At 45.3% G+C, this 57,109-nt stretch carries 57 protein-coding genes (1 of these 57 cut by a window edge); 30 read left to right on the top strand and 27 right to left on the bottom strand.

The window, feature by feature from the left end; translation table 11 throughout:
* From G395_RS31285 to G395_RS0124035, 5 genes are all read right to left on the bottom strand, one after another.
* A protein-coding gene (locus tag G395_RS31285; protein ID WP_051350343.1) for a response regulator crosses the window boundary here: on the bottom strand, window positions 1-191 show its 5' end (the start). It extends 1,813 nt beyond the left edge of the window; the window shows 191 of its 2,004 coding nt (coding positions 1-191); it begins with the start codon at window positions 189-191; its stop codon lies beyond the left edge, outside the window.
* Between the two features lie 27 nt (window positions 192-218).
* Window positions 219-626 (bottom strand): response regulator, encoded by a 408-nt coding sequence (locus tag G395_RS0124050; RefSeq protein WP_229204278.1) that lies wholly within the window; start codon window positions 624-626, stop codon window positions 219-221.
* Window positions 627-684: 58 nt separating this feature from the next.
* On the bottom strand, window positions 685-2,019 hold the full coding sequence (locus tag G395_RS0124045) for a sensor histidine kinase (protein WP_026632403.1): 1,335 nt from the start codon (window positions 2,017-2,019) through the stop codon (window positions 685-687).
* A gap of 1 nt (window position 2,020) precedes the next feature.
* On the bottom strand, window positions 2,021-3,145 hold the full coding sequence (locus G395_RS0124040; RefSeq protein ID WP_026632402.1) for an FIST signal transduction protein: 1,125 nt from the start codon (window positions 3,143-3,145) through the stop codon (window positions 2,021-2,023).
* A gap of 105 nt (window positions 3,146-3,250) precedes the next feature.
* A complete protein-coding gene (locus tag G395_RS0124035) occupies window positions 3,251-4,594 on the bottom strand; it encodes a deoxyguanosinetriphosphate triphosphohydrolase (RefSeq protein ID WP_229204277.1) in 1,344 nt (447 codons plus the stop codon).
* 165 nt (window positions 4,595-4,759) lie between these two features.
* Here G395_RS0124035 and G395_RS30175 point away from each other — a divergent pair, with 165 nt between their 5' ends.
* Genes G395_RS30175 through G395_RS0124000 form a run of 6 tightly spaced genes read left to right on the top strand, consistent with a single transcriptional unit; the run spans window position 4,760 to window position 8,428 of the window.
* Window positions 4,760-5,842: a DUF3500 domain-containing protein gene (locus G395_RS30175; RefSeq protein ID WP_229204276.1), complete on the top strand. Its 1,083-nt coding sequence runs from the start codon at window positions 4,760-4,762 to the stop codon at window positions 5,840-5,842.
* Between the two features lie 49 nt (window positions 5,843-5,891).
* A complete protein-coding gene (locus tag G395_RS0124020) occupies window positions 5,892-6,128 on the top strand; it encodes a hypothetical protein (RefSeq protein WP_026632399.1) in 237 nt (78 codons plus the stop codon).
* Window positions 6,113-6,412 carry a type II toxin-antitoxin system RelE/ParE family toxin gene (locus G395_RS0124015; RefSeq protein ID WP_026632398.1) on the top strand — a complete coding sequence of 100 codons (300 nt, stop codon included), beginning with the start codon at window positions 6,113-6,115 and terminating at the stop codon, window positions 6,410-6,412. The genes G395_RS0124020 and G395_RS0124015 overlap by 16 nt, the downstream gene beginning before the upstream one ends.
* Before the next feature lie 6 nt (window positions 6,413-6,418).
* The gene (locus G395_RS0124010; RefSeq protein ID WP_026632397.1) at window positions 6,419-7,027 is read left to right on the top strand and encodes a pseudouridine synthase; all 609 of its coding nucleotides are present in this window, start codon (window positions 6,419-6,421) and stop codon (window positions 7,025-7,027) included.
* A 16-nt stretch (window positions 7,028-7,043) separates the two neighbouring features.
* Entirely contained in the window at window positions 7,044-7,412 is a 369-nt protein-coding gene (locus G395_RS0124005) for a YccF domain-containing protein (protein WP_026632396.1), read from the top strand.
* Between the two features lie 26 nt (window positions 7,413-7,438).
* Window positions 7,439-8,428: an NAD(P)H-quinone oxidoreductase gene (locus tag G395_RS0124000; RefSeq protein ID WP_026632395.1), complete on the top strand. Its 990-nt coding sequence runs from the start codon at window positions 7,439-7,441 to the stop codon at window positions 8,426-8,428.
* On the opposite strand, the gene G395_RS0123995 is transcribed toward G395_RS0124000, so the two are convergent.
* Window positions 8,409-9,284: an alpha/beta fold hydrolase gene (locus G395_RS0123995; protein WP_051350342.1), complete on the bottom strand. Its 876-nt coding sequence runs from the start codon at window positions 9,282-9,284 to the stop codon at window positions 8,409-8,411. The two genes, G395_RS0124000 and G395_RS0123995, sit on opposite strands and share 20 nt — an antisense overlap.
* A 54-nt stretch (window positions 9,285-9,338) precedes the next feature.
* The gene (locus G395_RS0123990; protein WP_229204275.1) at window positions 9,339-11,351 is read right to left on the bottom strand and encodes a TonB-dependent receptor plug domain-containing protein; all 2,013 of its coding nucleotides are present in this window, start codon (window positions 11,349-11,351) and stop codon (window positions 9,339-9,341) included.
* A gap of 79 nt (window positions 11,352-11,430) precedes the next feature.
* Between G395_RS0123990 and pdxR the strand changes: the two genes are divergently transcribed.
* The 4 genes from pdxR to G395_RS0123970 all read left to right on the top strand — a co-directional run bounded on the left by pdxR (window position 11,431) and on the right by G395_RS0123970 (window position 16,445).
* Window positions 11,431-12,912: a MocR-like pyridoxine biosynthesis transcription factor PdxR gene (gene pdxR, locus G395_RS0123985; RefSeq protein WP_026632392.1), complete on the top strand. Its 1,482-nt coding sequence runs from the start codon at window positions 11,431-11,433 to the stop codon at window positions 12,910-12,912.
* A 45-nt stretch (window positions 12,913-12,957) separates the two neighbouring features.
* Window positions 12,958-14,304, top strand: coding sequence for a D-arabinono-1,4-lactone oxidase (locus tag G395_RS0123980; protein ID WP_026632391.1), 1,347 nt, complete (start codon window positions 12,958-12,960; stop codon window positions 14,302-14,304).
* 132 nt (window positions 14,305-14,436) lie between these two features.
* Complete coding sequence (locus G395_RS0123975; protein ID WP_035361956.1) at window positions 14,437-15,141, top strand: TetR family transcriptional regulator C-terminal domain-containing protein; 705 nt, start codon at window positions 14,437-14,439, stop codon at window positions 15,139-15,141.
* Between the two features lie 2 nt (window positions 15,142-15,143).
* Entirely contained in the window at window positions 15,144-16,445 is a 1,302-nt protein-coding gene (locus tag G395_RS0123970) for an ABC1 kinase family protein (RefSeq protein ID WP_026632389.1), read from the top strand.
* 36 nt (window positions 16,446-16,481) lie between these two features.
* Here G395_RS0123970 and G395_RS0123965 read toward each other — a convergent pair whose 3' ends face one another.
* Window positions 16,482-17,603, bottom strand: a complete 1,122-nt coding sequence (locus G395_RS0123965) for an AI-2E family transporter (protein WP_026632388.1) — start codon at window positions 17,601-17,603, stop codon at window positions 16,482-16,484.
* Window positions 17,604-17,711: 108 nt separating this feature from the next.
* Here G395_RS0123965 and G395_RS0123960 point away from each other — a divergent pair, with 108 nt between their 5' ends.
* A complete protein-coding gene (locus G395_RS0123960) occupies window positions 17,712-18,005 on the top strand; it encodes a type II toxin-antitoxin system HigB family toxin (protein WP_026632387.1) in 294 nt (97 codons plus the stop codon).
* A gap of 1 nt (window position 18,006) precedes the next feature.
* Entirely contained in the window at window positions 18,007-18,378 is a 372-nt protein-coding gene (locus G395_RS0123955; RefSeq protein WP_051350341.1) for a helix-turn-helix domain-containing protein, read from the top strand.
* On the opposite strand, the gene G395_RS0123950 is transcribed toward G395_RS0123955, so the two are convergent.
* Both G395_RS0123950 and G395_RS0123945 read right to left on the bottom strand, forming a co-directional pair.
* On the bottom strand, window positions 18,375-18,818 hold the full coding sequence (locus tag G395_RS0123950; RefSeq protein ID WP_026632385.1) for a GNAT family N-acetyltransferase: 444 nt from the start codon (window positions 18,816-18,818) through the stop codon (window positions 18,375-18,377). The genes G395_RS0123955 and G395_RS0123950 overlap by 4 nt on opposite strands.
* A 57-nt stretch (window positions 18,819-18,875) precedes the next feature.
* Window positions 18,876-20,360 carry a cryptochrome/photolyase family protein gene (locus G395_RS0123945; RefSeq protein ID WP_026632384.1) on the bottom strand — a complete coding sequence of 495 codons (1,485 nt, stop codon included), beginning with the start codon at window positions 20,358-20,360 and terminating at the stop codon, window positions 18,876-18,878.
* A gap of 47 nt (window positions 20,361-20,407) precedes the next feature.
* On the opposite strand from G395_RS0123945, the gene G395_RS0123940 reads away from it, so the two are divergent.
* Entirely contained in the window at window positions 20,408-21,352 is a 945-nt protein-coding gene (locus tag G395_RS0123940) for an MBL fold metallo-hydrolase (RefSeq protein ID WP_035361960.1), read from the top strand.
* Window positions 21,353-21,395: 43 nt separating this feature from the next.
* On the opposite strand, the gene G395_RS0123935 is transcribed toward G395_RS0123940, so the two are convergent.
* The 5 genes from G395_RS0123935 to G395_RS0123915 form a co-directional block, all read right to left on the bottom strand.
* Window positions 21,396-22,283 carry a DUF72 domain-containing protein gene (locus tag G395_RS0123935; RefSeq protein WP_026632382.1) on the bottom strand — a complete coding sequence of 296 codons (888 nt, stop codon included), beginning with the start codon at window positions 22,281-22,283 and terminating at the stop codon, window positions 21,396-21,398.
* Between the two features lie 80 nt (window positions 22,284-22,363).
* The gene (locus G395_RS0123930; RefSeq protein WP_026632381.1) at window positions 22,364-22,879 is read right to left on the bottom strand and encodes a cupin domain-containing protein; all 516 of its coding nucleotides are present in this window, start codon (window positions 22,877-22,879) and stop codon (window positions 22,364-22,366) included.
* A 108-nt stretch (window positions 22,880-22,987) separates the two neighbouring features.
* On the bottom strand, window positions 22,988-24,571 hold the full coding sequence (locus G395_RS0123925; protein ID WP_026632380.1) for a SusD/RagB family nutrient-binding outer membrane lipoprotein: 1,584 nt from the start codon (window positions 24,569-24,571) through the stop codon (window positions 22,988-22,990).
* Window positions 24,572-24,581: 10 nt separating this feature from the next.
* Window positions 24,582-27,782 carry a SusC/RagA family TonB-linked outer membrane protein gene (locus G395_RS0123920; RefSeq protein WP_026632379.1) on the bottom strand — a complete coding sequence of 1,067 codons (3,201 nt, stop codon included), beginning with the start codon at window positions 27,780-27,782 and terminating at the stop codon, window positions 24,582-24,584.
* A 335-nt stretch (window positions 27,783-28,117) separates the two neighbouring features.
* Window positions 28,118-29,947, bottom strand: coding sequence for a sodium:solute symporter family protein (locus tag G395_RS0123915; RefSeq protein WP_026632378.1), 1,830 nt, complete (start codon window positions 29,945-29,947; stop codon window positions 28,118-28,120).
* Between the two features lie 152 nt (window positions 29,948-30,099).
* On the opposite strand from G395_RS0123915, the gene G395_RS0123910 reads away from it, so the two are divergent.
* Window positions 30,100-30,984, top strand: coding sequence for an AraC family transcriptional regulator (locus G395_RS0123910; RefSeq protein WP_026632377.1), 885 nt, complete (start codon window positions 30,100-30,102; stop codon window positions 30,982-30,984).
* 79 nt (window positions 30,985-31,063) lie between these two features.
* On the opposite strand, the gene G395_RS0123905 is transcribed toward G395_RS0123910, so the two are convergent.
* The 4 genes from G395_RS0123905 to G395_RS33130 all read right to left on the bottom strand — a co-directional run bounded on the left by G395_RS0123905 (window position 31,064) and on the right by G395_RS33130 (window position 33,214).
* Window positions 31,064-32,131 carry a branched-chain amino acid aminotransferase gene (locus tag G395_RS0123905; protein WP_026632376.1) on the bottom strand — a complete coding sequence of 356 codons (1,068 nt, stop codon included), beginning with the start codon at window positions 32,129-32,131 and terminating at the stop codon, window positions 31,064-31,066.
* Between the two features lie 112 nt (window positions 32,132-32,243).
* The gene (locus G395_RS0123900; RefSeq protein WP_026632375.1) at window positions 32,244-32,804 is read right to left on the bottom strand and encodes a cob(I)yrinic acid a,c-diamide adenosyltransferase; all 561 of its coding nucleotides are present in this window, start codon (window positions 32,802-32,804) and stop codon (window positions 32,244-32,246) included.
* Window positions 32,779-32,943, bottom strand: coding sequence for a hypothetical protein (locus tag G395_RS32250; protein ID WP_157486796.1), 165 nt, complete (start codon window positions 32,941-32,943; stop codon window positions 32,779-32,781). Before G395_RS32250 ends, G395_RS0123900 begins: the two co-directional genes overlap by 26 nt.
* Entirely contained in the window at window positions 32,924-33,214 is a 291-nt protein-coding gene (locus G395_RS33130; RefSeq protein WP_035361955.1) for a BrnT family toxin, read from the bottom strand. The genes G395_RS32250 and G395_RS33130 overlap by 20 nt, the downstream gene beginning before the upstream one ends.
* Before the next feature lie 151 nt (window positions 33,215-33,365).
* On the opposite strand from G395_RS33130, the gene G395_RS0123890 reads away from it, so the two are divergent.
* Genes G395_RS0123890 through G395_RS0123880 form a run of 3 tightly spaced genes read left to right on the top strand, consistent with a single transcriptional unit; the run spans window position 33,366 to window position 35,801 of the window.
* Window positions 33,366-33,878 carry a hypothetical protein gene (locus tag G395_RS0123890; protein ID WP_026632374.1) on the top strand — a complete coding sequence of 171 codons (513 nt, stop codon included), beginning with the start codon at window positions 33,366-33,368 and terminating at the stop codon, window positions 33,876-33,878.
* Between the two features lie 8 nt (window positions 33,879-33,886).
* Complete coding sequence (locus G395_RS0123885) at window positions 33,887-35,152, top strand: S-adenosylmethionine:tRNA ribosyltransferase-isomerase (protein WP_051350340.1); 1,266 nt, start codon at window positions 33,887-33,889, stop codon at window positions 35,150-35,152.
* A 55-nt stretch (window positions 35,153-35,207) separates the two neighbouring features.
* Window positions 35,208-35,801 carry a Uma2 family endonuclease gene (locus G395_RS0123880; protein ID WP_026632372.1) on the top strand — a complete coding sequence of 198 codons (594 nt, stop codon included), beginning with the start codon at window positions 35,208-35,210 and terminating at the stop codon, window positions 35,799-35,801.
* Between the two features lies 1 nt (window position 35,802).
* Here G395_RS0123880 and G395_RS0123875 read toward each other — a convergent pair whose 3' ends face one another.
* The gene (locus G395_RS0123875) at window positions 35,803-37,575 is read right to left on the bottom strand and encodes a discoidin domain-containing protein (RefSeq protein ID WP_026632371.1); all 1,773 of its coding nucleotides are present in this window, start codon (window positions 37,573-37,575) and stop codon (window positions 35,803-35,805) included.
* A 119-nt stretch (window positions 37,576-37,694) separates the two neighbouring features.
* On the opposite strand from G395_RS0123875, the gene tyrS reads away from it, so the two are divergent.
* From tyrS to G395_RS0123850, 4 genes are all read left to right on the top strand, one after another.
* Entirely contained in the window at window positions 37,695-38,996 is a 1,302-nt protein-coding gene (tyrS, locus tag G395_RS0123870; RefSeq protein WP_026632370.1) for a tyrosine--tRNA ligase, read from the top strand.
* Window positions 38,997-39,118: 122 nt separating this feature from the next.
* Window positions 39,119-39,328: a hypothetical protein gene (locus G395_RS0123865; protein WP_026632369.1), complete on the top strand. Its 210-nt coding sequence runs from the start codon at window positions 39,119-39,121 to the stop codon at window positions 39,326-39,328.
* Window positions 39,329-39,387: 59 nt separating this feature from the next.
* The gene (locus G395_RS0123860) at window positions 39,388-39,660 is read left to right on the top strand and encodes a hypothetical protein (RefSeq protein ID WP_026632368.1); all 273 of its coding nucleotides are present in this window, start codon (window positions 39,388-39,390) and stop codon (window positions 39,658-39,660) included.
* 349 nt (window positions 39,661-40,009) lie between these two features.
* Window positions 40,010-40,456, top strand: coding sequence for a type II toxin-antitoxin system VapC family toxin (locus tag G395_RS0123850; RefSeq protein WP_229204273.1), 447 nt, complete (start codon window positions 40,010-40,012; stop codon window positions 40,454-40,456).
* Here the strand turns inward: G395_RS0123850 and G395_RS0123845 are convergent, their stop codons facing one another.
* Window positions 40,457-41,272 carry a metallophosphoesterase family protein gene (locus tag G395_RS0123845; protein WP_026632365.1) on the bottom strand — a complete coding sequence of 272 codons (816 nt, stop codon included), beginning with the start codon at window positions 41,270-41,272 and terminating at the stop codon, window positions 40,457-40,459.
* A 120-nt stretch (window positions 41,273-41,392) separates the two neighbouring features.
* On the opposite strand from G395_RS0123845, the gene G395_RS0123840 reads away from it, so the two are divergent.
* The gene (locus G395_RS0123840) at window positions 41,393-41,851 is read left to right on the top strand and encodes a regulatory protein RecX (protein ID WP_026632364.1); all 459 of its coding nucleotides are present in this window, start codon (window positions 41,393-41,395) and stop codon (window positions 41,849-41,851) included.
* A 120-nt stretch (window positions 41,852-41,971) separates the two neighbouring features.
* On the opposite strand, the gene G395_RS0123835 is transcribed toward G395_RS0123840, so the two are convergent.
* Window positions 41,972-42,967 (bottom strand): ribonucleoside-diphosphate reductase small subunit, encoded by a 996-nt coding sequence (locus G395_RS0123835; RefSeq protein WP_026632363.1) that lies wholly within the window; start codon window positions 42,965-42,967, stop codon window positions 41,972-41,974.
* Between the two features lie 206 nt (window positions 42,968-43,173).
* On the opposite strand from G395_RS0123835, the gene G395_RS0123830 reads away from it, so the two are divergent.
* Both G395_RS0123830 and G395_RS0123825 read left to right on the top strand, forming a co-directional pair.
* Window positions 43,174-44,058 carry a hypothetical protein gene (locus tag G395_RS0123830; protein ID WP_026632362.1) on the top strand — a complete coding sequence of 295 codons (885 nt, stop codon included), beginning with the start codon at window positions 43,174-43,176 and terminating at the stop codon, window positions 44,056-44,058.
* A gap of 94 nt (window positions 44,059-44,152) precedes the next feature.
* A complete protein-coding gene (locus tag G395_RS0123825; RefSeq protein ID WP_026632361.1) occupies window positions 44,153-44,983 on the top strand; it encodes an FkbM family methyltransferase in 831 nt (276 codons plus the stop codon).
* On the opposite strand, the gene corA is transcribed toward G395_RS0123825, so the two are convergent.
* Window positions 44,980-45,924, bottom strand: coding sequence for a magnesium/cobalt transporter CorA (corA, locus tag G395_RS0123820; protein WP_026632360.1), 945 nt, complete (start codon window positions 45,922-45,924; stop codon window positions 44,980-44,982). The genes G395_RS0123825 and corA overlap by 4 nt on opposite strands.
* 102 nt (window positions 45,925-46,026) lie before the next feature.
* Here corA and G395_RS0123815 point away from each other — a divergent pair, with 102 nt between their 5' ends.
* From G395_RS0123815 to G395_RS0123800, 4 genes are read left to right on the top strand one after another with little or no spacing between them, the layout of a single operon-like run.
* The gene (locus G395_RS0123815; protein ID WP_026632359.1) at window positions 46,027-46,467 is read left to right on the top strand and encodes a DUF6934 family protein; all 441 of its coding nucleotides are present in this window, start codon (window positions 46,027-46,029) and stop codon (window positions 46,465-46,467) included.
* Between the two features lie 4 nt (window positions 46,468-46,471).
* A complete protein-coding gene (locus G395_RS32245) occupies window positions 46,472-46,636 on the top strand; it encodes a hypothetical protein (protein WP_157486795.1) in 165 nt (54 codons plus the stop codon).
* A 51-nt stretch (window positions 46,637-46,687) separates the two neighbouring features.
* Window positions 46,688-47,875 (top strand): MFS transporter, encoded by a 1,188-nt coding sequence (locus tag G395_RS0123805; protein WP_026632358.1) that lies wholly within the window; start codon window positions 46,688-46,690, stop codon window positions 47,873-47,875.
* The gene (locus G395_RS0123800; RefSeq protein ID WP_026632357.1) at window positions 47,865-48,479 is read left to right on the top strand and encodes an IMPACT family protein; all 615 of its coding nucleotides are present in this window, start codon (window positions 47,865-47,867) and stop codon (window positions 48,477-48,479) included. The genes G395_RS0123805 and G395_RS0123800 overlap by 11 nt, the downstream gene beginning before the upstream one ends.
* Here the strand turns inward: G395_RS0123800 and G395_RS32445 are convergent.
* The gene (locus G395_RS32445; RefSeq protein ID WP_169720069.1) at window positions 48,451-48,615 is read right to left on the bottom strand and encodes a hypothetical protein; all 165 of its coding nucleotides are present in this window, start codon (window positions 48,613-48,615) and stop codon (window positions 48,451-48,453) included. The genes G395_RS0123800 and G395_RS32445 overlap by 29 nt on opposite strands.
* Before the next feature lie 231 nt (window positions 48,616-48,846).
* Here G395_RS32445 and uvrA point away from each other — a divergent pair, with 231 nt between their 5' ends.
* Window positions 48,847-51,699, top strand: a complete 2,853-nt coding sequence (uvrA, locus tag G395_RS0123790) for an excinuclease ABC subunit UvrA (RefSeq protein ID WP_026632356.1) — start codon at window positions 48,847-48,849, stop codon at window positions 51,697-51,699.
* A gap of 10 nt (window positions 51,700-51,709) precedes the next feature.
* Here the strand turns inward: uvrA and G395_RS0123785 are convergent, their stop codons facing one another.
* Window positions 51,710-52,444, bottom strand: a complete 735-nt coding sequence (locus G395_RS0123785) for a LytR/AlgR family response regulator transcription factor (RefSeq protein ID WP_026632355.1) — start codon at window positions 52,442-52,444, stop codon at window positions 51,710-51,712.
* Entirely contained in the window at window positions 52,441-53,511 is a 1,071-nt protein-coding gene (locus G395_RS0123780; RefSeq protein WP_026632354.1) for a sensor histidine kinase, read from the bottom strand. Before G395_RS0123780 ends, G395_RS0123785 begins: the two co-directional genes overlap by 4 nt.
* Before the next feature lie 313 nt (window positions 53,512-53,824).
* On the opposite strand from G395_RS0123780, the gene G395_RS0123775 reads away from it, so the two are divergent.
* Window positions 53,825-56,740 carry a TonB-dependent receptor gene (locus tag G395_RS0123775; protein ID WP_374754389.1) on the top strand — a complete coding sequence of 972 codons (2,916 nt, stop codon included), beginning with the start codon at window positions 53,825-53,827 and terminating at the stop codon, window positions 56,738-56,740.
* 157 nt (window positions 56,741-56,897) lie between these two features.
* On the opposite strand, the gene G395_RS30165 is transcribed toward G395_RS0123775, so the two are convergent.
* Window positions 56,898-57,109 (bottom strand): transposase (locus G395_RS30165; protein WP_026628752.1); only part of this gene is annotated, 212 nt, incomplete at its 5' end.

Here is a 57,109-nt window from a genome sequence, read left to right as displayed (position 1 = left end):
CTCGTTTTGGGCAGCTGATAATCGAGGAGTACGCAGCCCGGCACCCAGGAATCAAGGGTTAGCAGCGCATCTTCGGCATATTTGCAGATTTTTACCTCTCCAATCTCCACCTGAGACTTACTGATCGCCCGCAATAAGTTCATTGCGTCGATCTCATCATCTTCAACCAGAAGAATACTTAAACGGGTCATAGAATGGAGAATATGCGTTTGCTTGGATTACCCGGGATATTCGCAGAGTGTCCAGTAACTGTTGAGTGTGGAAACGGCTGAAATGAAGCGGTCCATTGAAAGCGGTTTTAAAATATAGCCCGCTACATTCAGATTGAAAGCCTCAATCTTATCGCTGTCTTCATTCGAAGTTGTCATTACAAAAACCGACAAAGAGCTCAGTTCAGGATCCTGGCGGATCTCTTTCAAAAACTCAATTCCACCCATTCTGGGCATGTTAAGGTCTAATAGCACAATTCTCGGCTTTGGGCTGTCGGACGAACCGGAGCGCAGCACGTCAAGCGCTTCAATGCCATTTGAAGCTACAATAAGAGGGTTGGAAATGTTGTTCTTCTTAAATGCGCGCTTCACATTCATTACATCTACTTCATCGTCTTCAACCAACAATATGGTCATGGGGACTGGGGTTAAGGGGAACATTTCTTGTGAATTCTAGTTACGGAAAGGGTTATTTTTATAGGGAAATTTCTGCTTCTTTGGCTTCGCTTTTCGGCCAGGTGAAAATAAATTTGGTGCCTTCCTTCATGGTAGATTCGATACGGATCAAACCACCTTTTTCATCAAGGATCTTTTTGACAATGGCTAGTCCCACGCCCGTGCTCTCTATCTCGTCGCGTGCCTGCAAGGTTTGGAAAATGACAAAAATGCGATCGTGAAATTCAGGGCTTATGCCCGGGCCATTGTCACGAACGTAAAATTCGTACTGAGTGTCTTCCTCCGTCCAGCCCACCGTGATTTCTATTTCGGGCTTGTCATTGTACTTAATGCCGTTAGAGATCAGGTTTTGAAGGATTTGGGTCAATGTGATTTTTTCCGTTTCCAGCTCCATGGCCAAATTTCCATCGAAAACGAAACTGACAGGCTTTTTGCTATTGAATGTTTCATGCAGATCTTCTAACAGGGAACTGATCACAAACCGCTCTTTCACCGTCTTCATCCGTCCCGCTCTTGAATAGGATAAAATACCATTAATGAGGCTTTCCATGCGGTGAACACGCCCACGGAGCAATTTGAACTGATCCAGCGTATCGCCTTCGAGCAAATGGCTGATATCTTCTTCAATCCACTCAGAAAGGTTATTGATGGCGCGCAAAGGCGCTTTCAAATCGTGACTTACGACATATGCAAACTGGTCGAGCTCAGCATTGATGCGTTCCAGGTCACGCATGTAGGATTTTAATTTCTTTTCTGCCGAAACACGCTCGGTAACATCCGAAAATGTGCCAATGTAGCCAGTCAGCGCATGATCATGGAATTGTTTTGTAAGCGAAACGCCTATCCAGATCTCTTTTTTCTGCGCAGTAAAAACCTTGATGGTAGCATTGATCGTCGATTCGTCGGAGCTCAGCATTCCACTGATCTCCTCTTGCGAATCGGAGAAGAAATCCATCCAGTTGCGGTTAAGGCATTCATTTACCGTGTAACCTGTGATGGTTTCCCAGGCCTTATTCATGTAAATAATGTTGCCATTCCGATCCAGCTGCACCAAAACTTCGGTAATGCTGCTCACCACTTCTTCCAATCGTTTGTTGGTGAGTTCTGCTTCTTGGGTTTTTTCTGCGGCAACGCGGCTCAGTTCGCGGTTGGCCTTGAAAAGTTCGCCGGAGCTTTGTTCCAGAATGAGCTCCACGCGGCCGAGGTCGTCCTGATATTCAGTATATGCTTGATTTACAGATAACAAAAAGTCCTGAAGATCGGGATGTTCGGCAAGTTCGGGCGGCAGCGATTTCCGGATCTGACGTTTCAGTAACCGGTGATAATTGACATCCGTAAGTTCGGGCATGTTCATTTTAATATTCTCTGAAAGTGGTAACGGTCATTGTCTGGTTGTGCAGCTCGCACAGCGAATTGCGGTTGAACGGCGCAAGCTCCCCGTAGGAATAAAAGCCTGTGATCACCGGACTATCCAGCACATCGGATACGCTTTCCACTTCTTCTTCAACCATTTGTTTCAGCACCAGCTTCCTGCCCACACAACTTACCAGAATGGCAAGCTCAGGGCTGTTTTTAAGACCTTCCGAAGCGGCCTGTGCGGCTTCTTCGGCGCCATTAATAAGCCTGTCGTTATTTGCTTTCATCAAACGAACAAATGAGCCCTCGGGAATGTCGCCTGCAAAAGTGAGGCTTTTTTCATCTTCATTAATACCCAGAATCGTCCGCACGACCGGTGCACGATCTTCGCTGTCACGCATGCTAAGCGGGAAAAGTAACCCCGAAGCAGGCAGTTCTTTAGCCTTATCGCCCAGGAACGATTTGTACAGATCGAGCGCAGGCTCGCCATCAATTTCAAACAATATATTCTCTTTGGATCTCGTCACACGCCTGTCCAGCCCGAAGCTGTCCCATCCGCCCCGTGAACCAAAGCCGATCGTCAGGTTTTCGCCATAAAAACCGATGGCCGCCACTGTTTCGCTGGCAATGTTTCCGTCGGGTTCAATGATCACAGTTCTTGCAAAATGCGATCCGTCGCCGGCGAGTCCGCCTGTAAGCGACACTTCGGAACCCAGCCCTTCGGCCATTCCTTTTACGAGGTCGGTGCCGTTTACTTTCAGTCCGTCTGAGACTACAAAAACGTGTTTCAGTCCCTCTTTTGGAAGTTGGGAAACGAGATTTTTCCCCGCTTCAATGCTGCTGAAATGAATGTCTTCCAGTGCAACTTTGGAGCTTTTGACGATTGTATCATCAAATCGGATGGCAGTAATGATGATGGTATTATCTTTTACTGAAACGTTTGCGATTTCGCCTGCTGTGGAGCATCCGGAAAAAAGAGCTTCGGGATAAAGTGCTGCCAGCTGGGCAATTACATTACTTTTTTCGAGGAGTTCCCGGTTTCCGAATACAAAAAAGAGTTGGGGTGAAAAGGGAAATGTGACGTTCGAGGAGGCATTGGTGTACACCAATTGTTTGATTTGCATAAATGATTGATCGGGCTCATGAATTTGATCAACAATTTACAGAAAACTTTTGACAGGCGAATTAATTTTACGCTGAACCAAAGATTTATACTGTTGAAACGAACATTAAGAAAGTGAGGGGAAAGAAATTCCTTTAATTTTCCTGAATAATTCAACCGCATACAAGTCTGTCATCCCCGAAACGAAGTCCAGAACGGTCTGGATTTTCGCATATTCGTCCGTTTTTGAAGTTATAAATTGCTTGGGAATCAGATCCACCAGCTTGCGTGAATAATGCGAATTATTATTAAGATAAGCAGGAACAAATTCTTCCAGCAAGCCGCCCATCACCTTGTAACCAGCCACTTCGATCTGGACAACGGAGGAGTAATTGTAGATTTTATTGACTGAAATCTTCGCAATGTCCTTCATTACAGACCGATACGGCTCCTGGATTGCGTCGATCAGGCCCGAGTTGAAGTCGCCGCTGAGAATGGCTTCCTGTTCATTGTAAAACAATTCGGAACATTGGAAAATCAATGTGCTGATGGATTTGGCCCTTAACAAGCTGATTTTGGCATCTTCATCATCAATTTCCAAAAGCCTGGCCGGCATTTTAGGATCGTTGCAAAGGCGTAGCAACAATGTTTCCACCTCGCTATACGACAATATTTTCAGCCTGTGGGCGTCTTCGAGATCGATAATGTTGTAGCAAATGTCATCCGCAGCTTCAACCAGGTAAACCAGTGGATGGCGCTTGTACACCAATGGTAATTCCGAAACTATATCCAGTTCCAGATCTGCTGCAATCTTTTGAAAACCAGTCTGCTCCGACTGAAAGAAGCCGTATTTCTTGGTGTAGATCTTGGATTTATTATGTCCTGCAATGGACTCGCAGGGATATTTGGCAATGGCTGCAAGCGTAGAGTAAGTGAGTGCAAAACTGCCGTAACCTTTGCCCGCATAAGGGTGCGTGAGAATGCGGAATGCGTTGGCATTGCCCTCAAAATGCGTCAGATCGGCCCATTGTGATTCGGTGACCTTGTCGCGATATTGTAAACCGGCATCATTGGTAAAATAATGTGAGATCGCAGCCTCGCCAGAATGCCCGAATGCAGGATTACCCAGGTCGTGCGCCAGGCAGGCGGCCGACACAATGTTCCCTATTTCACTGATCAGCGGCAGTTTCTCATCAACGTTGGGATCGTCTTTTTTCAATTTATTATAAAAAATCCTTCCCAAAGACTTGCCTACACTGGCCACTTCCAGACTGTGTGTAAGCCGGTTATGCACAAACACGCTGCCCGGGAGCGGAAAAACCTGTGTTTTATTCTGCAGTCTTCGGAACGGGGAGGAAAAAATCAGTCGGTCGTAATCACGCTGGAATTCCGATCTTGCCTCAGCCGGATCGGCATTGTATTTGTCTTCACTGCCCCACCGTTTCGCCGAAAGTAATTTCTCCCACTTCATTATTCAAGAATTTTAATTGTCGGCAAAACTAATCCCTTTCCGGTAATTAAGGAATAACAAGGATTGTCGTTTGCAGCGGGCCGGCAATTGGCATTGGTAGTTTCGCAAGTCGGGGCGCTTTTGATTTCAACACGGATTCCATTCGAAAAACTAAATTGAAGATATATGAAAAGGGTCTTTATTATAATCACTTTCCTGGCCAATGCGCTCATCATGAGCACTTCCGGAACATTGTCGGCTGCAACTGGCCACGATTTGGAAGGTCATACAAAAGACGAGAAACTGGCCAAAGAAATGGCGACCGTTGTCACCGCATTTCTTAAATCACTTTCTGCCGACCAGCTCTCAGAAACCAAGCTTCCTTACGACGATCCTGCCCGTTTCGACTGGAATTTTACGCCTCGCAAGCGAAAAGGGATTACTTTCAAGACCATGAGTGCATCGCAGCGGAAGTCGGCCATGGATATGATCAGGCTTATATTGAGCCAGGAAGGTTATACCAAAGCCGAGCAGATCATTGACCTGGAAAACGTGCTCAGGGTTGTTGAAACACGCCCGGCTAACGACACTTACCGCGATCCCGAAAACTTTGCGTTCCTCGTTTTTGGCGAGCCGGGAAGCGATCCCTGGGGTTGGCGCGTGGAAGGTCATCATTTATCGCTGCACTTCTCATCCATCAAAGGTGAAATTGCTTACACACCGAGTTTTATGGGCAGTAATCCCGGTAACGTTATGGCCAATGTTCCTCAAAAGGGCCTGCGGATCCTGAAAAATGAAGAAGATTCAGCATTTGAACTATTACACTTATTGAATGAAAAGCAGCTTGAAAAAGCGGTTATAGGAAACCCTGCACCCAACGAAATGTTCACTTCCAATTCCAGGAAGGCATCTTTGGAAAAAATGCAAGGCATCCCGATGGGAGAAATGACCGCTGCACAGAAAGCAGCATTCAAAAAACTCATCATGTCATATTTGCAGCGTTACCACGTAACATTGAAAAACCAGCAATGGGCCGAGCTTGAACAAACCGGCCTCGACAAAATACATTTCGCCTGGATGGGCGATCAGAAAAACATCATCGGTTCTGGCCAGGGCCACTATTACCGCATCCACGGTCCCACCTTCCTCATCGAATTCGACAACACCCAAAACGGCGGCAACCACATTCATTCGGTGGTGAGGGATCTGGTGAATGATTTTGGCGAGGATATGTTGCGAAGGCATTACGAGAAGGCGCATGGAAAATAGGGGATGTGTAAAATAATCTGTATTTTCGAGTGATTAAAATTGTAAAGACATGTCCACAATAGATCTTAAAGAGCGGTTAATTGGGAAGATCCAGGAAATTGAGAATAACGATGTCCTTGCCGAGGCTTATCGTTTGCTTGGTTTGGAGTTGGAAATAGATGAGCCTTATAAACTAAGCAAACAGCAAAAGAATGCAGTTGCCGAAGCAAGGCAGCAAATTAAAAGCGGAGCTTTTTTAACTAATGAAGAAGCGGATAATGATATTGATGAATGGCTAAACAAGTAATTTGGTCTGTACGCGCACTAAATGATCGAAAGGAAATCTTAGGTTATTGGATTGAAAGGAACAAGTCAAACAGTTACAGCAAGAAGCTTAATTTCTTATTTAAGGAAGCGGTCAAATTAATTGCCAAACATCCCAAAATTGGCAAACTTACGGATGAAGAAAATGTGCGTATAAAAATCATCCGTAATTACTTCATTATTTATGAGGAGACTGAAACGCACATTCATATCTTAACACTTTGGAGCAGTCATCAGGATCCTGAAAGCTTAGACTGGGAATTTTAGCATTCAATGACCTCTTCACCTCACCATTACTACATTGTCAACAAGCCACCCAACATGGTTTCACAGTTTGTGAGTCCGGATGATGTGGGGTTGCTGGGGGATCTGGCATTTGAATTTCCGGAGGGGATCCATGCGATTGGACGGCTGGATGGACATTCTGAGGGGCTTTTGATCCTTACTACGAATAAAAGAGTAACCAATCTGCTGTTTCAGGGAGAGGTTCCGCATAAGCGCACTTATTGGGTGAATGTGGGGCATCATGTCAGTGAGCAAACGCTACATAGGCTCAGGACGGGCATTGGAATACGGATAAAAGGCGACGTCGAATATGTGACGTCACCGTGCGAAGTTGAGATCATTCCCAGGCCTGAGATATTAGCGCCACATGCCAGTGAAAGCTGGGAAGGCGTGCCCAACACCTGGCTCAAAATCACATTGACAGAAGGGAAATATCATCAGATCCGTAAAATGGTGCGGACCGCTGGTCACCGCTGCAAACGACTTATCCGGGTCAGCATAGAGGATCTGGAATTGGGAGACCTTGTTGCCGGTGGTGTAAAAGAGATTGAGGAAAGCGAATTTTTTAGGTTATTGAAGATCGATAACTGGAAATAACGAAAACAACCTCGACATGAACTTAATAGGCAACATTATCTGGCTCATCTTTGGCGGATTCATCGTCTTTCTGGAATATATGGTTGCCGGCCTTGCGCTCTGCCTGACCATCATCGGCATTCCGTTTGGTATACAATGCTTCAAAATAGGTTTCCTGACGCTATTTCCCTTCGGGCAGCAGGTTAGAGAGGTTCCGGGGAACACCGGCTGTTTATCCACGATCTTCAACATTCTCTGGATTGTGCTGGGCGGCATCTGGATCGCGCTTACGCATCTTATTTTTGGTGTGATCCTTGCCATAACCATTATCGGACTGCCCTTTGCGCGCCAACATTTCAAGCTGATGAGCTTATCCTTCACGCCGTTTGGCAAAGAAATTTACTAGTCATTATTTCATTTGACTGTAAAAACATGAAAGCCATTGTTATATCGCAGCCCGGCGGCCCCGAAGTGCTTCAAACAGAGGAACGGTCTATGCCTCAACCGGCTGCTAACCAGGTCCTGATCAAGGTTTATGCGGCAGGGATCAACCGCCCCGACGTGTTTCAGCGCAAAGGAAATTATCCACCCCCAGCGTGGGCGCCACAGGATATTCCGGGGCTGGAAGTTGCGGGAATTATTGAGCAGGTTGGGCATGATGTTGCTGATTGGAAAAAAGGCGATGCCGTTTGTGCATTGCTGGCTGGAGGTGGTTATGCGGATTATGCGGTTGCGCAAGCAGGCCACTGTCTGCCCGTTCCCAGCGGCTTCAATTTTGTGCAGGCGGCTTCCCTTCCGGAAACGGTTTTTACGGTTTGGCACAATGCATTTCAAAGAGGCGGTTTAAAAAGCGGTGAAAATTTCCTGGTTCACGGCGGCACAAGCGGGATTGGGATTACGGCCATTCAGCTTGCAAAAGCATGGGGCGCAAAGGTTTTCGCAACGGCTGGCTCGGAGGAAAAATGCAATGCTTGCGTTACGCTGGGTGCGGACATTTGTATTAACTACAAAACCGACGATTTCGAAGAAAAGCTGAAAAATGAAGGCATAGACGTCATTCTCGACATGGTAGGCGGTGATTATATTCCAAAAAATATCAGGTTGCTGCGGGAAGACGGCCGACTTGTGTTTATCAACACCATGAAAGGCGGCAAGCTCGAAGGCACCGAAGTGGATTTCGGCATGATCATGAAAAAGCGCCTGACAATCACCGGAAGCACACTGCGCAACAGAGGCGATGAATCCAAAACGGTACTTGCGAAGGAAATATGGGCGAATGTTTGGCCCGTCATAGAAAGAGAAGCGTTCAAAACCGTTATAGCAGCTCAATTTCCAATAAACGAAGCCTCAAAAGCACATGCATTAATGGAAACGAGCGGGCATATCGGGAAAATTGTCCTGGTTAATGATTGGGAGTCGTAACCCAGTTGTCGCTTAATTTTTTATTCAAAATATCTGAAATTTGTTTTGCCTGCGCGTAAACCATCAAATGTCCGGCGCCATCAATAGACACATCGGGTTTCACCATTTTTATTGGGATCAATTTATCGGCGGTGCCGTGAATGTGATACAGGTTTTCCAGATTATCCTGTCTTTTCCAACTGCCCATTCTCACCAAAGCCCATTTTAAAAAACGGCTGTCGGTGTCGTGTAAAATGGATTTCAGCAACGATTTCAGCTCCGGTGTATCCGCACCGAAAAATTTATAGGTAAATGTATTGGTTGACTTCAAAAGCGGAGCTGCGAATGGGCTTAGCAATAAAAATTTGGTTAACCCCTGGTAAAATTTGGAAACCGGGACGCCGGTTGATGTGCTCGAAATGATAACAATCTGCTCTGGATGAACAATATGTGCAAGCTCGGAAGCGATGATCCCGCCAAATGACAAGCCTACCAACTGGAATGGCCGGGTCGTGTCAATCTGTGAAACAAGCCTACCCGCATAATCTGTTATGCTTTCCTTTTTTAATGGTTCTATCCAATCTATATAATGTACCGCAAAACGGTCGTCCAGTTCCAATTTGCTGAAAACACGTTTATCTGCGCCTAAGCCGCTCAAAAAGTAGAGATTCATTTTATCGTTGTCCGGCGCTGTTGGTCGTTGGTGCGTATTCGCCGTTCCAGCCGATAAAGTATGCTCATTTCCCAAATTTGCTACAAACGATTTTTCTAACGGTCGGTTCGCACCATTTAACGTAGATTGACCGAAAATTTCGGCGCTCCGGACCGTTAGATAGATGGTCAGGCAGATGTGGGAAATGTTGATATTCGAAAGCATAATCGATCTTAAGAGCCAATCGAATATACGTAACCGGCCACGAAAAAGATTGCGCTATTTCGCGAAATTGAAACTGAGTCCGCCCATAGCCCATCGCCCCGGCATTTTGGAACCCAGCAAGTCGCTGTACTGAACGTCGAATGCATTATCAGCCTGCACAAATACGGCCAGACTGCGGTTCAGGAAAGCATATTCAGCCTTGGCGTTGAGTAAAAAATAATCTTTCGAAATGTTCGCCTCGATGGCCGAAGCCGCCCGTTCTGCCCTGTTTTTATACAACCCATTCACACTGAACGAAAGGCCGGAAATCTGGTAAATCGCAGAAAAGTTACCCAGGAACTTGGCGTGTGACGAGACGTAGAATGAAGGCTCAACATTGCTGCTTTCGCTGTTCAGCCAGGTTAACCCTGCATTGAAAATGACTTTTTGATTGGCAGAAATTGTATTAACTGTTTGAAAATCAAGTTCAAACCCGGTTGTGTTCACTTCCGCAATGTTCAATGCAAGGCCAAAAGTCCCGGTGGGCGAAAGGTTTTCTTTGCGCGGCATTTGGGCATACGGCGTTGAAACATAATCGATCAGTTCGTTTTGGAGCCTTTGGAAAAATGTGCCTGAAATTTTCAGCTGATTGGTGCTGCTATTAGTCAAAAACCAATCGGCGCCCGTTTCATAACTGAATGATCTTTCCGCTTTTAATGCAGGATTGCCCACATTTCCGCCCGTTACCAATGCTTTTTGAAAGTTATTAAACCGCTCTGTAAAATCGGCATCCCGGATCGTTTTGCCAGCGCTTCCGCGTAATTGCCAGTTTTCTTTTTTGTAAGATAAATTAATCTGCGGCACCACTTCCGAACCAATGCTTTCCCGCCAATCCAATCTGACAGAAGGCGTTACAGTGAAATCGGAACCTATATTTTGTACCAAAGAAATAAATGGTGCGAGCTGGCTCAGCGAATGATCGCCACGGTCATTGGAGGCAATGTTGCGGTTCTGGTAATTAAGCCCGGCGATCAGGTTCGTGCATTGGGTGAAGGTTTGCTGCCAGGTTAGCAAGCCCTGCCATAGTTGTGATTTGCTGTCGTTCGCAATGGAATGCGGGTTAAACATATACTGGTCCCTCACAAATTTATAGCCTCCATCCAGCGCAATGGCCGTTTTGGCTTTCCTATAACCGATTTTAACCTGATTCCAGGAAGTTTTTACCTTCTCGCTGGCCGTGTCGGATTTTAAAGCTGTGTAGAAATTCTGAGCAGCGAAATCCCGGTGATCATAGGAACTTCTCACGGCCACATTCAAGCTCGGGGAAAGTGCGTAGTTCAGGGAAAGGCATGCGGTGTTGTTATGAAAGTATCCTTTTATGCCACGCTGCTGAACGCCTGAGGCATTATTTGACAAAAAACCGCCAGAGACAGCAATTCTATTCTTTTGAACAAAAGCGCCGACATTGGCATTCTTTAAACCATATTCTCCGGCCGTTAACGCACCATTAATGCTAGTTTTTTGAGTTCCCATGACGTTTTCACCTTCATTTTCTGACTGTAACCGTGCAGCAAAAGTTTTGGAAATGACATGAATGACACCGCCCACTGCATCGGAGCCGTAAATGGCCGACGATGCACCTTTTAAAACTTCAATTCGCTCGATTTCAGCAGGGGAGATGGGGATATAAGCATTAAAGTGGCCTGTGTTCGGATCATTCAGTCGTAAACCATCCAGAATGATTAGCACTTGCTGGAATGTCCCGCCACGCAGCACAATATCGCTTTGCGAGCCCATCGGTCCTCGTGCCTGGATTTCCACGCCGGGCACATAACGAAGCAGATCGTCGATGCTGTGCACGGGAAGGTTCTGGAAATATTCGCCTTTAATTACAGCAATGTTCCGGCCAGTTTCGGATGCGCGTTTTTCCACAAGAGAGGAAGTGACAGTAACCGGATCAAGCGAAATATCCTGTGCAAAAAGCGGGTGCAAAAGGCCTAATAAACTAATAAGTCCAAGGCTTGTAAAAACAAAAATTGCCGGGCTTTTCAAAGCCCGGATCAGAAGAGAAAGGAAAGTTGTCATCATGGCTGAGATATCAGAATCAAATTATTTTCGACAAACTTACTATCTTGCCGGACTGTTAATATGCTCCGGTTTTAAGTTTATGAGTAGTCCGGTTGAAATTCCTTTCCAAAGTATTGTAACCATTGACCGGCAAAATGAGACGCCGGTTTACCTGCAAATTTCGCGTCAGATGATCAATGCGATCCAGCGCGGCGTGCTCTGTACAGGCGCCAGATTGCCCGGAACACGTTCATTAGCTGAGATTTTATCGGTTCATAGAAGAACCGTGGTAGCCGCTTATAATGAACTCGATGCGCAGGGGTGGATCGAACTTCGGCCGAACAAGGGGACATTCGTGACCCAAAAATCACCTGCAATTGCTGATAGTCCGGCGTCTTTCAATGCTGATTATCTTGTCAGATATCCTCAAAAAGCTGGTTTTGCATTTGAAGAAAGCATGCTGCTGGACAGGCCGGTTTCCGTTTCTAAGGCTGAACTGGAATTCACCGACGGTCTTCCGGACGTGCGCCTGGCACCCATGGACAAGCTGGCAAAAGCCTATTCCAGCGTTTTGAGACGAAATAATAACCGCAAATTGCTCAGTTACTCGCATGTGGAAGGCAATGCGTTTTTCAGGACGAAACTGGCTGATTACCTGAATAATACGCGCGGCTTGCATATTGGCAAAGAGAACATTATCACCACGCGCGGCATTCAAATGGGTATTTACCTGGCCTCCATGCTGCTCCTCAAAAAAGGCGATCACGTGGTGGTGGGTAACCTGAGTTATTATACGGCCAATATGATTTTCCAACAGGCCGGGGCCAACATTATTTCGGTTCCGGTGGATGAGCAGGGCATATCGGTGGAAGCTGTGCGGAAGTTGTGCGAAACAAAACGGATACGGATGCTTTACATCACGCCGCATCATCATTATCCCACAACTGTGACGCTGAGCGCGGAGCGGCGCATGGAATTGCTTAATCTTTCAGTGCAATATGGCTTCATTATCCTGGAAGATGATCACGATTATGATTTCCACTATAATAGCAGTCCGGTTTTGCCGCTCGCGAGCGCCGATCCGGCTGGAATGGTGGTTTATATCGGCTCATTCTGCAAAGCGCTGGCGCCCGGATTGCGCTCAGGCTACATTGTGGCGCCGCAAAACCTAATTACGGAACTCGGAAAATTCCGGAGGATCATCGACCGCCAGGGAGATCTGATGATGGAGCAGGCATTGGGTGAACTTTTGGATGAAGGAGAAATTCAGCGGCATATCAAGAAAGCACAGAAGGTTTATCATCAGCGACGCGATCTTTTGGGAACATTACTGCAAGCAGATTTTCAGGAATATCTCAATTTCAAAACGCCTCCCGGCGGCCTGGCGATCTGGACGGAATGGCGAAAGGACGTTAATCTAATGCGCCTTAGCAAGAACTGTTTGAAACAAAACCTGCATTTACCACAGACATTACTCTTCCAAACCGGCCAGCTGAGTGCTATGCGGCTTGGATTTGGGAATCTGGATGAAGGAGAAATCCGGACGGCGGTTGAAATCCTGAATTATTCAATTAATTTGTGATTTAATCATATCCTTCTGGTTTTCACTTTGCTTTCTTCCCAACATATGAATAAGAGAACCTTTATTAAACTTTCATCCGCATTAATGACAGCTCCATTATTTACACCATTAACCGGCTGGGCAAACAACGATAAATTGAAAAACTGGGCAGGGAATTTAGAATACAGCACGCAAAAGCTGGATCAGGCGAAGAATCTGGCACAGGTTCAGGAAATTGTAAAGAAATATCCAAAGCTTAAAGTGCTTGGAACCAGGCATTGCTTTAATAACATTGCCGACACCAAAGATCAATTCATTTCCTTGGTGAATGCGGAGGAGCAGATGGTTTTGGATGAAAAAAACAAAACTGTAACCGTGAATTCCGGCATGAAATATGGGCAATTGAGCCCTTACTTGCATAAAAAAGGCTTTGCGCTGCATAACCTGGCATCATTGCCGCACATTTCGGTTGCGGGTGCCTGCGCTACGGCCACGCACGGTTCCGGGGATAAAAATGGTAACCTGGCGACTGCGGTTTCGGGAATGGAGATCGTTACGGCGGCGGGTGATGTGATGCAACTGAGCCGTAAAAAGGATGGGGAGAAATTCAATGCGGCCGTTGTGAACCTAGGGGCTTTGGGCGTGGTGACGAAGGTGACGCTGGATATCGTGCCCACATTCATGATGGGGCAATTTGTGTATGAAAATCTGCCTCTGGGTCAGTTGAAGGATAATTTTGAAAAGATAGAATCGAGCGGATATAGCGTGAGCTTGTTCACAAATTGGCAAAGTAACGACATTACGGAAGTTTGGGTTAAGCAAAAAATAGACGATGGAAAGCCGTTAAAAGCGGAAAAAGAATTTTTCGGCGCGAAACTGGCGACTAAAAACCTCCACCCGATCCCAGAACTGTCCGCCGAAAACTGCACGGAGCAGATGGGCGTTTCAGGTCCCTGGTATGAGCGCATGCCGCATTTCAAAATGGGCTTTACGCCCAGCAGCGGTGTGGAGCTGCAATCAGAATTTTTTGTGCCCAGAAAAAACGCCGTGGATGCGATTATGGCGATTTCCAAGCTGGGAAGCCAGGTCGGGCCGCATTTGCTTACTTCGGAAATACGGACCATTGCGGCGGATGATTTCTGGATGAGCCCTTGTTATAAGCAGGATTCTGTGGCGATACACTTCACCTGGAAACAGGAATGGGATGCGGTGAGCAAGCTGCTGCCAATCATTGAGCGTGAACTCGCGCCCTACAATGTGCGTCCGCACTGGGGAAAGCTGTTTTCGGTGTCTCCGGATCTGCTTGCAAAGCGTTATGTGAAAATGGAAGAATTCAAGGCGCTGGCCCAGGAAATGGATCCGAAAGGGAAATTCAGGAATGACTTTCTGAACCTCAATATTTTCAGAGTTTGAAAAATTAATAGCCCTTTTGGTGAATGATTACGGCCCTTTATTTTGTTCTGTAATAGTCCGCTATGAATATTTTATGCTGACCAACATTCGTTGTGTAAGCGTGGATCAACACCTTGTAAACCAAATAAAATAATGGCAGCAAAATTGAGGGAACTTCCCAATGCGGGAGAGCCGAATATGGCCGAGCCGGCAGCAGCACGGGAAATTACATCCGATAAGATCATTGAATTATATATGCACGATTGCCTGGAACAGAACAAAAAGCCGGAGTCGGTTTACCTGTTCTGCAAGCGGCATGGCATTGTCGAAAAGGAATTTTACAAACATTTCTCTTCGATCGAAGCAATTGAAAAAAGCGTTTTTGTGAGCTTTCACAGACTGGCCGTTAATCTTATGAACCAGAGTGGCGACATGCCGTCACTGGGTTTCCGGGATAAGCTTTTGACTTACTATTTTACTTATTTTGAGATACTTACCGCAAACAGAAGTTATGTTGTATTTGATCTGAAAAGTGAAAAGAACCGTTTGGCTGGGTTAATGAAGTTGAAAGATTTCAGGAGCCAGTTTAAATCGTTCGTTAATGAGATCAGCGAGGGTTATCTGAAATCCAAAAGCGAACGGATCCGCAAGGCGCAACAGGATGCATTGGAAGAAGGTGCGTGGATCCAGTTTATGGTAACGCTCAAATTCTGGCTGGATGACGAGTCCATTGGCTTTGAAAAAACAGACCTTTTCATCGAAAAATCAATCCGCGCAACATTCGATCTGATCGACATTACGCCGCTGGAAAGCGTCATCGATTTTGGTAAATTTCTCATCAAAGAAAAGTTAAGGTAGGAATGGAAACAATTGACAGCATCCCTACTTCGAAAATTCAGCGTGCAACCAGATTGATTTCGACCGGTGTAAAAATCGGGGGTAACTATTTAAAATATTACGGTGAGAAAATCACCAATCCTGAATCGGCGCGGGATAACTTGAATACAAACAACGCCGAGGATATTTACGATGGACTGAAGAACCTGAAAGGCAGTGCCCTAAAAGTGGCGCAAATGCTGAGTATGGAGAAAAATTTCCTTCCGCAGGCTTATGTGGAGAAATTTTCTTTGTCCCAATTTTCCGTTCCGCCGTTGTCGGCGCCGCTGGTTGTGAAGACATTCAGAAAGTATTTCGGCAAATCGCCGCTTGATCTTTTTGATTCCTTTGACGCCAATGCCATCAATGCTGCCAGTATTGGCCAGGTGCATAAGGCGACGAAAAATGGAAAGAACCTGGCTGTAAAAATTCAGTATCCGGGCGTTGCCGAAAGCATTTCCTCCGACCTGGCAATGGTGAAGCCAATTGCCATGAGCATGTTCAACATTCAGGCAAAGGATTCGGATAAATATTTCAAGGAGGTTGAAACCAAGTTGACGGAGGAAACCAATTATTTTCTTGAAATAGCCCAGAGCACGGAAATTGCCGAGGCTTGCGCACACATTCCCAACCTGCGTTTTCCGAAATATTATCCCGAATTATCCTGCGAAAGGGTGATTTCGATGGATTGGATGACGGGCAAGCATTTGTCGGAATTCACGAAAACAAATACGGATCAGAATCTGGCCAACAAGATCGGGCAGGCGCTTTGGGATTTTTATATGTTCCAGGTGCATCAATTGCGAAAAGTGCATGCCGATCCGCATCCGGGCAATTTTCTGGTAGACGATGCGGGGAACCTGATCGCCATTGATTTTGGGTGCATTAAGGAGATTCCGGAGTCGTTTTACACGCCTTATTTTGAGCTGGCCGAGCCGGATAAGTTGAATGATCCTGAGATTTTCTATTCAAGAATGGAAGCGCTGGAAATTCTTTCGAGCAAGGATACGCCTCAGGAAACGATTTATTTTTCGAAGCTTTTTAAAGAGATTTTATCCTTGCTAACCCAGCCGTTCCAGTCGGATACATTTAATTTTTCGGATGAAACATTCTTCGGAAAACTGGCGGAATTGGGTGAGAAATATGCAAATGATAAAGAGCTGCGCAAGATGAATGTCAACCGCGGTTCCAAACATTTTATTTACATCAACCGCACATTCTTTGGGCTTTTTAGCCTGTTGCATGATTTGAAAGCGACCGTGGAAACGAAGCAGTTGGTGATGTAACACATTGATTATCAAGTTACTCAAACCGGCGAAAGACTAAGCATCTTCGTCGGTTTTCTTTTTGGGCTTACGCTTGTTCACAAGCCTGAACAGATTGTTATTCGCCTGTTCCGGCGTTTGATCTCCCAGTAAAATTCCCCAAGGTTTCAATCCATCAATCCGGTCAAAGACCACTTTCATCATCGCAATCGCCGGAATGGATAGGAACATGCCTGACAAGCCAGCCAGCGCGCCACCCACCAGCACGCCCACAATCGAAACCAATGCATTGATCTTGACCTTGGAACCAACAATGAGCGGCACCAGAAAATTGTTGTCAATAAACTGAACAGCAATAAATACGCCCACAACGCCCAGCAAGGTGTGCGCATCGGGATGGCTGATAAACGTCACCATAACCGCCAGCACTGTTGCCACAAGTCCGCCGATGTAGGGGACAAGATTCAAAATCGCGGCCATGATGCCCAAAAGCATTGCATATTGGACATTCAAGAGCAGCAGCCCCACCGAATTCAGCACCGCAACAACAGCCGTTTCCAGCAGCAAACCTACCATATAGCTCTGAATAATGGCTTTGATCTCGCCCAGCACTTCCAGCACGCGCGGCTTATGCTCCTCTGCAAACAGAACGACCATAAAATGCAGCAGCATCGTACGGTAATAAAGGAGCAAGAATGCGTATATAGGGATAAGGATCAATGTTGCGAGCGGTCCCGTAACCACGCCAAGTGTCTCGGCACCCTGGAAATTTTCGAGCGTTTTTGTCTGGGCATTTTTGAGATATTCGGCCTGTTTGCTATAACTGACGCTATATTCCCGCCGGATCCAGCGCCGCGTATCTCTGTAAAACTCATTAATGTTGCGCTTCAATTTGGGCCATTCATCCGAGAAGTCTGAAAGTTGCATTGATAGCAAGATCGCGACGCCGGACACAAGCACGACCGCAAGCAACACCGCCAGGGTGATCGCCAGAATTTTGTGCATTCCCAGCCGGGTAAGCCACGCCTCCACAGGACGCAACAAAACTGCAATCAACCCCGCCAAAGCCAAAGGAACAATAATATCCTGCCCCAAATATATCCCCAGCATGATCAAGCCTATGGCCAGGAGCGAGAAGGAAAGTTTTTGGTAGAACGGAGCGGGCTGGTCTGGTATCATTGTGATTTGTTCTAAAAGTTCAGTATTTCTAATTTAGATTTTCTAAAACAAATGTTGAATTTCTAAATTTTCTATACCTTTGCTAAATATACACACTTACCCATTAACATGGTTGTTATTAGTTATAAGATGATTCGCCTATATGGCAAAGTTGACAAAAAGAGCCTGGAAGCGCTGGATACTTGGTATCAAATTGTTGAAAGATCTAACTGGTCAAACTTTAATGAATTAAGGCGGATGTTTAATTCGGTTGATGCGGTTGGCTATGATCTTTACGTTTTTAATATTAAAGGCAACCACGTCAGAGTCATTGTACGTATTTTATTTAGTGTTCGAACTGTCTATATAAAGTTTATTGGCAATCATAAGGAGTATGATAAGGTAAGAATAGACCAGTTGTAAGATGAAAAAAATAGAATTTAAGACAGAAAAGGAGTACGACGAGGCGATGATAGAAATTGATCGCCTTATGAAAAAAGGTGAGGCGATACTGTCTAAGGAAGAGCTTGAAATTATTCGCACGATGGCTCTCGCGGCGCAGGCCTATGAAAAGGAGCATTATTATGTGGAGCCTCCGCGCACGCTTGAGGGCATGATCGAACTGCGAATGTATGAGATGAAATTGAAGCAAAAAGACCTCGCAGCAACACTTGGCGTTAGTGGCACTAAGCTTTCCATGATCTTGAATGGTAAGCAAAAGCCCGATATTCCCTTCATCAAGGCTGTACATACTAAATTAAATGTGCCGGCCGATTTTATCCTTCAACACATTTAAACCAACCGCTTCACCATAAACACGCTATGCCCGATCGCTTCATTCTGCCCAGGTTTTTCGGCATTGATGTAGCCTAGTTTGTTATACATGGCGATGGCTTGAGGTTGGCCGGTGCCGGTTTCCAGGACGGCGTTTTGGAAGCCTAGTTCGATGGCCCATTGTTCCAGTTCGCGTACCATGGTGGAGGCGATGCCTTTGCCGCGGAATGCCGGAACGACAAACATGCGCTTTAACTCTATCGTGCTTTCGTCGTAAATCTTGAAACAGCCGCAGGCTACGACCGTATCGTTTTCGTAAGCAAGAAGCACGGTTGGCAGATTGGTGATGCGATTATAGTCTTCGTAGTCAGCCTTATTGGTATTGTAAATAGTGCAAAGCTCGTCGTCCAGCTGGTCGGTTAGCTTTCTAAAATCAGGGTTTTCGCTGTTTGTTCTGATCATTGGTCGCGTGTCGGGAAATGGATTGCGAAATTAGAGGATTAAGATATTATTAGCAGATTATTGTTTGTCCAATTTGGTCAGGAAATCATTAGCGTGCTGCAAATGTGCTTTTCGCTTGCTTTCTTCCATGTTGTCGAATTTGCGGATGAGCATGCCTAAGCGTGGGTTTTTCAGGAAGAACTTTCTGTTTTTATCCATAGAACGCCAGAACAGTCCGTCCCAGGTTTGCTGCCAGTCGCCTTTGGGGAAGTCGCTCATTTTCATCAGATAATTACTGCCGCTAATGTAAGGTTTGGTTGCCAGGAGGCCACCGTCTGCGAACTGGCTCATGCCATAGATATTAGGGACCATTACCCAGTCATAGGCATCGATAAAAAGCTCCATAAACCAGCGATAAACGTCATCCGGGTCGAATTCGCACAATAGCATGAAGTTTCCCAGCACCATTAAGCGCTCAATGTGATGGCAGTAACCGATATCGAGGACTTTCTTAATAACAATATCAACCGGCTCGATGCCCGTTGTGCCGGTCCAGAACGACTCTGGGATTTTGCGTGTATAGCCCCAATAATTTCGCGTCCGCTCTATGCTGCCTTTGTATTCATAAACCCCATGCATAAACTCCCGCCAGCCAATGATCTGCCGGATAAAGCCTTCCAGTGAATTGAGCGGAATGTCATTTTTTCGGGCATATTTCAAGGTTGCGTTGATGACCTTCTTAGGCGTTAGTAAGCCTGTATTCAGCATGGGCGTCAACACGCTGTGATGGAGAAAATGTTCTGTGACAACCATGGCATCCTCGTATTTGCCAAATTCCTCAAAACGCTTCTCCATAAACTGATCGAGCCAGGCCTCGCTTTCTTCGGTGGTGATCGGGAAGCGGATTCCGTCCGGAATGTTTCCGTAATTGTCCTTAAAATGTTGCTCGACATAGCATCTTGCTTCGTCATAATGCTCATTTGAAGCCGGGAAGTGAATTGTCGGCGGCACTTGTTTTTTAGGGAATTTTAATCGGTTTTCCGTGTCAAAACTCCATTTACCGCCTTCCGGGTCACCGTCTTCGTCCAGCAGGATCTTGTATTTTTTGCGCTGAGTAGTGTAAAAATCTGCCTGGAAATATCTTTTCTTGTTCATGAAATACATTTCCAGATCTTCTTTGGAATTCACGAACATCGGCGTTTCAAACTCGATCAGCTCGATATTGTTCATCTTTGCAGATGTTGAAAGTCGTTTTTGGAGCCAGTTATCGGTAACATCCACATAGAAAACTTCTTCAACACCCTTTTTTTTAAGCATAGGAACCAGTTTCCGGACATCAGCCAGCGGATCTTGCGCGTCAATGTAATGCACATTTAATTTCTGGCTTTCTAAATGCAGCTTGTAAGCCTGCATAGAAGCGCGGTGGAAAAATAATTTGTGCTTGTGAAATGAAAATTGGTTGAAATAAAGATCCTCTTCTACCAGAAAAACGTCTCTTCCCGCTGCAACAGCCGGATGCGGATGAAACAACTGATGCGGAAAAATTAACGTAATTGCCTTCATTTGCTATTCATTATCGATACATGCCGACCAACTTCCTTACTAAAATCATGCGAATCGTTACATTCTTGCTCTTAACCTGTTTTGTTTCTGTTTGTTCTGCTCAAAACAGCTTCCGCGTCGTTCCGCTGGGGGTTAGGGGAGGCGGGGATGATGGAAACTTGTCGGCTTACATGGTCGCACCGGTGAATTCCAATGCTTATGTTTGCCTGGATGCGGGGACTGTGACGAATGGGATTTCAAAAGCATTGACTAACAAGGCATTCTCTGTTCCTGCGGATGTTGTTTTGAGAAAATATATCAAGGCTTATTTAATCTCCCACCCACATCTGGATCACGTTTCGGGCATGGTGATCAATTCGGTGGAAGACACGGCAAAGAACATTTATGGCACTGAATATTGCATTGAAACGCTGAAAAGCCATTATTTCAATTGGAAAAGCTGGCCTAACCTGACGAACGAGGGCGCGAGTCCGGCTTTGAAAAAGTATAGTTATAAAATGCTGGGAGAAGACCAGGAAGTTGACATTGAGCAGACGGAAATGTTTGTAAAAATATTCAAACTAAGTCATTCCAATCCCTACGAAAGCACTGCATTTCTGATCCGGAAAGGCGAAAAATATGTCTTGTATTTTGGTGATACGGGTCCGGATGAAATTGAGAAGTCTGATAAAATGCAGCAGGTCTGGAAAGCGGTTGCGCCGCTGGTGAAGGCAAAACAGCTGGCGGGAATATTTTTAGAAGTATCTTATCCTAACAAGCAGCCGGACAGACAATTATACGGCCATTTGACGCCCAAATGGCTGATGAAAGAATTGAATGTGCTGGCAGAAATTTCCGGCGCAGGAAGTTTGAAGGGCCTGAATGTGATTATCACACATATGAAGCCGACGGCAGATAATGAGTCGCAAATTAAGGCAGAACTGGCGAGTGATAATGCGCTTGGATTAAACCTTATTTTCCCGGAACAGGGCAAAGCATTTGAATTGAAATAACAACTTCCGGACCGAAATAACATTCACCCGGAAGTTGAAAGCACTATTTTTTAGCAGGAACCGGCGTCGGATGCACAGGCACTTTGAGCTCCATTCCCAGCTTTTCGTTGAATTTTTCTATCAGGTAAGCGGAAAGCAACGGAGAAGCCTCTTCATGATTTTGGTGGACAAAAAAGTAAATGTTCTCAATTCCTTCTTCCACCCACAATTTCAATCGCTCAAACCAGTCATCCAGCCTCGTATAATCCGAATCCACATTGGCACCATTATAACGCACGAATGCAGTCGGAGTGGTCAGACGCATGTGCAGTAAGTCGCGGCGACCGGCAGAATCTGTGACAATGTGGGTAATGTTGTTTTTTTCTAAAACTTCGTAAAGCTCTTCGCTGTTGAATGAGCCGTCGTACCAGCCTGTGTGGCGTAGTTCCAATGCAAGCGGGAAGCCGGAAGGCCATTCTTCCAGGTATGCTTTCAAAACGTCCCAGTTTTTCGGGCCGAAATTGTCGGGCATCTGGAGGAAGAGCATGCCCAGTTTTTCCTGCAAATGTGCGATGCCATCCAGATACACTTCTGTGGGCTCTTTCGCATCTTTCAGGCGTTTCCAATGGCTAATGCCCTGATGCAGTTTTGGGAAAAACCGAAATTCAGCAGGCGTTTTATTATACCAGCTTTCAATCGTTTCAACAGGAAAGTTGTTATAAAAAGTCGCATTCAGTTCAATGCTGTTAAATTGAGTTGCATAGTAACCTAGCTCGTCCTTTGTTCCTTTTGGATAAAAACTTTTTAAATCTGCCTTGTTCCATTTAGCGCAACCAATGTAAATATTCGGCTTCCCTTTCTTTGCGTCCTTCAACAACTTCTTGTTAGCGGCCGCATCGTCCGGCAACTTAAAATCAACGTCTTCTGGATTATCAACTTTTCCGAATTTCATGGTCTATGTCTAAAATGAATCAATGATATATTATTATTAGAAATTTCCGTCGGTTTCAACCGACGGGAAAATTTTCTTTTTTATCGGCCGAAATCATCTTGGACGCGGACGATATCGTCTTCATCGGATGGATTTGCGGCATCTGTATGTTTCCAGATTTCGGATACAAAACCCCATTCATCAACCCCTACCAGGCGATGACGCTCTCCTTTTTGTAGTTCCACAACTGTCCCGATCGGCAATTGGCGTAATGGTGTTTCTTCGTCTGTATCGCTGATCACAATGCCCGCATTGCCGCCAATTACCTTCCAAATTTCAGCGCGACGGTGATGATATTGCCAGGAAAGACGTTTATTAGGCGCTACAACCAATATTTTAGGGCTCAGTTTTTCGTAACCTGCAAAATCTTCAAGTGATAAATGAGGGAAGAATGTGGATATGAATTTCGGTGCCTCCGTTTCTTCCAAAACAAAAAAACCGCCCCACGGCCGCGAATGATCCTTGCTTACAACTGTGAAACCCAGTTCGTCTATAAACTGCTGAACTTTGGCAAATACAACATCCTTATCGGCTGTTGCGGTGAAAGATTGTATCATAAATTGTGATGTTGGTAAAATCAGTGATGGTTTCAAAATTAGGATAAAAAACAAAAAGATGCCCCAAAATATTCAGGGCACCTTTTGAATTATATCTACTAACTTATATTATTTATCCCACCAAACTTTGGTAGTGAAGTCGTCAGGTAATGTTGCCCCGGTTTGGTAATTCGGGTTTCCTGCCACTTCGTTGGTTGGGTAGCGAAGTCTTACCGGGATTGTTCCGCCTGTTACGTTGCCTGGATAGTTGGTTGGTGTCAATTTTGGGAATCCCGTTCTTCTCCAGTCGGACCATGCTTCCCACCAATTGAAGAATTTGTTCACCCACATTTGCTCACCAATCATTTCAAGGGCTGGTTTTGTAACGCCATAAGGATAGGTCGTCAGATATTTGGCAGCCGCTGCGTCGGACACCGTCAGGGATGCGTCGAATGGCGTGTACATTTGCATAGAAGCCTTCACGCCGGCCTCATAATGTGATTTGGCTGTGCCTGCAATGCCGGTTCCAATCTTTCTCTCAATGGCCTCAGCAAGCAGGAATTCTACTTCTCCATAATTCATAATCATATATGGATCAGAATCTTGCAGCATTTTTGAGTTGATTCTCGAATAGGTTGTAGAGACATCGATCGGCTTCTTGTTTTCTAATTTTTCAAGCATGGCCAGATCATATCCGTTGGGCATTCCTTTTTGCTTCACCGGGTCTGTAATCACCGTCCCGCTGCCGATTCCACCGCTGATGATCATCAAACGCGGATCATCGTCTGTGGCAACAGCCTGGTTTGCGCCCTTCAGGAAATTAACCAATGTCGCACTCAAATAAGTAGGCTGACCGCCATCACCCGCATCAAACGCACGCGAAATACCGTTCTGATTCACCCACTCGCTCGGGCCATCGGCCATTTTTACCCATACATTGTCTGCATTGCTTGTGAAAACACCTCCCGCAGCTGCCTTGGTCACATAAGTTGCCGCTTTGGCCGCATCCACATTTGAAATACGCATTGCCAGTCGAAGCATTAAAGAATAACCCCATTTCTTCCATTTGGCAATGTCACCATTGTAGATAAAATCCGCTGCTTTGAACCCCTCGTCCGGATTGGACGTGCTTAATGCTGCTGTTGCCTCATCGAGCTCTTTCAGCAAGTCGGCATAGATAACATCCTGCGTATCGTATTTCGGGAAGAATATTCCTTCAATGCCCTTGTTTGCTTCGGAATAGGGGATGTTTCCATATAAATCTGTCAGACGGGCGAAGCTGAATGCACGGAGGATCCGCGAAGCTTCGCGCGTGTTTTTGTACTTGCCTTCCGCAAAACCACCCGGACCGGACTGTTTCAGGATCTCAGCAATATTTTTGAGCTGATCATTGTAGGTAAATTCAAATGGCGCAGCGTTTGTTTCCGCATTAACAGTGTATTTATCGCCAGGCGCAATGCCGCCGCCCGAGTTGGCCAGGTGCTGAATGGCATAGGAAAACATGCCGATGTTAGTCCGCCAGTCGATGTAGCGGTTGTCGCCTGTTGTACCATTGGAAGCAATGCCGAGTTCAGCCGATGTAAAAATGAAGTTCAGATTTACTTCGTTCAGGGCCTGCGGGTTAATGTTCAGATCGTGCAATTGTTTGGTATCACATCCTGTCACCAAGGCCACTGCCAATCCGTATTTTATATATTTTTTCAAATTTTTCATCTTTGGTAAATTAGAATGTTGCTCTCAAATTGAAACCGTAGCTGCGTGTCGAAGGAAACCCGAAGTAATCAAAACCCTGGGAGTTACCGTTTGCATAATTGGATTCAGGATCAATGTTCGGCGTGTTTTTGAACAAAATAGCCAGGTTACGACCCACGAATGAAAGTGTCAGGTTTTGCAAAGGCGTTTTGCCAAGCAGCTTTTTAGGGAAAGAATAGCCTACGGTAAGCTGTCTCAATTTGATGAATGATGCGTCGTAGAGATACATTGTGGTTACAGCATTATCGCCTTCACCACCCACGGCTCCCCAGTAATTGTATGCTTCCAGAGGCGTTAATGTTTTCGTAAATGGCTTGTATTCTGTGCCTTCCTGTGTAACACCGGTCACTGTTAGCGGCTCTTCGCCTTCACGGCCCTTCAGGGAGTTTTTGCTAAGTCCCCATTGATCCAACCTCATGTTCGTTCCGGAAAGAATGTCGCCGCCCACTTTGAAGTCAACCAGGAAAGAAAGGTCAAATCCTTTGTAGTTGAATGAGTTGGTTACGCCGCCTGTCATTTTTGCGATACCATTTCCAATCACCTTATAACCTGCCTCACTCACCGGACGACCGTCTTTATCGAATACGGGCTGGCCATCAGGTGACATTTTTTGTACACGTCCCGTGATCATTCCAAACGGTTGGCCCACAACGTTTTTGATAAAAGCATTCCGGGTTCTTGGCTCGTCCATTACCAATTCGGTTGTTCCTTCGATCAGCGATTTAACCTTACTATTGTTTTTTGCAAGGTTTACAGTCAGGTCCCAAACCAGATTGTTGCTTTTCAGTGGCGTTGCAGATAACAAAAGCTCTAAACCGCGGTTCTGTAATTTACCCAAATTCACCGAAGTGCTTCCGAAGCCTGATGCTCGTGAAATCGTAGCATTCAGGATATCGTCCGTGGTTTGCTGATCGTAATACGTGAAGTCAATGCCCAGTTTGTTGTTAAACACCCTGAAATCGATTCCAACTTCCGTCTCTGTAACGGTCAGCGGTTTAAGTGCGGGGTTAGGAATGTTTCCGCCATTGCCCATCGCCTGCGAGAATGATGCCATAGGAATGTTCAGATGCGGGTTTCCGTTCAGGGAATAAGTCAGGTTGTTTTGATAAGCATCAATGGTAACATTGCCTACCTGAGCCCAGGAAGCCCTTACTTTACCATAAGACAGCCAGGATGGAAGCCCTTTGAAGGCATCAGAGAAAACAAAGCTACCACCGACAGAAGGATACAAAATGCTGTTTGTTTCAGGGTTAAGCACGGAGAACCAGTCGTTTCTGGCCGTTGCGGTAAGGAACAGATAACCATCATACGAAACTTCCGCAGATCCCAACAGCGAATTAATGCCGCTTTCCTTAGGCTCATAAGTGAAAGATCTGTCTTTTACGTTGTTCAAAGCCGGGAAAAACTGAACATTAAAGCCGTTTCCGTAAACGTTTGTGTATTCATATTTTCTTCTCATCCGGTTTCCACCCGCAAATGCAGTGAAACCGAATTTGCCAAATTCCTTGCTCGCACCGATTGTATACTCTGCATTAAGCTCCGAAACATTCCAGTTTCCAAGGTTTCTGGCACCACCACGCTGGTAACCGGTTCCTTCGGGTGTGAGGGACTCTGCGCGTCTGCTGTATTTGTCCAAACCAACCCGTCCCTGGATGAAAAGCCAGTCGGTGATCTGATATTTCAACTGACCGGATGTGATAATCCTGTTTTTCTGATCCGATTTGATGAACTGATAAGCAACCCAGTATGGATTTTGACCCCAGTTGTTGCTGGCTTGCTGCATTTCTTCACCCACCGATCTCGACTCAGACACACCCCAGATAGCCAGACTGGCTGGATCGGTGCCTGCTGGAATTGCACCCGGCTTGGCAGGATCTCCGTAATAATCAAGCACATTCTGGTCGCCAGGAATCCGCCAGATCGACTGGATCGCATTACCAGGGGAATCGGAAACATTTGGTCTGTTTTTCGCTTTTTCCTCTGAATAAAGCACTTTGGCATCGAAAGAAAGTCTTTTGCCAAATTTCGACTGCGTTGAAAGTGAAAGGTTAATGCGGTCAAAACCGGAATTAGGGATGATGGTCGTGCTTTTCAGGTTGGTAACCGAGGCGCGGAAATTCTGCGTTTCATTACCGCCTGAGAATGCCAGGTTGTTGGTAAAAGCATGTCCTGTTTTCAGATAACGGGAGAAATTGTCGCCAGCGTAGGAATATGGGTGCATTTTCCCATCGAAACCGATTGCTTCGCTGTTGTCAAATTTTGGTCCCCAGGAATCGTCACCCCAATCATAAGCCTGAGCCTGGTTCGATGGCTTGCTTGCAACACCATTTACGTAACCGCCTGCTCCGTATGAATGTTGCAGATCAGAAAGGTCATTCAGTTTTTCGAAAACATAGTTTGAGCCGAACTCAATGCCGACACCTTTTCTTTTCGTACCACGTTTTGTTGTGACGTTGATAACACCATTGGCTGCACGCGAACCGTAAAGTGCCGCTGCATTGGCGCCTTTTAACACCGTGATCGACTCAATGTCGTCCGGGTTAATACTCGAAAGACCATCTCCTTCATCCGATCCGCCCCAAAGGCCCGCTTGTCCGAAGTTGCTGTTATCCATGGGGATACCATCAATTACATAAAGCGGCTGGTTGTTGCCTTGCAGCGATTTGTTACCACGAATGATCACGCGGGACGATCCGGCCGGGCCAGATGCCACTTTGCTTACATTCACACCTGCAACACGTCCTGCCAATGAATTTCCAAGGTTAGCTTCACGGGCAGCAGTCAGGTTGTTGCCACTCACTTCTGTAATGGAGTAGGCCAATGCACGCTTATCACGACTGATACCAAGGGCCGTTACGACAACTTCATTCAGGGCAGTGGCTTCTGCTGCAAGATTCACATCGAGCACACTCGCATTGACAACAATTTCTTTCGAAACATAACCGATATAGCTGAATGTCAATGTTTTCCCCTTTTCTACTGAGATGGAATATTCACCCTTGTCGTTCGTAGTGGTTCCCCGGGTTGTCCCCTTTACCACCACGTTTACACCGGCGATTTCTCCGCCGGATGCATCACTTACTTTCCCTGATACTGTCATATCCTGTGCATAGCCTTGGAGGGCGAGCATGGAGAGCAGTACCAACACAATGTTCAGTACAAGTTTTTTCATACGCTTTCTTTTTCTGGAAAAATAGGTTAATCAATTCTCAAAAACATTGGATTTTGCAATCCGGCTCAAATATACCACTTCGAAGGGCATACCGTTATAGTTCTTTTTTATCTAAAAATAACACATTTTTGACAGTGGTTGAATGTGTTTTGTACTATTTTTTTGCTCTAAAATGCTCTAAGGCCTTGTTTATCAATATTAACCTTTATGAAAATTGTAAAGGCGAATTTTCCTTGCTGATCCTATTTTCCAGAATGTCGCCTAGCTATATACGTTCAAGTTTTGTTTAGCAGTTTCAGGGGCAAGTTCCCTTGCGTGAGTCAGGTTTTTATGATCTAATGATTGGGCAACTTCTTATACCAGGTTTTCCAGAGGATCACTGCTGAAACGGCCAGTATGGCTGCTGCGATGGCGGTTTGTTTGGGCATGAGCAGCACCAGAAATACAGGTAAGGCGGTAATGGAAGTCTGCGCCGTGATGCCCACTACAACATTAAACATATCCCATTTGAAACGACGGTTGGGCTCAAACGATGGATCCTCAGATTTTACAGCAATGGCCACAGGTTCCCAAAATCCCCACGGTCGAACCGTTTTGTAAAATTTTTTCAATGTATCAAAATCCGTTGCGGGCGTCAGTAATGTGCCGGTTACTGCGCCAATTGTTGAAATGAGCAGGATTATAGGGAAATAAAAAAGCGGGACCATGCCCGGGAAAATGTATGGCGCTGCCAATGCGCAAAGGATGCCGGAGAGCATTCCCCAGAAAAAACCACTGCTATTGAACCTCCACCAATGCCATTTCAAGACATTGGAAGCAATATAACCGCCAAAAAGCGCAGAAACAATCCATTGCAGAATGCTGTTGACGTCTTTCGCCAGGAAACCGAGTAAGATGCTGATCGTCATGACGGCAAGGCCCAGCAGGTAATTCATCCTGGAAATCTGCTTGTTGGTCGCTTTTGGGTTAAAGGATTTTAGATAAATGTCATTAACAAGGTAAGCCTGCGCAGCATTGAATGTCCCGGCAAATGTCCCCATAAAAGCGCCCATCAGCCCAACTAACACCAATCCGAGCAATCCCGACGGAATGTAGGTGTTGAGTACAGCAGGCAGAATCCGCTCAAAATCAGTTTTGTCGGCGATTGAAATGCTGAGATCTTTATAAAATAACAATCCGAGAACGGTAACGCCGATAATGAGCAGGTAACGTGTAGGAAGCAGCACCACATTCACGATCATGCTCATAAGGGCAGCCTCGCGCGGTGTTTTTGCCGACAGGACTTTTTGCATATCATAGCTCGGAACAGGCCCGGCCAAACTCGCCAAAATGCCCTTGGCCGTCATCAACGCAAAGAAATAACCAAAAGGTGAGAAGCCGTTGGCCTTGATTTTTTCGTTCACCTCAGGAATATGCGTGCTCCAATCCAGATCCAGTTCTTTGCCAAAAAACAGATTATCCCAGCCCATCGGCACAGGCAGCGATCGGGCATCGTGCAACGCGGTCATAGCAATGACAGCAATGGCGACAGATACGACAACCATGATCGCATAATGGATCAGATCGGCCCAGACGATACTTTTCATGCCACCGAGTAGTGAATAAAAAACCGTAAACAATGTAAAAATGACGCCATAAACATGCGCTGCATATGCCGCACTAATTGTAAAAGGTAAATACGGCTGGACAAAACGCCACGGAATAAAAATTTCGATAAACTTGCCCAATCCGACAAATCCGTAGGCCATAAAACCCAGACAGCTCAGGAGCGCGAAGGCAATAATGGTCTTGTGCGATGGCAGCGCATCTTTTTTATCCCCAAACCGTGTGAGCATCCATTCAGCACCCGTTGAAACATTGGATCGACGCAACCAGATGGAAAGGTACACCATCATGAATATCTGATTAAAAACCGGCCATAACCACGGCAGCCAAATGCTTTTTACGCCGTAAATAAACATGATGGAAACCATCCAGACGGTTCCGGAGATATCAAACATTCCCGACGCATTGGAAACACCCAACATCCAGAACGGCATGGATCTCCCGCCAAGCATGTAATCATTTTTACTCTTTTGCGCCTGTCTTTTGAGTATGATTCCAATCACCGTTACCAGCAGCAGATAGGCAATGATGACAAGGAAATCAAGCAGTTTTATTTTCATGAAAAATGTCCGGCGTCCATGGAATTCTTATCACAGTGAATTTAGAATACTAATGACAGATTCCAATATGTAACGCCAATTCTTCCCCTTGTTCGTCGATGAATTTTATCACTAAATCATTATATTTAGCACATTCTGTAACCAAGATCTGTATGAGTGAAATTTACCGTGAAATTACCCCACTGACTCAGTATGACTGCTTTACAATCTTTGCCAGGAAAAAAACCGTTTTTGATTTCCCTTTACACAGCCACGATGAATTTGAGCTGAACCTTGTGCTGTCGGGTAAGGGCGTGAAGCGGATCGTAGGGGACCATACCGAGGTGATTGACGATGCGGAGCTGGTGTTGGTTGGAAATAATTTGCCGCATGGGTGGTTGACGAATGCGTATAAATGGCAGGAAGGCATTCCCGAAGTGCAGGAGATTACCGTTCAGTTTCATCGCGACTTGTTTGACGACAAATTCCTTGAACGCAACCAGCTGTTTTTCGTACGCTCACTGCTTGAAAAATCGTCGAAGGGAATCGCATTTTCCAGAGAAACCATTGAACGCATTACGCCCAGGCTCACGGCCCTTGTTCAAAAGAGTGGTTTTGATTCTATTCTTGAATTGATGTCTATCCTGCACGATCTGTCCGTTTCCAGAAACATGCGAACGCTTTCAAACAGCACGTTTACAGGCGAAAACGTCAATTATAACAGCAGAAGGATCGAAAAAGTGTTTGCCTATATGCGCGATAATTACGACAAAGAGATCAATCTGGAAGGCATTTCTAAGCTGGCCGGCATGTCGGAAGTTTCATTTAGTCGATTTATCAAAAAACGGACTGGCAAGACATTCATTGAAAGCCTGAATGAGATAAGGCTCGGCCATGCATCACGCTCGCTGATTAATACGACTAACACGATTTCGGAGATTGCTTACAAATGCGGGTTTAATAATTTGTCCTATTTCAACCGGATTTTCAAGAATAAAAATGGCTGCACGCCAAAGGAATTCCGGGACAATTATTCGGGGACGAGGACATTTATATAAAACAGAAAGCCCGGTTAATGTATAAACCAAAAGGCCCGGTTAAGATTGCTTAACCGGGCCTTTTGTATAAATATCAGAACTATACTTTCAGCATCCAGCCAAATGTATCTTCCTCTTTGCCAGTGCGTAAATCCGTCAGGTAACGCTTTACTTTATTGACAAATGAATCTTCTTTGATTTCAGGAAGCGGATAATCCACGCCTTCGTAGGCAATGCTCGCGAACGGAGAGATCACAACCGCCGTTCCAGCACCGAATGCAGCTTCCAGACTTCCGTCTTTCAGGCCGTCAATGATTTCTTTCACACTTACCCGGCGTTCTTCCACCGGAATGCCCCAGTGCTGTGCAATGGCAACGATGCTTTTACGCGTGATGCCGTCCAATGTGGTTTCGGAAACATATGGCGTCACCAGTTTGCCATCCAGGATAAACATAATGTTCATCGTTCCGGATTCCTCAATGTACGCATGCTCACGCGCATCGGTCCAGATCAGTTGATCGTAACCCTCCTGCTGCGCCAGTTTCGCCGGATACAATGAACCTGCGTAGTTTCCTGCGCATTTGGTTGCGCCCACGCCACCTTCGGCAGCACGGATGAAATGCGTTTCCACTTTTACCCGCGGAGGCTTCGCATAATACGTGCCAACCGGGCTTGTGAATATGATAAAGTAGTAAGAATCAGAAGGTTTTACACCAATATAGGGGTCCGTAGCGAACATATAAGGGCGAATATATAGCGAGCAACCTTCTTGTGAAGGCACCCAATCCGCATCCTGACGAAGCAATTCTGTAAGCCCGCTCATAAAGATTTCTTCCGGGATCGTAGGCATGCAAAGGCGTTCTGCAGATTTATTCAGTCGTTTCCAGTTATCAATTGCGCGGAAAAGAAGCACTTCTCCTTCGGCACTTTTATAGGCTTTCATGCCTTCGAAAATAGCCTGACCGTAATGCAGCGCGGCTGTTGCAGGACTTAGCGCGAGATCACCATAAGGGACGATCCGGAGGTCTTGCCACTGACCTTCGCGATACTCGGCGATAAACATGTGGTCGGAAATGTTCCGGCCAAAAACGAGGTTATTGAAATCAACCTCTTGCAAACGTGAATTTGTTGTCTGCTGAACCTCTATTTGCAACGTGTCGGCTGTCATAATGCCAAAAATTTAGATTGCGGATATTGTTTTTTGAGGAAGTTTTGCGGCTTTCCTAAGTCCCGCAATTTAAAAAAATAAATCTATAAACAACGGATATTTAGTATAACAATTATTTTTTTGGGGCGACCCTCGGTTTCCACGTAACTTCATCAATTTCCAGCTCATAAGTCATGGCGCGGCAGAGCATAAATAAATAATCCGAAAGCCTGTTCAGGTAACGAACCACAATATCCTCGACCTCTTCTCCCTGCTGCAAATAGATCACCGCCCGCTCGGCCCGCCGGCAGACAGTCCGCGCAATGTGCCCAAACGAAACGGACGGATGCCCGCCCGGCAACACAAATGCTCTTAACGGTGGAATTTGAGAATCAATCAGGTCCATTTCCGTTTCCAGTAACGCCACATCATCATCCAGCAAATCCGGCAAAACCCGTTGCACCTGATCCGATTCGGAGGCCAGATGCGAGCCGATCGTAAAAAGCCGGTCCTGAATCTCTTTCAAGAGATCCCGCCGCTGCTCATTAACCGGCTGATCGCGCAACATTCCGATATAACTATTCAGCTCATCGACTGTGCCATAAGCATCAATCCGCACATGCGCCTTACTCAATCGCGTACCGCCGATAAGGGACGTCGTTCCTCTGTCACCTGTTTTGGTGTATATTTTCATTTTTACTCATTTCAAATATTTCCTGAAGCGTATAATTTTTCGCATTAGGATCTAATAATTCCTTTTCAATTGCCTTCATCTCCGCCTTCGTATGCTGATTTCGGATTACAGCGATTGTCTTAGTTTTTTGCTCTTTCATGGTAAAGTCGTCTAGTTTGTGTATTCGCAGGCCAGCTGCTTATGGGTCGGATTTTTTCGTTACTGACAGTGAAGATAACAACGTTAATTCTTCCTAAGTTGCTTAAACCGATAGCTCTGTATCTCTGCTCGGCAGCAACGTGGTTGCCTTTTCGGTAGATTACAAATGGATCTAAAAAAACGCTTTCCACTTCACTTATGGTATTTTCTCGACTTGGATAGTCTTCTATAACATGTTTAATATTATAGCTATCCCATTCAAATTCAATCATTAAATATATGTATAGTGTGTTATGAGAATGTCAACTTTCAAAGTTAACATTTATAATCATTAACGTTCTCCAATTAGGTTTTGGAAACTCCCCAACCTAATTTTGCAGCCAAATTTACTATGGCGATAAAACCTTCCGAGGTTACTGATTCATGAAAGTTACAACATTTGTTATAAAAGTATGGCGCTGGATGTCTTTGATCCTGGTGATCGGGGCGCTGGTATGGACGTATTCGGTTTTTCCGCAGACGGTTGCAGTTGATTTCTCAGACAATGGTCTGGCTGAAAAATATCTTGAAAAAGAGCACATTTTTTACATTGTCATGGCACTGTTTCTGCTTAATAACGTGCTGATCACTGGCTTGGCCCGCCACATTCCTAAAGTGGACCCGATGCATTTGCCAATTTTGAACAAGAAAGTGTGGGCACAGCACCGCGAAGCATTGAACGAGCATTTGATCAACTGGCTTTACTGCCTCGTTGCGGTCATCAACACGATCATCGGCATGAGCCTTTTCGCACTCGCGACCGTTAATAGTCAGCAATATAAGCTCGATGTTTTCGATTTTTCCTGGCTGTATTATGTTGGTTTGGGACTAATGATCATTGTTTTCCTTTTGCCATTAAGATTGCTGTGGACACCGGCTCCCGAGGATAAATTGTAGAAAAAGGAATGGAAGAAGCAGAACCCCAAGGCAACGAAAATCTCGAAGACTCCTGGCTCAAAGCAGCAGAATCCATTCGTTTGGAAGATTACACTTATGACCTTCCCGACAACCGAATCGCAAAATACCCGCTCGAAAACCGAGATCATTCCAAGCTTCTGATTTATAAATCCGGCGAAGTCGCGCACAAGCGTTTTACCGATTTGCCCGAAAACCTGCCTGCAAAAACCCTTCTTGTCTTCAACGACACCAAAGTAATCCCGGCAAGGGCCTATTTCAAAAAGGAGACTGGAGCGGTTATCGAAATCCTATTGCTGCACCCCGAGCTGCCGACTCGTGTAATCAACGATGCAATGCTGGTTAAGGATTCGTGTGTTTGGGAAAGCATGATTGGCAACAAAAAGCGCTGGAAGTTAGCAGATCAGCTGACTACGAACATTGATATTAACGGTCAGCAAGTTAGTCTGTCCGTCAATTACGAGGATTACGACCAAAATCTCGTTCGCCTGACCTGGACTGGCGACTTTGTCTTTTTGGACATTGTAAAAGCCCTTGGCGAGATTCCATTGCCCCCATACCTGAACCGCAACACGGAAGCACGCGATTCGGAATCGTACCAAACCGTCTACGCCCACCACGACGGCGCCGTTGCAGCACCAACAGCCGGACTACATTTCACGCCAGAGGTTTTCCAAAAGCTTGAATCAAAGGGTGTAAAAAAATCGTTTCTAACGCTTCACGTAGGTGCAGGCACATTCCAGCCCATCAAAGTCAGCTCGGTAACCGAGCATCGGATGCATTCCGAGCAGGTTGTTTTCACTAAGCAACTAATCCTTGATTTGCTCGGAAACATCCAAAGCATTGTTCCGGTCGGCACAACATCACTGCGGTCTTTGGAAAGTTTATATTGGTTTGGTGTAAAGCTGTTTCGCCAGGAAACCACGGAATTTTTTATCGAAAAACTCTATCCCTATCCGTTCAAAGAGAATGATTTGCCATCGCCCGATGGAGCATTGCAAGCAATCCTAACCTTTATGGAGGAACAAAACACCGACCATATTGTTGGCGAAACCGAAATCTTCATCTTCCCGGGCTACAAATTCCGACTTTGCCAGGGCTTGGTCACCAACTTTCACCAGCCTGGCTCTACGTTAATTCTCCTAGTAGCGGCCCTAACTGGCCAGGATTGGAAACGCATTTACGCCGAAGCATTTGAGAAGGGTTATCGGTTTTTAAGTTATGGGGATTCTTCGCTGTTGTGGCGGGAGGATTGAGCGATTTGAAAATCCTCAGATTTTGATGTAATTTGTTTTGAAAAAATCAACCGATATGGGACACGCACAAATTTCAGAGCAAAAATACACCGTAGCAGAATACCTGGAAATGGAGGAGAAAAGTGAAGTTCGTCATGAATTTTACGATGGAGAAATTTTCGCCATGGCAGGGACGACTATGAATCATAATGACATAGTGGACAATGTCCGTTCACTGCTGAAAAAGATTTTTATTCCAAAAGGATGTCGGGTTTTTGCTGAAAACATTAAGGTTGAGGCCGTTCAAAATTTTTTCTATCCCTATCCTGATGTAATCGTTACCTGTGCAAAGGCAGATATAAATGGGACATACATTGTTAAGCACCCCAGTATATTGGTCGAAGTCCTTTCGAAAAGTTCAGCAACTTACGATCGTGGGTTCAAACTTAGAATGTATAAAGGAATTCCATCCCTTGAACATTACATGTTGGTTTCTCAAAACGAATTTTACGTCGAGTTGTTTAGCCGCACGGAGCAACCGGACATTTGGACTTACCAAACTTTCGATCAACCCACCGATATTATCAGTTTTGAATCTCTAAATTTTGAAATAACACTCTCAGCGATTTACGAAAACATTGTTTTCATCCCCGACGAAGAGATTATTTAAATCACTTCACCCCAACAACTGCACTCTTCTCAGAAACCCCATTCTCATTAAACGCCTCAATGGCAAAGTAATAAGGCACGCCGACGTTCAATGCTCTCAGTTCAAATGTGTTAGGCTCATCATCCCAAAATTGGTAAGTCTGATATAATTTATCTGGTGCGATTCCCCAAAGGACATTATAGCCGGTCACGCCCGGGACTTTTTCCCATTTTAAATCTGCATTTCTGGTATCTTTTTGGCGGATGGCTGTGAAGTTTGCGGGGGTTTGTGGCGCTTTGCCGAAGCCGTTTCCAAAAACGCGAAATTCGCTGATGGCCAGATTAGGCGATGCGACGTAAATGTGTTCATAACGAACGTAACGCGCTTTTACAGGTTTGGCGAGCTCAATGTATGCGCAGGGCCGGTCTCGTTTGGGCTCATTCGTAAGGTCGCTGGCGACGTCCCATTTTTTTCCGTCGTTGGAAGTCAGGATTTTGAATTGGGTGTAGACGACTTCTGGTTTGTTGTCGAAAATGTCCGATTTGTAATCTGCGTAATTGACTTGGAGTGCTTTAATTTCCTGCTCTTTTTGTAGGTCAATGGTGAGGGTTTCGCCTGGTTTATTCTGTTTGGCAACCCAGAATGTCCTTGGATTTTCGTCCGTGATTTTGGCGGCGGACATGGTGTCCATGACGGAGGATGCTGTGACGGCTTTTTTGTAGGAAAGCAGCATCCAGCCAGTGAATAACTCGTCGCCTTTTCCTTCCCATTTTTTGGTTGTCATTTTATGTGGAAAATCGCCGAACCGAGTGTTGGCGAACATTTGGCCATCTTTATCAAAACCGGCTGCATATCTTACAATGCGCCTTTCCATGCCCCAATTGAAGCCGATCCACGACGTTCCGGTGTTCCAGTAATTGCCATAATTATCCTGAAATGTATTCCCATGTCCGGCACCGGTCGCAAAGCCGCCGGGCTTGTAGGAAACCGGGTTGTACGGCGCATAAGTGAATGGCCCTAGCGGATCGTCACCGACATAGGTGCCATTTGCATAAACATTATATTCTGTTCCTGGCGCGCCGTATTGCAGGTAATATTTGCCATTATGCTTGGTCATCCAGGCGCCTTCGGTAAATGGTTTGAAGGGATCGGAATGGTTCGGGCCGAAGCGTTCCCAGCCGTGCTCGTATTGATTTAGCCAAAACATCGCCTTGTATTGATCTTTAAAGGCCAATTTTTTGCTATGGTCGAGCTCTGCGCCGAAAATCGGATACACATTCGACGAACCCCAATACATGAACCACCTGTCAGTGTCAGGGTCATGGTAAATGGCTGGGTCCCAAGGACCAATGTCCTTCGGAAGGCGCGGCGTCCAGCGGTTGTAAAACTCCCAGATGCCCTTTTCGGGCGCAACGGAATAAAGGATAGGACGCGATTCGAAAGTGGATTGGAATAAAAACAATGTGTCCCGCGCAGAAACCGCCGCCGGTGCGCACATATCCTCGAAAGGCCAGCGGTTGGCGGTCAGATATTTCCAGTTGATCATATCCTTAGAATGCCAGTAACCGCCCTGAATAGTCACAAACATGTAGTAATCACTGCCTTTGCCCGAAACTTTATGATTAATGATCACCGGATCAGCACCGGAACGGTAACTTATTTTCTCATTTAGCTGCTCAAAATTGTATTTGTAATCAATGTCCATCGGATTACAATAGGTCATTTGCGCGGAAACTGGCTGACAAACAACGGCCAGTAATGTGCAGAAAAAGGCATTTCGGAGATATCGAATCATTAGTATGTGAGCTTTCTGTGCAGAATAATCTTTTAATGTTGCTAAAATAGACACTTTCGCGGTAAACTGATAACCTTTACCTTTGCGCTTCGATTTTGAAAAAAGTAACACCTTTGATAATGACGACTGATTTTATTGCCGAATTGCGCTGGCGCGGAATGTTGCACGATGTGATGCCCGGAACGGAAGAACAACTGAACAAGGAAATGACGGCCGGTTATATCGGTTTTGATCCCACGGCTTCTTCGCTGCACATCGGCAACTTGGCAACAATCATGCTGCTCGTTCATTTTCAACGTGCTGGCCATAAGCCATTTGCGTTGATTGGCGGGGCTACGGGAATGATCGGTGATCCGTCGTTCAAGGCTTCTGAACGGTCGTTTTTGGATGAAGATACATTGCAGTTTAACCAAGAAGGCATTCGGAAACAATTGGAGCGTTTTCTGGATTTTGACTGCGGTGAGAATTCTGCCGAAATGGTCAATAATTACGATTGGTTCAAAGATATTGGCTTTTTGCAGTTTCTGCGTGAGGCAGGTAAGTTTTTGAGTGTCAATTATATGATGTCCAAAGATTCGGTTAAGAAGCGTCTGGAAACAGGGATATCATTTACTGAGTTTTCTTACCAATTATTACAAGGCTACGATTTTTATCATTTATATAAAACCAAAAATATTCGGCTGCAAATGGGTGGTTCGGATCAGTGGGGCAACATTACGACCGGAACGGAGATCATCCGTCGCAAAGAAGGTGACGAAGAAGGCTATTTCAAGGCCTACGCGCTCACAACGCCCCTTTTGACCAAATCCGACGGCTCCAAATTCGGCAAAAGCGAAGGCGGGAACATCTGGCTCGATCCTGAAAAAACATCGCCTTACGAGTTCTATCAATTCTGGCTCAACCAGGCCGACGAGGACTTGCCGCGTTATTTGAAGGTTTTTTCTTTCAAAAACAAAGAGGAAATCGAAGCACTCGAAGCAAGCCACGCCGCCGAGCCGCATTTGCGCATCATGCAAAAAGCCCTGGCATGCGAACTCACGATCCGAATCCATTCAGAACGGGCCTACCAAACCGCCCTGAAAGCCTCAGAAGTGTTATTCGGCAAAGCGACATTGGAAACATTACAAAGCATCGAAGCCGACGAATTCGACACCATCTTCGCCGGCGTCCCCCAAACCGAAATCACCCAAGCCGAATGGAGCGAAACCGCTAACATTACTGACTTGATTTCTACGGTTACAAAATCTGAAATCTACGCTTCAAAAGGCGAGGCAAGAAGGGCGATTCAGCAGAATGCAGTTAGTGTCAATAAGGTGAAAGTTACTGCTGCAGAGCAGGTTTTGAGTGATTTTAGCTTGTTGCAGGATCGGTTTTTATTGATATCTAAGGGGAAGAAGAATCATTTGGTTCGGGTTGTTTAGTTATTAAATTGTAGAGGCTCTTATCCAGAGCCTCTATTTCATTATATGAGTATTTAGTTTTTAAAGTCTTGAAAAAATCTATTGTTACTTGTAGGAAAATCTTACAAATTTTTTGCTTTTGAATGTCAAAATCGTTTAGTTCGATCGAAGAAGCTTTTGCTTGGTTTTTAGAGCACGTTTATAAAGATCTTCCGCCCGAAGAGAAAAAAGGCGAGTTGGTAAGTGCTTGGCGAAGTTTCAAATTTAACCAAGGCATATCGCAGAAGCGTATGATCTCCATATTAGAGCGTTATGGCTTTAATGTGAATATTTCAGTGACATATAAAAAGTAAATTTTTTTGCTCAGAATTTGTAAGATTTTCCTACATATTTCAAACTATAACCACTATTAATGATGATCATCAAATCTAAGTTTAACAAGGATCTTGAATCTTTCTCAGAGGCAGAGGTCAATCTATTATTTCAGCAGCATGAAATGGTGAAAGAATTCTTCAAAAGAGACGGAAGCGCGGAAATTGTGAATTCGTTAAATGCCTTAATTGAGGCATTTCTGTTCACGGAAAACTTGGAGAATGTATCGACGGAAATGCGGATTCACATTGCCAATCAATTGCGTGTGGTTACTTTGATTACTAAATTAGGAGAAACAAGCGCTATGCTTTGACTCAAAGTTTACCGCAAAAAAGCCATTAAGGCCGGTTATTCATTCATTTTGACATTGGTAATGCGACCTGCTATATTGTAGGCCATTAGCACGCAATAATTTGCGAATTTATAGTGCTAATCTATTGTTTAACTATTCATCAACTTAAATAAATCTATGCTACACACGATTACGATAGAAACAAAGAGTGAGACAGAATTTGAGCAGATTAAGGATTTTGCACAAACGTTGCACGTCCCCTTCAAAGAGTCACATGAGACGGAACTTAGCGTAGAGGAACGTTTAAATTTGCTTGATCAGATATATTGGGAGGGCGAGGAAACGGGTGATGAACTCAATGCTATGATTTATGGTGCTAGACAATCCAGCTCTCGGGATGTCGAACTCTGATAGATTTTTGCTTGATACTAATATTTGTATTCATGCGCTTAAAAGCGATTTCGGCATCAAACAAAAGATTCGCCAAGTCGGCATTGATGCATGTTTTCTGTCAGAAATTAATGTTGCCGAGCTGTTATTTGGTGTTGAAAACAGTTCTGAGCATCGTCGTCAACTGAATCGCCAGCAATTCGAAAGCTTTCAAGGAATTTTTAAAGGAAGGATTTTGCAAATCAGCGAGGTCCTGAATGAATATGCTCGTCAAAAGACCAGTCTCCGGAGAAAAGGAAGACCAATAGAGGACTTTGATCTATTAATCGGAAGCACTGCTATCGTTCATAACTTAATTCTTGTGACGCGAAATACCCGACATTTTGCAAATATGCCGGGCATTCAGCTTCAAAATTGGATTGACTAATTACGACTTCCCAGTAAAACTATTCAAAACCGGAGCCGCCGTTGGATTATATTGGTATGACTGCCAGGTGTGATCCTCGTAAATTTCTACAATCCGGTAACCTTTGTATGTTGTTCCCCAGTTGCCGCCGAAGTGGCCGTCGAAGAAGTAGGGTTTTTTGCCGTAGATTTTGGTGCTGTCCTGGTCGTGGTCGTGGCCGTTGAAGATGGCTTTGACGTTGGGCGTGTTCTCGAAAAGGTCGATGACTTCTTTGCATTCGATTCCGTTCACGGTCCATTTGGCGGGGGTGATGTGCAGGAATACGAAAATGCCTTTTTTGTCTTTATGTTTGGCGATTTCGTTTTTTAGCCAGGTTGCGTCCGGGCACACGTATTCGCCTTTTTCATTGGATGTATCGCCGATGATGAATGCGTATTCACCTTTGGCAAAACTGTGATTGGTAGGATAACCCCAGGTGCTTTGCCACACGTCCAGGCCAACTTTGTCATGATTGCCGCGACTTACGTAAAACGGCACGCTGAGGTTGCTGATGGTATTTTTGAAATCATATAACAATGTCGGATCGTCGTGGATGAGGTCGCCGTTGAAGAATAGAAAATCGACTCCTTTCTGCATTTTTTCGCGATTTACCCAGCTTATTAAGTCCGTGTGGAATTGCTTGAAATCGGTGTTTGGCTGGCCGTAATGTCCGTCAGAAGCGACGATGAACCGCATCGAAATTCTGGCGGGAACATTGTTTTCCTTTGGTTTTGAAATGAATGAAAGGCCTGGCAATGCGGGTAAAAGTTTGAGAAAAGAGCGGCGTTTGAATGTCATTGTATCGTTCAGGTTTGGGTCTTTCAGGGGTGGTGATATTATTCCAAAAATAGTTATTCGCGAAGGATATTTTCTTTATTCTTGCACCTTGTTAAGAATATTTAATATAAAAATCAATTCATGGATCGCTTAATCCTGCAAAAAGCAGCCTCATATTGTGCTTACCAGGAAAGGACGCAAGATGAGGTGCGGCAACGCCTGAAAAAGTGGAATGTGTGGGGCGACGAAGCCGATGAGCTCATTGCAGAGCTGATTTCAATGAATTATCTGAGTGAAGAGCGCTTTGCCAAAACTTATGCAGGCGGGAAATTCAGGGTTAAAAATTGGGGCCGGATGAAGATCCGGCAAGAGCTAAACCGCCGCGGATTGAGCCAGTATAGCATTGAAAAGGGAATGGGGGAGATTGAGGATAAGGCGTATGTGGAGGGATTGAAAATGCTTTTGGAAAAGAAGAAAAACTTGCTTGTGAAGACGGAGGTTGATCCTTTCAAGCTGAAACAGAAGTTGGTAAGGTTTGCACTTGGGAAGGGTTATGAGAGTGAGTTGGTTTGGAAGGTTGTTGAGGAGTTGCTGGTTTAGAAGCTTGTTACCCTGAGCTTTGCTCTGTCAGCCTGAGCGTAGTCGAAGGCACGTTACCCAGGAGTAGCGCGCCTTCGACTACGCTCAGGCTGACAGAGGCTTATTTAAGCAACATTTTACTTAAAAATCGGAATCAAAAGAAATCTTATGTCCTGAATCTTTATCCTTCACACCACTCATTACACCGGCTTTCTGATATTCTCCAACTCGCTTCTCAAAGAAGTTGGTCTTTCCTGGAAGGGAGATTAACTCCATAAAATCGAATGGGTTAGCAGAGCCAAATTGTTTTTCGCAGCCCAATCTTTCCAGCCAGAAATCGGCGATGTATTCGATGTATTGATTCATTAGGTCTGCATTCATGCCTATTAGGGACACGGGCAATGCTTCGCTTACAAATTCCTTCTCTATTGTAACGGCGTCCATCATGATTTCAATCACGCGTTCTTGCGGTAACTGGTTCACAATGTGACGTGTGTAAAGTAGACAAGCGAATTCGCAGTGCAAGCCTTCGTCGCGTGAAATAAGCTCATTCGAGAAGGAAAGCCCAGGCATTAAGCCGCGTTTTTTGAGCCAGAAAATGGAGCAGAATGATCCGGAGAAGAAGATTCCTTCCACGGCTGCGAATGCGATGATTCTTTCTGCGAAAACAGGACTATTGATCCATTTCAATGCCCATTCCGCCTTTTTCTGAACGCACGGAATTGTATCGATCGCTCTAAGCAAATGGTCTTTCTCAGACGGATCTTTAATGTATGTGTCGATAAGCAGCGAGTAAGTTTCGGAATGGATGTTCTCCATCGCAATCTGGAAGCCGTAGAAACATTTGGCTTCGGCATATTGTACTTCGCTCAGAAAGTTGACCGCCAGGTTCTCATTAACAATCCCATCCGAAGCCGCAAAGAATGCAAGCACGTGCGAGATAAAATGCCTTTCACCGTCGTTCAGGTTCTCCCAGTCTTTCATATCCTGAGAAAGGTCGATCTCTTCGGCCGTCCAGAAAGACGCTTCGTGGCGTTTGTACATTTCCCAGATATCGGAATGTTTGATCGGAAATAACACAAACCGCAAAGGATCTTCTACTAACAGGGGTTCCTGTCTGGTAAGTTCTTGTGACATAAGTATTTAAAAATTTTTACGAGGACCTGATGTATAATTTCTTGAATTGCCCTGGCCGGATTTGCAGGGCTGGAGAAAACAAATCTACACGCTTTGCTTTGAAAATTCAAGGAGAAACGGATCAAATTGAATTCTTATTTTGGGGATATTCTTAGGACGAATAAGCTAACTTTGTCGCGCTCACATCACTTTAAATCCCGCTTACATTGAAGATTTCCGGCTTTACGATCATTAGGAATGCCATCATTAACGACTACCCGATTGTAGAAGCGATCACGTCCATATTGCCTGCTGTGGACGAAATGCTGGTGAGCGTAGGGTTGAGCGATGACGATACATTGGCGCTGATCAAGGCGATTCCATCACACAAAATCAGGATCGTCGAATCGGAATGGGACATGTCGTTGCGGGAAGGCGGAAAAGTGCTGGCAGTGGAAACAGACAAGGCTTTGAAGCAAATTTCACCCGATTCGGACTGGGCATTTTACATTCAGGGCGACGAAGCGGTGCATGAGAAATATCACAAAACCATTATCGAAGCATGCCAAGAACATTTGAATGATGAGCGGGTTGAAGCGTTGCTGTTTGATTATGTGCATTTTTATGGCACTTACGATTACATTGGCGACAGCAGAAAATGGTATCGCCGCGAAATCCGTATTATAAGGAATGAAATGAATCAGAAAGGTCAGCCTATTTCAGCTTATCGTGATGCGCAGGGTTTTCGGAGAGGCAATCAGAAATTGAATGTGAAGCATTCGGGCGCGGCGGTATATCATTATGGCTGGGTGAAAAGTCCGGCACAGATGAAAACCAAGATGAAAAATGTAAGCCGTTTTTGGAATGAGGGCGAGACTTGGGAGAAGATTCTGGAATCGGACGATGTTTTCAATTATGAAGAATTTGATTCTCTAAAACGTTTCGAGGGCACGCATCCCGATGTGATGCAAGAACGCATTGGCCGCCAAAACTGGAAGGTGGAACTAGACACTTCGAAGAAGCGGTTCAAGCTTAAAGATGCAATGCTTTACTGGTACGAAAAGCGGACGGGCAAGCGGCTGTTTGAGTTCAGAAATTACAGGTTATTGTGAATACAGCGTTTAAATGACTATAAACGGATAACATAATTTCGCGTTTTAATACTTAATATTGTAATTTCAGAAACTCACGAAATTCCTACGTTACATGTTTGAGTATTTTAAAAATTCACTGGCCAGGAAGAAAGCACGCCGCCAATTTCAGGAATATCCTCACAAAACAGACACATTTGTGTTGGCCGAGGAAGGTGAAATATCATTTGCAAACTGGAAAAACCCGTTGGTAAATCCAAAGGTGATTACGCAGGAAGAAGTCAATTTTTTCAAAAAATTTATTCCAAAAGGAAGCCTTTGCATCGACATTGGCACCAATATCGGCGACACGACCGTCCCTATGGCGCTCGCTACAGGGAAAACCGGCACAACGATTGGTTTCGATCCTAACCCGCACGTTTTTAAGATTTTGGAGAAAAACGTGGCCCTTAATGTTGACAAAACGAACATTATCCCGCTGCCTTACGCCATAACGAAAGAGGATGGCGAGTTTTTTTACAGTTCCTCGGAAGCTTCATTCGGCAACGGCGGCATTTCCAACGAAATTGTGGAAGACCAGGGTGCGTTTCAGCTTCCTGAGAAGATCAAGGGCATTAACCTTGAAAAGTTTCTGAAATCCAATTATGCTTCTTTATTAAACAGGCTTTCCTTCATTAAAGTGGATGTGGAAGGCGCTGATATGGAAGTGATTCGCTCAATCAGTGAGCTTATCAGGCAGTTTAAACCAGTGCTTGTGGCGGAATGTTTTCCAAAGGCAACCACCGAAGAGCGCGCCGAACTTTACCACATTGTTTCTGAATTTGGCTACACATTACATTATTTTTCGGACTTCAACGAGAACGCGAAAATTATCAAAATCGAAGGCCCACGTGATATGAATAAGTGGAAAACCTTCAACTTTTACGCGATTCCGAACGAAGCTTAGATCCAGCGTTTTCGGCGGAAAAACCAAAGCACAATCAGCGACGAGAACACCATCAGGAACAGCGAAAGCCCAAATCCCCAGGGCTCTGCGGTGGTGGGAATGTGGTTGTAGTTCATGCCAAAAATCCCTGCGATCAGCGTTGGCGGCATGAAAATGATCGTTACCACGGTGAAAATCTTGATCACCTGGCTCTGTTCAATGTTGATCAAACCCATGAATGTATTTTGCAGATACTCAAGGCGTTCGAAGTTGAATGTAGTGTATTCGAGCAGTGAACTCACGTCTTTCAGAATGATCCGTAAATGTTCCTTCCTGTCTTCCGGAAAATACTGACTTCTTAAAATCCCGGAGAGCACGCGTTGTTTGTCAATGCTCGTTTCACGCAACATCATTGTGGTTTCCTGCAATCCACTGATGCGGATCAAGACTTCCTGACGGGCTTTCTGTTCGTGGGTAAGGTCCTTACTAATGGCCGAAATGTCACGCGAAATGCCTTCCAGCGAGTCTGCATCAGCTTCAATTCGCGTTTCCAGCAACAGCAGCATAAAGTCTACGCCACTCTGAATGCTTTCCGTGCTCACCTTCATTTTCTTCACCGTATCCGCAAAAGTTTTGGAATCACCGCGACGATAAGTAAAGAGCACATTTTGATATAAAATAAAGGAAACGGGATACATCTCATACCCATCACGATCGATGCGCAGGAAGTTGGAGTTGGCATTAATCGTATCATTTTGTTCAAAAAACCGCGAACTGCTTTCAATTTCAACGATTTCCTGTGGTGTCTGGAAGCTGATGTTGCATTTGTTCTCCACCCATTCCTCTTCCTCCGCACTCGGCGACTGCAAATCCACCCAAACCAGATTTTTGACTTTCCCAAGCTCGCGAATATCATTCTCGCGCTTAATCAACCGACCTTCTTTATAAAATATGCGTACCATTTTTTAAAGTTGGGAAAAAAGAAGCAACCACAAAAACTGATTTCTAAAAATGAGGATTTAAGTTAACTTGCAGGCTAATTCAATACTCAATCACACACTATTTTGAAACATGATTATTACCCCTTCCGGGGGTCAGAGGATTTTTTATCCTTCACTTTTGAAAGCATTTCTGAGCAGCGGATTGTTCGTAAGAGAGCGGAATTTGCTGAGATGTCTGATGGTTTATACAATTTTGGGTTTGGCGATCTAAATAATCAGAATGATGTTGATGATCTGGTAGTTACAGACAACAAAGATACCGGCATGGTTTTGGCAACCCTTATTCAAATTCTAGTTGTCTTTCTAGAAACGCATTCAGGAAAAGCGGTACATTTTAAAGGCAGTACTTGTTCAAGAACCAGAATGTACCAGATAATATTAACAAAAGAGAAGGCGAGTTGGGAAAATAAATTGACGGTTTACGGTATTGTTAATGGAGATATAATGCCTTTTGAAATAGATTTTAAGTTTGATGCGTTTATTGTAAAACAAAAACTCAGTTAGTATTATGGAAAAGAAAAGAGTCCCGTTGGTAGATATATCGAAAGTCACAATCGATCCTACTTTAAAAAGTAGCCGCGATTCGGCTTTCATTCAAAGGAAGATGGAACAGGCTAAAAAGACCCTCGCCGGCGTAGACCTGAGTATCCTCGGGATCAAGGACAAATTTTAAGTAGTTACCAAACGTTCCTCATTTTCTAGTTCAAATCCGTACTTTTGTGCAATGCAAAGTACAGCTTCCCCAAGTATCTTCACAACGCAATTCTGGTTACTTGGCCTCAGCTCGTTTCTTTTTTCTTCCAGCTTCAACATGCTCATTCCCGAATTGCCGGGGTATCTTACCGAGATGGGCGGTGCGGAATATAAAGGCGCAATCATTGGTCTATTCACATTAACAGCCGGACTTTCCCGACCATTCAGCGGTCGCTTAACAGATCGTATTGGCCGCGTTCCCGTAATGGCATTCGGTTCGATTGTCTGTTTCGTCTGCGGATTTTTATATCCCATCTTTACAACGGTGATGCCGTTTTTACTGCTAAGATTGGTTCACGGCTTTTCAACGGGCTTCAAACCAACCGGCACATCTGCCTATGTCGCCGACATTGTTCCGGCCGACAGACGCGGGGAGGCGATGGGTGTGCATGGGATGTGTATGGGCGTGGGCTCTGCGTTCGGACCGGCGGTTGGGAGTATGATCAGCGAGGCGTTTTCCTTGAACGCTTTGTTTTATACTTCTTCACTTTTTGCGTTTTTGTCCATTGCAATCCTTTTGAATATGAAAGAAACGCTCGTTAAGAAAGAGCGTCTTTCGTGGAATGCGTTTCAAATTACAAGACGAGATATTTTCGAGCCGGCCGTGTTCAGCCCGGCGCTGGTAACATTCCTTTGCTACTTCGGCTATGGGGCCGTGGCAACTGTTACGCCAGATTTCAGCGGATATTTGGGACTGCAAAACCGTGGTTTTTATTTCATGTTTTTTACGATTTTCTCTATTCTAATCCGGCTTTTTGCTGGTAAAATTTCGGATAGGCACGGCCGGATTCCAGTGACCATCGCAGGCTGCATCGTGCTCATCATTGCCATGATCATTACAGGTTATGCTAATTCAGTTTCCATGTTTTTTGCCGGCGCTGCGTTTTTCGGCATGTCAATGGGCATTTTGTCGCCGGTGCTTTCTGCCTGGACGGTGGATTTAAGTCGGGACGATAACCGCGGGCGGTCCATTGCAACCATGTTCATTTCTTTGGAAGCGGGCATTGGGTTAGGGGCATTTTTGTCCGCTGAGCTTTTTGCAAATGATCGGGGAAATCTGCCGCTGGTTTTCTTTGTCATGGCTGGTTTTGCATTGGCCGCATTAATCTATACAATCTTGATTTACCAATTTAAAAAACGCCGCGCCCGTGTTATTTGACGATAGTTATCAAACCGTCACCGGGCCAGCGGAAGGTTTTTTCAAAGACAAAGGCAGCAAATTTCTGGCATACAGCTTTCCAATCGAAGGCGAAACGGATGCAAAAACGCATTTGGCAACATTGCGGGAGCTGCATCCCAAAGCTGTGCATCATTGCTATGCTTACCGGCTCGGAGCAGATCGGATGAGTTACCGAATGAGCGATGACGGCGAACCTTCCGGAACAGCAGGTCGGCCGATTCTTAACACATTGTATTCCAGAAACGTAACCAACATTCTGGTCGTGGTTGTGCGCTATTTTGGAGGCACATTATTGGGTGTTCCGGGATTGATTAATGCTTATAAGCTGGCGACCGAGGATGCTTTAAACCAGTCTGAGATTGTTACAAGGCACTTTTATAATTTATATCACCTCAAATTTTCCTATCCGCAGATGAATGATGTCATGCGGATTGTGAAGGAGATGGAACTGCCTGTTAGAGAGCAGGTTTTTGAGATGGAATGCCGGTTAGTCGTGGAAGTGCGTGTGGCGGGCACGGAAAGGTTTATCGCCCGTTGCGAGCAGATCGAGGGCCTTACTCATTCTCTTTCAGCATCCGTATGAAGTCATCTTCGTAATCCTTGATCGCTTTCAGCAACTCTTTCAACTCCTGCTCTTCCGGCGATCCTTTTTTGGCGCCAAAAATCTCATCCGCCCGTTCGGAGGCTTTTTCGTATTCCGTTTCGTTGTTGATTTTCATAATATTGCGTTTTGTATAACAGCCTGCTAACTGGTTGCAGCAACAATTCTGCGCTAAAATAACAAAGAACACGCACGCAGCATTGCTTCCTTCACTATTTTAGAAGCCCGGCTCTGGCAGTGCGAGGACGAGGCTCAATCTTGTGCAAAAACTTTGCAACTCTGGGTCCGTTTTTAGGGTTATTCAATAACCGGTTTTGAATGGAATTATCGACAAACATAAAAGATCATTTTGGAACATTTGAATGCAACTGAGCTCGAAGGCCAGGACTTAATTGAAGTTGAAGGCGCGCGCGAGCACAATTTGAAAAATATTGACGTTAACATTCCCCGAAACAAGCTCGTTGTCGTAACCGGCATAAGCGGCAGCGGGAAATCTTCGCTGGCTTTTGACACCATTTATGCAGAGGGCCAGCGCCGTTATATGGAGAGTTTTTCTTCCTATGCGCGTGGGTTTATCGGCGAAATGGAGCGGCCGGATGTGGACAAGATCAGCGGTTTGTCACCCGTAATCAGCATTGAACAAAAAACCACTTCCCGCAATCCGCGCTCGACGGTGGGGACGGTGACTGAAATTTATGACTTCCTGAGGTTGCTTTACGCACGCGCAGGCGAGGCATTTTCCTATGTTACCGGACGGAAGATGGTCAAGCAGTCGCAGGATCAGATTATTAATCAATTATTTACACAGTTTTTAGGACAAAAAATCATATTGCTCGCTCCTGCCGTAAAAGGTCGGAAAGGGCATTATCGTGAGCTTTTTGTTCAGATTGCGCGGTTGGGTTATAACAAGGTGCGGGTGGATGGAGAAGTGCAGGAAATTGCGCCGAAGATGCAGCTCGATCGTTACAAGGTGCATGACATTGAGATCGTTATCGATCGTGTTATTCCTAAAAAAGAATCCGAAGATACGCAATCGCGCTATCGGTTGAGCCAGTCTGTGGCGACGGCGATTAAGCAAGGAAAAGGTGCATTGATGGTTCTGGATGAAAAAGGAGAAACTTACTATTTTTCTCAAAACCTGATGGACCCGGAATCGGGCATAAGTTATGATGACCCTGCGCCTAATGCATTCTCTTTCAACTCACCTTACGGCTGGTGCCCAACTTGTCAGGGTTTGGGAATGATTGAGGAGATCACGGAAGAGTCCATTATGCCGGACAAATCTTTGAGCATTACCAAAGGCGGCATTGCGCCGATGGGCGAATACCGCGAAGCGTGGATTTTCAAGCAATTGGAAGTTTTACTAAAACCATTTAAAGTAACGCTGGCAACACCTTTGGACAAATTTCCGGAAGAAGCGATGAAGCTCGTCCTTTACGGAAGCGAAGATGCAGTGCCCGTTCCTTCCAAAAAATATCCGGGAACAGAGTGGGACACTAAATTTGACGGCATTATCAACTTCCTGAAGCGCCAGCAGGAAAGCGGAAATGATAAAATTCAGGATTGGTTAAAGGATTTTATGACCGTCCAAACCTGTCCGGAATGTAGTGGCAAGCGCCTGAGAAAGGAATCTTTGCATTTCAGGGTGGATGGCAAAGACATTGCTGAACTCGCTGACAGTGACATTCGTGTTCTGGCGGAATGGCTGGTGAACCTGGAAGACAGATTGGAGGAAAAGCAGCGCGTAATCGGTCACGAGGTTTTAAAAGAAATCAGAAAAAGAGTTGGCTTCCTGCTGGATGTAGGTTTGGATTATCTGACCTTGAACCGAGCATTAAGGACACTGTCGGGTGGGGAAGCGCAGCGGATCAGGCTTGCGACGCAAATCGGAACGCAGCTGACGGGCGTGCTATACATTATGGATGAGCCTAGCATTGGGCTGCATCAGCGTGATAATGTGCGGCTTATCAATTCTCTGAAGAGCTTGCGCGATCTTGGAAACACCGTTCTGGTCGTAGAGCATGATAAGGATATGATGCTGGCTTCGGATTATATTCTGGACATTGGGCCGGGCGCGGGGCGTCATGGCGGCAATGTGGTAGGAGCGGGAACGCCGGAAGTTTTTCTGCAAAATGGCTCATTAACAGCCGAATATCTGAGTGGAAGAACTGCGATTGATGTGCCAAAGAAACGCCGGAAAGGAAGTGGCCAAACGATTTCTATCAAAGGCTGCACCGGGCATAATTTGAAGAATGTAAACATGTCGTTTCCGCTGGGGACGATGGTTTGCGTTACAGGGGTGAGTGGAAGCGGAAAATCGTCGCTGATCCATGAGACATTGTTTCCGCTGTTGAATCAATTTTTTTACAAATCCAGAAGAGAGCCGCTGCCTTATAAGTCGGTGGAAGGTTTGGAGAATATTGATAAAGTTATTGAAGTGGACCAGTCGCCGATTGGACGCACGCCGCGCTCCAATCCAGCGACTTACACGAATTTATTTACAGACATTAGGACGCTTTTTGCCGAATTGCCGGAAGCCAAAATCCGCGGTTATAAACCCGGACGGTTCTCTTTTAATGTGAAAGGCGGACGCTGCGAAGATTGCGAAGGCGCGGGAATGAAGAAAATTGAAATGGATTTCCTGCCAGATGTGCACATTAACTGTGAAACTTGCAAAGGAAAGCGCTTTAACCGCGAAACATTAGAAGTACGTTTCAAAGGAAAATCGGTTGCCGACATTCTGGATATGACCGTAGAATCCGCATTGGAATTCTTTGAAAATCAGCCCAGGATTTTGCGTAAAGTGCAGACATTGAATGATGTAGGTTTGGGTTACATTACATTAGGCCAGCACGCAACCACATTGTCAGGCGGAGAAGCGCAGCGCGTAAAGCTTTCGGAAGAACTCTCGAAACGCGACACCGGAAAAACGCTTTACATTCTCGATGAACCCACAACCGGATTGCATTTCCAGGATATCAGGCATTTGCTGAATGTTTTGAACAAACTGGTTGAAAAAGGCAATACAGTCCTCATTATCGAGCATAACCTGGACGTCATCAAAGTTGCGGATCACGTGATTGACGTTGGACCCGAAGGCGGTGCACAAGGCGGACGCATCATTGCAGAAGGAACGCCCGAAAAAGTGTCGAAAGTGAAGGGAAGTTACACCGGATACTTTTTGAAGGAAGAGCTGAAATAAGCTTGCCCTTTTACATCCATTTGCTCAAAAATTGATTAAAACCATCCTTATGCTGGTCGCTGACGGGAATCGTCATGCTGCCGATTTGGATGGTATTTTTTGTTACAGCGCTGATTTTATCCAGATTCACGATAAATGAGCGGTGTACACGCATAAACTTGGAGACAGGAAGTTTTTCTTCTAATGCTTTCAAGCTGGTCAAAGAAAGGATGGGTTTTGAATCGGATTTTAAATGAACCTTCACATAATCCTTCAAACCTTCCATATAAAGAATGTCTTCGTAAGCAATCCTAACCAGTTGATATTCAACCTTTAGGAACAAATAACCATCTTTGGGATCAGGTGCGCTAGCATAGGAAGCTTTGTTTAATAACTCGCTGTAAGCCTGCGCTTTGGAAGCTGCCCGCAGGAATTCTTCGTAATTAAAGGGTTTCAGGAGATAGTCAAGTGCGTCCACACGAAATCCGTCGAGCGCGTATTGGTTGAATGCAGTCGTAAATATGATTCTCGGCGCTCTTCCGTCCCCTTTATCAATGACTCTCGCGAGTTCGATGCCGGTGAGATCAGGCATTTGAATATCCAGAAAAATGACATCAATGTGCTTGGAATGAATGGCTTGCAGCGCTTCGACGGCGCTGGAATATCGCCCGGCAAGTGCCAGGAAAGGTGTTTTTTCTATAAAAGAGCAAACCAGTCCGAGCGCTAACGGCTCGTCATCGACTGCTATGCATTGGAGTACGCTCATGCAGTTTCTAATTCCAAATGAACTTCAAATTCTTTTTCTTCTTTGTTCTCATTCACTTCCAGCTGATATTTTCCCGGATACAAAAGGTCCAGCCGACGCTGCGTATTAACGAGCCCAATGCCGTTGCTTTCGTCCAAAATGGCTCTTTTATCCGTAAATAATGTGTTTTTGACCTCTACAAAAATCTTGTGCTTGTCCTGCCGAATCTGAATGTCGATCCTACTGGGCTGAACAGCGCTAACGCCGTGCTTAAACGCATTTTCAATAAAGGGCAAAAACAGCATTGGAGCAATAGAAACATCGTGCATCGGGCTTGGCGGATCAAGGTGGACTGTCACTTTATCCGTCAATCGCAGCTGCATCAATTGAATATAATCCTGCGCAAACGCGATTTCCTGGCTCAGCAACACAGTCCCGTGCTGGGTTTCGTAAAGCACATAACGCATCATCCGTGACAGCTTATGCAACGCTTCCCGCGCCGCCTCCACGTCAATGACCGTTAATGCATATATGTTGTTTAATGTGTTGAAAAAGAAATGCGGATTGATCTGTGCTTTTAGGAAAGATAACTCGGAGTTAATCTTCTCTTTTTCAAGGTTTTCCCTAAACTGTTTATCCCGCTGCGTTTCCCTCACCGCCGCCACACTCGTGCTGATCCCTATGATGAGCAGGGCAGTCAGCAATGCAAAATAGTCGAGCCTGTCTTGCCGCTTTTTGTCACCATTGGTTTCCCGCGCCGTCTTGAATGCCTGATCCATCTGCTCGCCGTGGTGGATTGAAATTTTTACCTGCTCAATGATCACAGCTAACATTACGACCGAAACCAGGTTCAGTATAATGAAGCGGCCGTAACGGTTTTTAGCCAGGAACTTGGGAAACCATATATAGTAATTGAGATAAAAAATCGTAATCAACAGCGTAAACTGAACAGCCTGCTTGATCCAGAATGTCATAGGAAATTGGATCTGCCAGCTCAGCGGTTGCCACATTAAGAATAGGGCCAGGAAACTCCATCCCAGGATATGCAGGAAAAACGGAGGATATTTTCGGGCGGCATTTGCATCCATCTTTGTGTCTGTTAGGTTATTGCAGGAAACGTAGCTTGCAATTACAATCTTACGTGTAATAAATCAAAGTGCCTAGCCCAATCGATTAACGCCCTGCAAATACCGACTGATGAGCACCATCACTCTATAAAGCCACTTCGCGTCACAAATACTCAGTTCTGCATTATTCTAAGAACAGGATCCGCGGACTTATCGGGTAAAAGTGCGGTTTGATCGGTGGAAGTGTCCTTTCCATCTATTGCCCGATTTGTTGTCCGATTAAGGTATTTACTTTGAAATTGAATCGAACAATTATTGCAATACAACCATGGACATGATAAGAAAAGTTACTCCTGTTATACTTATGACGTTGCTGAGCTTCGCAGCCTTGGCGCAATTTCCGGGAGGTGGCGGCGGATTTGGCGGAAACCGCGGCGGTGGAAATGACAGGCCGCAGCGCCAGACAGTGATCCCCGGAACGGCCGAGGACACACCCAAAGGAAATGGTAAAATTAAAGGAATCCTCATTGACTCGGTGAGTAAAAAACCGGTCGAATTTGCAGCGCTTTCTTTGGTTGACATTAAAACAAATAACCCGATCGACGGAACGACTACTGATGAAAAAGGTGCTTTCGAGCTTACCAAAGTGGCTTCCGGAAATTTTAAAATCCTTATTTCTTTTATTGGTTATAAAACCAAAACCATCAATGACATTAAGATTGACCGCAAAACAGAACTTAACCTGGGCAATGTAAGCCTGGGACCGGATGTGGTTCAGTTGAATGAGGTTGAAGTTGTGGGAATGGCGCAATTGATCGAGGAGAAAGTGGACAGGCTTGTTTATAACAACGAAAAGGACATTACCAGCAAAGGCGGCGACGCTTCGGATGTAATGAAGAAAGTGCCGATGTTAACGGTCGATCTGGATGGAAATGTTTCATTAAGAGGAAGTTCTAATGTTCGGGTTTTGATCAATAACAAACCTTCGACTATTATCGCAACCAGCGTTGCGGATGCATTGAAACAAATTCCGGCGGATATGATCAAATCTGTTGAAGTAATCACTTCGCCATCAGCAAAATACGATGCTGAGGGTTCCGCTGGAATTATCAACATTGTTACCAAGAAAAGCACGATCCAGGGTGGGACATTGAATTTGGATACGGGCATTGGTAACAGAGGTTCAAACCTGGGATTGAGAGGAAATTACAGAGTTGGTAAAATGGGTTTCAGTTTGGGTGGTTTTGGCCGTTTTAACTACAATATGCCGGGCAAATCTGAAAACCTGCAAGTGGGTAAAATTGATAAATTCTCGATCCGCCAGATGAGCGAGTCCGATAATAAGATGGCTTTCGGTTCTTATAACTTCGGATGGGATTATGAGATTGATTCCAAAACTTCACTTTCTGCCGGGGTGCGTTATGGCATGCGTAACATGCGTAATCAGCAGGATTTGTCAACATTCAACACGCAAAGCGACGGCACAACGCGCAATAGCTTCCGGGATGTAAATACAAAAGACTTGTCTGGCACTTGGGACGTGAATGTGGATTATATCAAAACATTAGCCAAGCCGCAGCAGGAGTTGAGCATTTCTACACAGTTTAGCCGTAACAACCGGACGAATGACTTTGACGCAGACATTTATTCTCTAAATAACAGTCAACTGCGCGAACTGCTGGGAAGCCAGGGCAACAACAACGCCAGCCATAATCAGGAAAGCACCATTCAGGTGGATTATCAGACGCCGGTGAAAGACAATCAGCTGGTTGAATTTGGTGGAAAAGGCATCTTCCGTCAAGTGGTCAGTAATTTTGATTATTACAATACAGTCGACACACCGCAAGCTGCGAGCAGTTTGAACTACGATCAGAATGTTGCAGCGGGATATTTTTCCTACACATATACAACGAAAAGCAAATTTACCGTGAAGGCGGGCTCGCGTTATGAGTATACCAGCATTGATGCTACGCAAGGTGAGCAGGGCGACCTGAGCATTCCGGCTTATAGTAACCTGGTGCCGAGTCTTAACTTGTCCCAAACATTTGGCAAAGGACAAACCGTTAAGCTGGGTTATAACCGCCGCCTTCAACGTCCTGGCATTCAATTCCTAAATCCTAATCGAAATGCGGCGAACCCACAGAACATCACTGTGGGTAACCCGCAACTCCGTCCTGAATTGACGGATCAGGTTGAATTAGGAACAAGCTTTTTCAAGAATTCACTTTATGTGAACGTCTCTACATTTGCACGTTTTACCAACAGTTCAATCGAAAGCATTCGTACGACCGACGAAGCCGGGGTTATCACGACAACTTATGGTAACATTGGTTCGAAGAAAAATTATGGGGTGAATGTTTTCGGAAACATGACATTCTTTAAAAGATGGCAAGTAGGAGGAGGTTTTGACGCTTACTATGCAGATCTTACAAATAACAATCCGGATCCTTTGTTAGCAGCTTCCAACACAGGTTTCGTACTAAGTGGCCGTTTTAGAACGAGCTTGAACATTAAAAACGGATGGGGATTGCAGGCAGGCGGTTTCATGAGGGGACGCGATGTTCAGCTTCAAGGAACACAAGCCGGATTCAGAATGTATGATTTGGGAATCAAGAAAGATTTTACCAACAAGCGCGGAAGCATTGGATTTGGAATGGAGAACTTCCTGGCCCCATCATTCAAAATGAAAACGCAGCTTGAAACGCCATCATTCACGCAGAACAACACAAACTATCTGTTCAACAGAGGTTTCCGGATTAACTTCTCGTATCGTTTAGGGAAAATGACATTCACCGAGCAGAAATCACGGAGAAGAAAATCAGTTAATAACGATGACCAGAAAAGCGAAGGTGGTGGAATGGATGCAGGCGCCGGAGCCGGTGCTGTTCAAGGAGCACCAGCAGTAATCGTGCCAACCATGCGCCCATCTGCTCCAAACGCATCCCGTCCAGAAGGCGCAGGCCGCCCGGCAGGCATCGACAGCACAGCCAGACCGGCAAGACAAGGCATGCCCATGCAGCCAGGCACTCGCCCGGATTCAACTGCGCGTCCGATGACAACCCCTGTCGGCTCCGCGACAAGCCCAACTGTAATGCCAGCAGATTCAATGTCAAGGCCCGTAATGCCAGCGGACTCGACTGTGAGGCCGGTTATGCCAGCTGACTCAACCGCTAAGCCAATGATTCCAGCTGATTCATCAGCTATCCCTGCAAAACCAGCAGTGCCAGCAGATACTACTAAGAAGCCGTAATTTTTTGGATAATATGAAAAAAGGCGAAGAGGGTGTCTCATTTCAAAATGGGGCACCCTCTTTCGTTTCTGGTTTTTGTAACTGAGAATTAAGATTCAAAATCCGCCGTTAAAAGCTAGCTTACTGGATTTGCCAGGTAGGCGCGTAAACAGCCCTCCTAGGCCGCCCTTTTCCTGATATTCTGGGCTAGTGCGATCAATCCCCACTCTATTTCGACCTTTTGTTTGCCGCGGAGCATAAACTTGCGGAAGCCGTGGTTATGTTTAATGTTGCCAAAGACGGGTTCTACGTCATAGCACCGCTTCTTTCGTTTGACAATGCCTTCCTCACTTTTTAGCAGCTCGTCGGCTTGCTGTTTTTGCCTATCCA

Origin of the sequence: Dyadobacter alkalitolerans DSM 23607 (assembly GCF_000428845.1) — a bacterium.
Classification (GTDB): domain Bacteria; phylum Bacteroidota; class Bacteroidia; order Cytophagales; family Spirosomataceae; genus Dyadobacter; species Dyadobacter alkalitolerans.
This window is presented reverse-complemented; position numbering and strand designations above follow the sequence as displayed.

Excerpts from the sequence above, each read along its gene's own strand:
- G395_RS0123900 (WP_026632375.1), bottom strand. The coding sequence starts at position 32,804 with ATGAAAATATACACCAAAACAGGTGACAGAGGAACGACGTCCCTTATC.
- G395_RS0123865 (WP_026632369.1), top strand. The coding sequence starts at position 39,119 with ATGTCAAAATCGTTTAGTTCGATCGAAGAAGCTTTTGCTTGGTTTTTA.
- G395_RS0123950 (WP_026632385.1), bottom strand. The coding sequence starts at position 18,818 with ATGATCAGAACAAACAGCGAAAACCCTGATTTTAGAAAGCTAACCGAC.
- G395_RS0123890 (WP_026632374.1), top strand. The coding sequence starts at position 33,366 with ATGAAAGTTACAACATTTGTTATAAAAGTATGGCGCTGGATGTCTTTG.
- G395_RS0123980 (WP_026632391.1), top strand. The coding sequence starts at position 12,958 with ATGAATAAGAGAACCTTTATTAAACTTTCATCCGCATTAATGACAGCT.
- G395_RS0123805 (WP_026632358.1), top strand. The coding sequence starts at position 46,688 with ATGCAAAGTACAGCTTCCCCAAGTATCTTCACAACGCAATTCTGGTTA.
- G395_RS0123945 (WP_026632384.1), bottom strand. The coding sequence starts at position 20,360 with ATGAAGGCAATTACGTTAATTTTTCCGCATCAGTTGTTTCATCCGCAT.
- G395_RS0123825 (WP_026632361.1), top strand. The coding sequence starts at position 44,153 with ATGTTTGAGTATTTTAAAAATTCACTGGCCAGGAAGAAAGCACGCCGC.
- G395_RS0123975 (WP_035361956.1), top strand. The coding sequence starts at position 14,437 with ATGGCAGCAAAATTGAGGGAACTTCCCAATGCGGGAGAGCCGAATATG.
- G395_RS0123910 (WP_026632377.1), top strand. The coding sequence starts at position 30,100 with ATGAGTGAAATTTACCGTGAAATTACCCCACTGACTCAGTATGACTGC.
- G395_RS0123960 (WP_026632387.1), top strand. The coding sequence starts at position 17,712 with ATGGTTGTTATTAGTTATAAGATGATTCGCCTATATGGCAAAGTTGAC.
- G395_RS0123840 (WP_026632364.1), top strand. The coding sequence starts at position 41,393 with ATGGATCGCTTAATCCTGCAAAAAGCAGCCTCATATTGTGCTTACCAG.
- G395_RS0124015 (WP_026632398.1), top strand. The coding sequence starts at position 6,113 with ATGGCTAAACAAGTAATTTGGTCTGTACGCGCACTAAATGATCGAAAG.
- G395_RS0123850 (WP_229204273.1), top strand. The coding sequence starts at position 40,010 with ATGGTGCTAGACAATCCAGCTCTCGGGATGTCGAACTCTGATAGATTT.
- G395_RS0123935 (WP_026632382.1), bottom strand. The coding sequence starts at position 22,283 with ATGAAATTCGGAAAAGTTGATAATCCAGAAGACGTTGATTTTAAGTTG.
- G395_RS0124005 (WP_026632396.1), top strand. The coding sequence starts at position 7,044 with ATGAACTTAATAGGCAACATTATCTGGCTCATCTTTGGCGGATTCATC.
- G395_RS0123970 (WP_026632389.1), top strand. The coding sequence starts at position 15,144 with ATGGAAACAATTGACAGCATCCCTACTTCGAAAATTCAGCGTGCAACC.
- corA (WP_026632360.1), bottom strand. The coding sequence starts at position 45,924 with ATGGTACGCATATTTTATAAAGAAGGTCGGTTGATTAAGCGCGAGAAT.
- G395_RS0123775 (WP_374754389.1), top strand. The coding sequence starts at position 53,825 with ATGATAAGAAAAGTTACTCCTGTTATACTTATGACGTTGCTGAGCTTC.
- G395_RS0123905 (WP_026632376.1), bottom strand. The coding sequence starts at position 32,131 with ATGACAGCCGACACGTTGCAAATAGAGGTTCAGCAGACAACAAATTCA.
- G395_RS0123860 (WP_026632368.1), top strand. The coding sequence starts at position 39,388 with ATGATGATCATCAAATCTAAGTTTAACAAGGATCTTGAATCTTTCTCA.
- G395_RS32250 (WP_157486796.1), bottom strand. The coding sequence starts at position 32,943 with ATGAAAGAGCAAAAAACTAAGACAATCGCTGTAATCCGAAATCAGCAT.
- G395_RS0124000 (WP_026632395.1), top strand. The coding sequence starts at position 7,439 with ATGAAAGCCATTGTTATATCGCAGCCCGGCGGCCCCGAAGTGCTTCAA.
- G395_RS33130 (WP_035361955.1), bottom strand. The coding sequence starts at position 33,214 with ATGATTGAATTTGAATGGGATAGCTATAATATTAAACATGTTATAGAA.
- G395_RS0123925 (WP_026632380.1), bottom strand. The coding sequence starts at position 24,571 with ATGAAAAATTTGAAAAAATATATAAAATACGGATTGGCAGTGGCCTTG.
- G395_RS0123955 (WP_051350341.1), top strand. The coding sequence starts at position 18,007 with ATGAAAAAAATAGAATTTAAGACAGAAAAGGAGTACGACGAGGCGATG.
- G395_RS0123780 (WP_026632354.1), bottom strand. The coding sequence starts at position 53,511 with ATGGATGCAAATGCCGCCCGAAAATATCCTCCGTTTTTCCTGCATATC.
- G395_RS0123875 (WP_026632371.1), bottom strand. The coding sequence starts at position 37,575 with ATGATTCGATATCTCCGAAATGCCTTTTTCTGCACATTACTGGCCGTT.
- G395_RS0123930 (WP_026632381.1), bottom strand. The coding sequence starts at position 22,879 with ATGATACAATCTTTCACCGCAACAGCCGATAAGGATGTTGTATTTGCC.
- G395_RS0123835 (WP_026632363.1), bottom strand. The coding sequence starts at position 42,967 with ATGTCACAAGAACTTACCAGACAGGAACCCCTGTTAGTAGAAGATCCT.
- G395_RS0124035 (WP_229204277.1), bottom strand. The coding sequence starts at position 4,594 with ATGAAGTGGGAGAAATTACTTTCGGCGAAACGGTGGGGCAGTGAAGAC.
- G395_RS0123940 (WP_035361960.1), top strand. The coding sequence starts at position 20,408 with ATGCGAATCGTTACATTCTTGCTCTTAACCTGTTTTGTTTCTGTTTGT.
- G395_RS0124020 (WP_026632399.1), top strand. The coding sequence starts at position 5,892 with ATGTCCACAATAGATCTTAAAGAGCGGTTAATTGGGAAGATCCAGGAA.
- G395_RS32245 (WP_157486795.1), top strand. The coding sequence starts at position 46,472 with ATGGAAAAGAAAAGAGTCCCGTTGGTAGATATATCGAAAGTCACAATC.
- G395_RS0123880 (WP_026632372.1), top strand. The coding sequence starts at position 35,208 with ATGGGACACGCACAAATTTCAGAGCAAAAATACACCGTAGCAGAATAC.
- G395_RS0123920 (WP_026632379.1), bottom strand. The coding sequence starts at position 27,782 with ATGAAAAAACTTGTACTGAACATTGTGTTGGTACTGCTCTCCATGCTC.
- G395_RS0124010 (WP_026632397.1), top strand. The coding sequence starts at position 6,419 with ATGACCTCTTCACCTCACCATTACTACATTGTCAACAAGCCACCCAAC.
- G395_RS0124045 (WP_026632403.1), bottom strand. The coding sequence starts at position 2,019 with ATGAACATGCCCGAACTTACGGATGTCAATTATCACCGGTTACTGAAA.
- G395_RS0123845 (WP_026632365.1), bottom strand. The coding sequence starts at position 41,272 with ATGACATTCAAACGCCGCTCTTTTCTCAAACTTTTACCCGCATTGCCA.
- G395_RS0123990 (WP_229204275.1), bottom strand. The coding sequence starts at position 11,351 with ATGATGACAACTTTCCTTTCTCTTCTGATCCGGGCTTTGAAAAGCCCG.
- pdxR (WP_026632392.1), top strand. The coding sequence starts at position 11,431 with ATGAGTAGTCCGGTTGAAATTCCTTTCCAAAGTATTGTAACCATTGAC.
- G395_RS30175 (WP_229204276.1), top strand. The coding sequence starts at position 4,760 with ATGAAAAGGGTCTTTATTATAATCACTTTCCTGGCCAATGCGCTCATC.
- G395_RS0124040 (WP_026632402.1), bottom strand. The coding sequence starts at position 3,145 with ATGCAAATCAAACAATTGGTGTACACCAATGCCTCCTCGAACGTCACA.
- tyrS (WP_026632370.1), top strand. The coding sequence starts at position 37,695 with ATGACGACTGATTTTATTGCCGAATTGCGCTGGCGCGGAATGTTGCAC.
- G395_RS0124050 (WP_229204278.1), bottom strand. The coding sequence starts at position 626 with ATGACCATATTGTTGGTTGAAGACGATGAAGTAGATGTAATGAATGTG.
- G395_RS0123995 (WP_051350342.1), bottom strand. The coding sequence starts at position 9,284 with ATGCTTTCGAATATCAACATTTCCCACATCTGCCTGACCATCTATCTA.
- G395_RS0123965 (WP_026632388.1), bottom strand. The coding sequence starts at position 17,603 with ATGATACCAGACCAGCCCGCTCCGTTCTACCAAAAACTTTCCTTCTCG.
- G395_RS0123785 (WP_026632355.1), bottom strand. The coding sequence starts at position 52,444 with ATGAGCGTACTCCAATGCATAGCAGTCGATGACGAGCCGTTAGCGCTC.
- G395_RS0123885 (WP_051350340.1), top strand. The coding sequence starts at position 33,887 with ATGGAAGAAGCAGAACCCCAAGGCAACGAAAATCTCGAAGACTCCTGG.
- G395_RS0123915 (WP_026632378.1), bottom strand. The coding sequence starts at position 29,947 with ATGAAAATAAAACTGCTTGATTTCCTTGTCATCATTGCCTATCTGCTG.
- G395_RS32445 (WP_169720069.1), bottom strand. The coding sequence starts at position 48,615 with ATGAAAATCAACAACGAAACGGAATACGAAAAAGCCTCCGAACGGGCG.